53 protein-coding genes (2 of these 53 cut by a window edge) are annotated in these 56,962 nt (G+C 63.0%); 27 read left to right on the forward strand and 26 right to left on the reverse strand.

What is annotated here, in order from left to right; translation table 11 throughout:
• Both ATN00_RS19565 and ATN00_RS19570 read right to left on the reverse strand, forming a co-directional pair.
• A protein-coding gene (locus ATN00_RS19565) for a polysaccharide biosynthesis/export family protein (RefSeq protein ID WP_082635267.1) crosses the window boundary here: on the reverse strand, nt 1-1,046 show its 5' portion. 160 nt of this gene lie to the left of the window's left edge; 1,046 of the gene's 1,206 nt are visible here — the first part of the coding sequence; it begins with the start codon at nt 1,044-1,046; the stop codon falls past the left edge of the window.
• Nucleotides 1,047-1,561: 515 nt separating this feature from the next.
• Entirely contained in the window at nt 1,562-2,650 is a 1,089-nt protein-coding gene (locus tag ATN00_RS19570) for an IS5 family transposase (RefSeq protein WP_062068020.1), read from the reverse strand.
• 79 nt (nt 2,651-2,729) lie between these two features.
• Here ATN00_RS19570 and ATN00_RS23495 point away from each other — a divergent pair, with 79 nt between their 5' ends.
• Nucleotides 2,730-3,134: an ABC transporter permease gene (locus tag ATN00_RS23495; RefSeq protein ID WP_156415318.1), complete on the forward strand. Its 405-nt coding sequence runs from the start codon at nt 2,730-2,732 to the stop codon at nt 3,132-3,134.
• 57 nt (nt 3,135-3,191) lie between these two features.
• Nucleotides 3,192-4,241, forward strand: a complete 1,050-nt coding sequence (locus ATN00_RS23500; protein WP_231746485.1) for an ABC transporter permease — start codon at nt 3,192-3,194, stop codon at nt 4,239-4,241.
• Between the two features lie 41 nt (nt 4,242-4,282).
• Here ATN00_RS23500 and ATN00_RS19580 read toward each other — a convergent pair whose 3' ends face one another.
• Nucleotides 4,283-5,089, reverse strand: a complete 807-nt coding sequence (locus ATN00_RS19580; protein ID WP_062068022.1) for a phosphotransferase family protein — start codon at nt 5,087-5,089, stop codon at nt 4,283-4,285.
• 146 nt (nt 5,090-5,235) lie between these two features.
• Between ATN00_RS19580 and ATN00_RS19585 the strand changes: the two genes are divergently transcribed.
• Complete coding sequence (locus ATN00_RS19585) at nt 5,236-6,051, forward strand: class I mannose-6-phosphate isomerase (RefSeq protein WP_156415320.1); 816 nt, start codon at nt 5,236-5,238, stop codon at nt 6,049-6,051.
• A gap of 17 nt (nt 6,052-6,068) precedes the next feature.
• Here the strand turns inward: ATN00_RS19585 and ATN00_RS19590 are convergent, their stop codons facing one another.
• The 9 genes from ATN00_RS19590 to thiS form a co-directional block, all read right to left on the reverse strand.
• Nucleotides 6,069-7,175 carry a mannose-1-phosphate guanylyltransferase/mannose-6-phosphate isomerase gene (locus tag ATN00_RS19590; RefSeq protein WP_062068026.1) on the reverse strand — a complete coding sequence of 369 codons (1,107 nt, stop codon included), beginning with the start codon at nt 7,173-7,175 and terminating at the stop codon, nt 6,069-6,071.
• Between the two features lie 12 nt (nt 7,176-7,187).
• A complete protein-coding gene (locus ATN00_RS19595) occupies nt 7,188-8,462 on the reverse strand; it encodes a capsule biosynthesis protein (protein ID WP_062068028.1) in 1,275 nt (424 codons plus the stop codon).
• Entirely contained in the window at nt 8,446-10,092 is a 1,647-nt protein-coding gene (locus ATN00_RS19600; protein WP_062068029.1) for a capsular polysaccharide export protein, LipB/KpsS family, read from the reverse strand. The genes ATN00_RS19595 and ATN00_RS19600 overlap by 17 nt, the downstream gene beginning before the upstream one ends.
• 97 nt (nt 10,093-10,189) lie before the next feature.
• Nucleotides 10,190-11,485, reverse strand: a complete 1,296-nt coding sequence (locus tag ATN00_RS19605; protein WP_062068031.1) for a glycosyltransferase family 4 protein — start codon at nt 11,483-11,485, stop codon at nt 10,190-10,192.
• A gap of 54 nt (nt 11,486-11,539) precedes the next feature.
• Nucleotides 11,540-11,980: an HIT family protein gene (locus ATN00_RS19610; protein WP_062068032.1), complete on the reverse strand. Its 441-nt coding sequence runs from the start codon at nt 11,978-11,980 to the stop codon at nt 11,540-11,542.
• Nucleotides 11,981-11,991: 11 nt separating this feature from the next.
• Nucleotides 11,992-12,642, reverse strand: coding sequence for a CoA transferase subunit B (locus ATN00_RS19615; protein WP_062069031.1), 651 nt, complete (start codon nt 12,640-12,642; stop codon nt 11,992-11,994).
• Entirely contained in the window at nt 12,642-13,352 is a 711-nt protein-coding gene (locus tag ATN00_RS19620) for a CoA transferase subunit A (protein WP_062068033.1), read from the reverse strand. The genes ATN00_RS19615 and ATN00_RS19620 overlap by 1 nt, the downstream gene beginning before the upstream one ends.
• 79 nt (nt 13,353-13,431) lie before the next feature.
• The gene (locus ATN00_RS19625) at nt 13,432-14,529 is read right to left on the reverse strand and encodes an IS630 family transposase (RefSeq protein WP_062068034.1); all 1,098 of its coding nucleotides are present in this window, start codon (nt 14,527-14,529) and stop codon (nt 13,432-13,434) included.
• Between the two features lie 226 nt (nt 14,530-14,755).
• Entirely contained in the window at nt 14,756-15,757 is a 1,002-nt protein-coding gene (gene thiS / locus ATN00_RS19630; RefSeq protein WP_082635269.1) for a sulfur carrier protein ThiS, read from the reverse strand.
• A 152-nt stretch (nt 15,758-15,909) separates the two neighbouring features.
• Between thiS and aroQ the strand changes: the two genes are divergently transcribed.
• From aroQ to ATN00_RS19680, 10 genes are all read left to right on the forward strand, one after another.
• Nucleotides 15,910-16,350 (forward strand): type II 3-dehydroquinate dehydratase, encoded by a 441-nt coding sequence (aroQ, locus tag ATN00_RS19635; RefSeq protein ID WP_062068035.1) that lies wholly within the window; start codon nt 15,910-15,912, stop codon nt 16,348-16,350.
• 72 nt (nt 16,351-16,422) lie between these two features.
• The gene (accB, locus tag ATN00_RS19640) at nt 16,423-16,902 is read left to right on the forward strand and encodes an acetyl-CoA carboxylase biotin carboxyl carrier protein (RefSeq protein ID WP_062068036.1); all 480 of its coding nucleotides are present in this window, start codon (nt 16,423-16,425) and stop codon (nt 16,900-16,902) included.
• 14 nt (nt 16,903-16,916) lie between these two features.
• On the forward strand, nt 16,917-18,269 hold the full coding sequence (accC, locus tag ATN00_RS19645) for an acetyl-CoA carboxylase biotin carboxylase subunit (RefSeq protein ID WP_062068038.1): 1,353 nt from the start codon (nt 16,917-16,919) through the stop codon (nt 18,267-18,269).
• The gene (gene arsC / locus ATN00_RS19650; RefSeq protein WP_062068040.1) at nt 18,266-18,610 is read left to right on the forward strand and encodes an arsenate reductase (glutaredoxin); all 345 of its coding nucleotides are present in this window, start codon (nt 18,266-18,268) and stop codon (nt 18,608-18,610) included. The genes accC and arsC overlap by 4 nt, the downstream gene beginning before the upstream one ends.
• A gap of 149 nt (nt 18,611-18,759) precedes the next feature.
• Complete coding sequence (locus ATN00_RS19655; RefSeq protein WP_062068041.1) at nt 18,760-19,959, forward strand: aminotransferase; 1,200 nt, start codon at nt 18,760-18,762, stop codon at nt 19,957-19,959.
• Nucleotides 19,960-20,093: 134 nt separating this feature from the next.
• Nucleotides 20,094-21,548 (forward strand): DNA recombination protein RmuC, encoded by a 1,455-nt coding sequence (locus tag ATN00_RS19660; RefSeq protein ID WP_062068042.1) that lies wholly within the window; start codon nt 20,094-20,096, stop codon nt 21,546-21,548.
• Nucleotides 21,549-22,171: 623 nt separating this feature from the next.
• Nucleotides 22,172-22,801 carry a nicotinate-nucleotide adenylyltransferase gene (locus ATN00_RS19665; RefSeq protein WP_062069035.1) on the forward strand — a complete coding sequence of 210 codons (630 nt, stop codon included), beginning with the start codon at nt 22,172-22,174 and terminating at the stop codon, nt 22,799-22,801.
• A 12-nt stretch (nt 22,802-22,813) separates the two neighbouring features.
• A complete protein-coding gene (gene rsfS, locus ATN00_RS19670) occupies nt 22,814-23,203 on the forward strand; it encodes a ribosome silencing factor (protein WP_062068044.1) in 390 nt (129 codons plus the stop codon).
• A 38-nt stretch (nt 23,204-23,241) separates the two neighbouring features.
• Nucleotides 23,242-23,664: a 23S rRNA (pseudouridine(1915)-N(3))-methyltransferase RlmH gene (locus ATN00_RS19675; protein WP_062068046.1), complete on the forward strand. Its 423-nt coding sequence runs from the start codon at nt 23,242-23,244 to the stop codon at nt 23,662-23,664.
• A gap of 84 nt (nt 23,665-23,748) precedes the next feature.
• The gene (locus ATN00_RS19680; protein WP_062068048.1) at nt 23,749-24,969 is read left to right on the forward strand and encodes a murein hydrolase activator EnvC family protein; all 1,221 of its coding nucleotides are present in this window, start codon (nt 23,749-23,751) and stop codon (nt 24,967-24,969) included.
• 19 nt (nt 24,970-24,988) lie between these two features.
• Here the strand turns inward: ATN00_RS19680 and ATN00_RS19685 are convergent, their stop codons facing one another.
• Nucleotides 24,989-26,032, reverse strand: coding sequence for a S66 peptidase family protein (locus tag ATN00_RS19685; RefSeq protein ID WP_062068050.1), 1,044 nt, complete (start codon nt 26,030-26,032; stop codon nt 24,989-24,991).
• The gene (locus tag ATN00_RS19690) at nt 26,032-26,475 is read right to left on the reverse strand and encodes a cupin domain-containing protein (RefSeq protein ID WP_062068052.1); all 444 of its coding nucleotides are present in this window, start codon (nt 26,473-26,475) and stop codon (nt 26,032-26,034) included. Before ATN00_RS19690 ends, ATN00_RS19685 begins: the two co-directional genes overlap by 1 nt.
• Before the next feature lie 53 nt (nt 26,476-26,528).
• On the opposite strand from ATN00_RS19690, the gene dapE reads away from it, so the two are divergent.
• On the forward strand, nt 26,529-27,671 hold the full coding sequence (gene dapE, locus ATN00_RS19695; protein WP_062068054.1) for a succinyl-diaminopimelate desuccinylase: 1,143 nt from the start codon (nt 26,529-26,531) through the stop codon (nt 27,669-27,671).
• Nucleotides 27,672-27,681: 10 nt separating this feature from the next.
• Here dapE and ATN00_RS19700 read toward each other — a convergent pair whose 3' ends face one another.
• The 4 genes from ATN00_RS19700 to ATN00_RS19715 all read right to left on the reverse strand — a co-directional run bounded on the left by ATN00_RS19700 (nt 27,682) and on the right by ATN00_RS19715 (nt 31,932).
• Nucleotides 27,682-29,361 (reverse strand): putative bifunctional diguanylate cyclase/phosphodiesterase, encoded by a 1,680-nt coding sequence (locus ATN00_RS19700; protein WP_062068056.1) that lies wholly within the window; start codon nt 29,359-29,361, stop codon nt 27,682-27,684.
• A gap of 97 nt (nt 29,362-29,458) precedes the next feature.
• The gene (locus ATN00_RS19705) at nt 29,459-29,992 is read right to left on the reverse strand and encodes a Smr/MutS family protein (protein WP_062068058.1); all 534 of its coding nucleotides are present in this window, start codon (nt 29,990-29,992) and stop codon (nt 29,459-29,461) included.
• Nucleotides 29,993-30,001: 9 nt separating this feature from the next.
• Nucleotides 30,002-31,279, reverse strand: a complete 1,278-nt coding sequence (gene mltA / locus ATN00_RS19710) for a murein transglycosylase A (protein WP_062068060.1) — start codon at nt 31,277-31,279, stop codon at nt 30,002-30,004.
• Nucleotides 31,276-31,932: a Tim44/TimA family putative adaptor protein gene (locus ATN00_RS19715; protein ID WP_062068062.1), complete on the reverse strand. Its 657-nt coding sequence runs from the start codon at nt 31,930-31,932 to the stop codon at nt 31,276-31,278. Before ATN00_RS19715 ends, mltA begins: the two co-directional genes overlap by 4 nt.
• A 196-nt stretch (nt 31,933-32,128) precedes the next feature.
• Between ATN00_RS19715 and secB the strand changes: the two genes are divergently transcribed.
• The 4 genes from secB to ATN00_RS19735 all read left to right on the forward strand — a co-directional run bounded on the left by secB (nt 32,129) and on the right by ATN00_RS19735 (nt 36,151).
• The gene (secB, locus tag ATN00_RS19720) at nt 32,129-32,629 is read left to right on the forward strand and encodes a protein-export chaperone SecB (protein WP_062069037.1); all 501 of its coding nucleotides are present in this window, start codon (nt 32,129-32,131) and stop codon (nt 32,627-32,629) included.
• Nucleotides 32,630-32,701: 72 nt separating this feature from the next.
• Nucleotides 32,702-34,288, forward strand: a complete 1,587-nt coding sequence (gene murJ, locus ATN00_RS19725) for a murein biosynthesis integral membrane protein MurJ (RefSeq protein ID WP_062068066.1) — start codon at nt 32,702-32,704, stop codon at nt 34,286-34,288.
• Nucleotides 34,289-34,295: 7 nt separating this feature from the next.
• On the forward strand, nt 34,296-35,300 hold the full coding sequence (gene trpS / locus ATN00_RS19730) for a tryptophan--tRNA ligase (RefSeq protein ID WP_062068068.1): 1,005 nt from the start codon (nt 34,296-34,298) through the stop codon (nt 35,298-35,300).
• A 200-nt stretch (nt 35,301-35,500) separates the two neighbouring features.
• On the forward strand, nt 35,501-36,151 hold the full coding sequence (locus tag ATN00_RS19735) for a DUF4136 domain-containing protein (protein WP_062068074.1): 651 nt from the start codon (nt 35,501-35,503) through the stop codon (nt 36,149-36,151).
• A gap of 89 nt (nt 36,152-36,240) precedes the next feature.
• On the opposite strand, the gene ATN00_RS19740 is transcribed toward ATN00_RS19735, so the two are convergent.
• From ATN00_RS19740 to ATN00_RS19755, 4 genes are read right to left on the reverse strand one after another with little or no spacing between them, the layout of a single operon-like run.
• Nucleotides 36,241-37,755 carry a Ppx/GppA family phosphatase gene (locus ATN00_RS19740; RefSeq protein ID WP_062068076.1) on the reverse strand — a complete coding sequence of 505 codons (1,515 nt, stop codon included), beginning with the start codon at nt 37,753-37,755 and terminating at the stop codon, nt 36,241-36,243.
• A gap of 5 nt (nt 37,756-37,760) precedes the next feature.
• Nucleotides 37,761-39,902 carry an RNA degradosome polyphosphate kinase gene (locus ATN00_RS19745; RefSeq protein WP_062068078.1) on the reverse strand — a complete coding sequence of 714 codons (2,142 nt, stop codon included), beginning with the start codon at nt 39,900-39,902 and terminating at the stop codon, nt 37,761-37,763.
• 17 nt (nt 39,903-39,919) lie between these two features.
• Entirely contained in the window at nt 39,920-40,546 is a 627-nt protein-coding gene (locus tag ATN00_RS19750; protein WP_062068080.1) for a P-loop NTPase family protein, read from the reverse strand.
• The gene (locus ATN00_RS19755) at nt 40,543-41,826 is read right to left on the reverse strand and encodes a hypothetical protein (RefSeq protein WP_062069039.1); all 1,284 of its coding nucleotides are present in this window, start codon (nt 41,824-41,826) and stop codon (nt 40,543-40,545) included. Before ATN00_RS19755 ends, ATN00_RS19750 begins: the two co-directional genes overlap by 4 nt.
• Nucleotides 41,827-41,916: 90 nt before the next feature.
• On the opposite strand from ATN00_RS19755, the gene purM reads away from it, so the two are divergent.
• From purM to nadB, 4 genes are all read left to right on the forward strand, one after another.
• The gene (gene purM / locus ATN00_RS19760) at nt 41,917-43,011 is read left to right on the forward strand and encodes a phosphoribosylformylglycinamidine cyclo-ligase (RefSeq protein ID WP_062068082.1); all 1,095 of its coding nucleotides are present in this window, start codon (nt 41,917-41,919) and stop codon (nt 43,009-43,011) included.
• Nucleotides 43,012-43,093: 82 nt separating this feature from the next.
• Entirely contained in the window at nt 43,094-44,047 is a 954-nt protein-coding gene (gene purN, locus ATN00_RS19765) for a phosphoribosylglycinamide formyltransferase (protein WP_062068083.1), read from the forward strand.
• A gap of 42 nt (nt 44,048-44,089) precedes the next feature.
• Nucleotides 44,090-45,019 carry an ABC transporter ATP-binding protein gene (locus ATN00_RS19770; RefSeq protein ID WP_062068085.1) on the forward strand — a complete coding sequence of 310 codons (930 nt, stop codon included), beginning with the start codon at nt 44,090-44,092 and terminating at the stop codon, nt 45,017-45,019.
• Nucleotides 45,020-45,127: 108 nt separating this feature from the next.
• Nucleotides 45,128-46,732: an L-aspartate oxidase gene (gene nadB, locus ATN00_RS19775; protein WP_062068087.1), complete on the forward strand. Its 1,605-nt coding sequence runs from the start codon at nt 45,128-45,130 to the stop codon at nt 46,730-46,732.
• A gap of 52 nt (nt 46,733-46,784) precedes the next feature.
• Here nadB and ATN00_RS19780 read toward each other — a convergent pair whose 3' ends face one another.
• Nucleotides 46,785-47,621 carry an alpha/beta fold hydrolase gene (locus ATN00_RS19780; RefSeq protein ID WP_062068089.1) on the reverse strand — a complete coding sequence of 279 codons (837 nt, stop codon included), beginning with the start codon at nt 47,619-47,621 and terminating at the stop codon, nt 46,785-46,787.
• Nucleotides 47,622-47,790: 169 nt separating this feature from the next.
• Between ATN00_RS19780 and ATN00_RS19785 the strand changes: the two genes are divergently transcribed.
• Nucleotides 47,791-48,939 carry a serine hydrolase gene (locus ATN00_RS19785; RefSeq protein ID WP_062068091.1) on the forward strand — a complete coding sequence of 383 codons (1,149 nt, stop codon included), beginning with the start codon at nt 47,791-47,793 and terminating at the stop codon, nt 48,937-48,939.
• Nucleotides 48,940-48,981: 42 nt separating this feature from the next.
• Here ATN00_RS19785 and ATN00_RS19790 read toward each other — a convergent pair whose 3' ends face one another.
• Nucleotides 48,982-49,812 (reverse strand): transporter, encoded by an 831-nt coding sequence (locus ATN00_RS19790; protein WP_062068093.1) that lies wholly within the window; start codon nt 49,810-49,812, stop codon nt 48,982-48,984.
• Between the two features lie 117 nt (nt 49,813-49,929).
• On the opposite strand from ATN00_RS19790, the gene polA reads away from it, so the two are divergent.
• Nucleotides 49,930-52,716 (forward strand): DNA polymerase I, encoded by a 2,787-nt coding sequence (gene polA / locus ATN00_RS19795; protein WP_062068095.1) that lies wholly within the window; start codon nt 49,930-49,932, stop codon nt 52,714-52,716.
• 75 nt (nt 52,717-52,791) lie between these two features.
• Here the strand turns inward: polA and ATN00_RS19800 are convergent, their stop codons facing one another.
• The gene (locus ATN00_RS19800; RefSeq protein WP_062068097.1) at nt 52,792-53,076 is read right to left on the reverse strand and encodes a TFIIB-type zinc ribbon-containing protein; all 285 of its coding nucleotides are present in this window, start codon (nt 53,074-53,076) and stop codon (nt 52,792-52,794) included.
• Between the two features lie 4 nt (nt 53,077-53,080).
• The gene (locus ATN00_RS19805) at nt 53,081-53,773 is read right to left on the reverse strand and encodes a Bax inhibitor-1/YccA family protein (protein ID WP_062068099.1); all 693 of its coding nucleotides are present in this window, start codon (nt 53,771-53,773) and stop codon (nt 53,081-53,083) included.
• A gap of 467 nt (nt 53,774-54,240) precedes the next feature.
• Between ATN00_RS19805 and cysS the strand changes: the two genes are divergently transcribed.
• The 3 genes from cysS to ATN00_RS19820 all read left to right on the forward strand — a co-directional run.
• Nucleotides 54,241-55,755, forward strand: a complete 1,515-nt coding sequence (gene cysS, locus ATN00_RS19810; protein WP_062068101.1) for a cysteine--tRNA ligase — start codon at nt 54,241-54,243, stop codon at nt 55,753-55,755.
• Nucleotides 55,756-55,966: 211 nt separating this feature from the next.
• Nucleotides 55,967-56,245, forward strand: coding sequence for a Rap1a/Tai family immunity protein (locus tag ATN00_RS19815; RefSeq protein WP_082635345.1), 279 nt, complete (start codon nt 55,967-55,969; stop codon nt 56,243-56,245).
• Nucleotides 56,246-56,369: 124 nt separating this feature from the next.
• Nucleotides 56,370-56,962, forward strand: partial view of a class II 3-deoxy-7-phosphoheptulonate synthase gene (locus ATN00_RS19820; protein WP_062068105.1) — the beginning only. Its footprint extends 778 nt past the window's final position; 593 of the gene's 1,371 nt are visible here — the first part of the coding sequence; its start codon is at nt 56,370-56,372; its stop codon lies beyond the right edge, outside the window.

Below are 56,962 nucleotides of genomic sequence, written 5' to 3' on the forward strand. Positions count from 1 at the left end.
TTGATACGATAGATAATCGGTATTTTGCCATTTGGAGACGTCTTCACCGAATTGCGGGTAGTCGGCTCAAGAGCGTTGGGCTCTTCCAGTCTAAATATAAAAACGCCCTTTACATCTGCCCGCGTGTCCTGCAACCCAGATATCCGACCCAGTGCCTGAGCTAGCGTGAGGCCCGTTCCTTCGAACGGAACCTCATCGTTCTTGCCAATCGCTCCTAATGCGGTGAAGCTAAACGGCTGAAACAGAACGGTCATAATGTCATCAGGCTGCAGACGCACATTCTGCGATGGATCACGGATCACGGATTCAAGTGGCAAGGACACCACCTTTATACCGCGGGTGATTTGAATCGTCATTTTGCCCACAGGTTGTTTGACGCCGCCCGCTGAAGCTAGGATGTCGAGTACACGCTCGCCACGCGCCGTCAGCGGCACTCGAGCGCTGCCTGCCACATCTCCGACAACTGTCACGTTGGCCGCAGCATTGCGAACCAGGCGAACTACCGCCTGAGGCTGGTGCGCTTTGCCCATAAGACGAGAACTGATTTCCCGTGCGATCGCTTGCGGCGCTCGGCCGGCTGCCCGGACCTGACCCACGAATGGAACCGTGATCTGCCCATCGCTGTCGACCATCTGCTCAGGCAACGAGGTCGCCCGACCGCCTGCTCCTAACTTGGTATCGCCGCTCGTCCCAAATAATACGGCGGGCGGGGCTTCCCATATAGCGACATCAAGCACATCGCCATTTCCGACAATGGCTCCGACAGGTGTTCCTTCGCCCAGTTCTTCCGAGAAAAGATGCTGACGATCAATCGTCAGCATCTGGCGCGTCACCGCGTCCGTGACGTCAACAACCTTGATTTCCGCGCCCCCTACTTCTCGTCCAGCTTCGGCTCGCGCTATGCCCCGGCCCGAAGGGCCAGTGGCGGGCATGATCGCACACGCCTGCAGCACAAGGGTGGAACTGATCAATCCCATGATTTTGACTGAAGCGGCGTTTTTTTTCATGTCAGGTGGGCCAATATTGTGAAGTTGAGCAACGGTCATCTCAGATCGACAGCGGCTCTATGTCCCACCCTTAAGCGTGGATCAAGGACCGGACAACATAATTCCATCATAACAAACCGCTGCCCAGTAATGCTCGGGAGATCGCCCGCCTGCCCCTGTCCAGGCTTCGTCACCGGCCAGAACGAAAGATCCGGCAAGTCACCGCTTGCAAAGGGAGAACCGTCCATAGAGGTAGTAGGTCGCCTCGGACATGCCCATTTTCCGGCACATTTGGAAACCGGCGTGCCGGCCTCCGCACGGCGCATCGCAAATGCGATCAGCTCGCCCGTTAACTTCGACTTCTTGATGCAAAATCTCCGTAGGCATTCTGTGAAGGCCGCGGATCAGGCGGCTTCGCGTTGATCTTCGGCGGCGCGCCAATTGGATACATCGAAGAACCGACGGATTTCGGCATGATGGCATTGCGAGCGGGCGGTGGCGCGCGGAATGGACTTCTTCGCCCCTGATTTGCTGATTTCGGTTTGATTGTCCCGGCTTTTGCGTCGGTTTTGGTGTCATTCGGGCGCAGTCCCCCCCTCGAGCCAGGCAAGCCGCTGGAAGTTGTAGGCCAAGTTGGCCAAGCCGATCTTGATGCGGGCACGGGCAATGCCGATGGTGCACACGATCAAGCCCATGCGATGCTTCTGCCCGGCAAAGACGTGCTCGACCGCTGAACGAATGGCGGATCGCTTTGCATTGGCGCGGGCGGTACGCTCGGGCATGGCGCGGCGGTTGGGCTTGCGCTGGTGGATGTTGCTTTTGAACATGCCCCTGGCGAGGAAGGCCTCGTTCTTTTTCGATCGGTAGGCGGTATCCGCCCAGACGCCTGCCCCCGTGTTGTCCCGGCTGCCGAGTTCCGGCAATCGCGCACCGTCATGGGCATTGGCGGCGCTGGCATCCCAGGTGCGGATCAGCCCATGCGCCCGGTCGATACCGATGTGGTTCTTGTAGCCGAACATCGGGATGGCGAGGTCCACCGGCTTGAACGCCTTGGGATCGGCGCCTTCCTTCACCTTGGCCTTGGTGTATTTCACGCTCCAGCAGGCATCGCGATCCTTCTGGCGGAGTTTGGCCGACCTTGCCTTCCAGCTCTCGGGGATCCGGCCATCCTTGATCGCGGCCTTCTTCTCCTCGCTATTCCGCTGCTTCGGCGCCGGCACGACGGTGGCGTCGATGATCTGCCCACCCATGGCGAGATAGCCCCGGTCGGTAAGCGCGGCATCGAAGCGGGCGAAGAGCTTGTCGATCGTCTCGGCCTGAACGAGCTTCTCGCGGAACAACCACACCGTGGTAGCATCGGGCACCGTGCCATCGAGGCCCAGTCCCAGGAAGCGCTGGAACGACAGGCGATCCTTGATCTGGAACTCGGTGGCCTCGTCTGACAGGGAATAGAGCGCCTGCAGCACCAAAATCTTGAACATGAGCACCGGGTCAAATGGCGGGCGGCCGCCCTTGACGCGAACACTGCGCCGGAGCGCCGCCACCAGCGGGCCCCGGAAAACCTCAAAGTCGACGACACCGGCCAAGCGCTCAAGTGGATCGCCTGCCGCGCTCAGCGCCTCGTACCGGTCCGAAAGATCAAAGAAACCAGGCTGTCCCGCCATCGCCGCCTCCGCTCTCACGCAAAGGCAGTGAATCATCCTACGCCCCTATCCGCCACTAGTTTCTCGAACCGTCCAGCTGATGACCAAGCCCGTACCGCCGGGACTGGGTGGCACTTTCTTTGAACAATGGATGGTCCAACGCCGTGTCATCGGCGCACTTCTGATGCGGGAAATGCTGACTCGTTACGGGCGGCGCAACATCGGCTTCCTATGGCTCTTCGTCGAACCGATGATGGTCACGCTGACCGTCGCGGCGGTCTGGACGGCGCGGGGCTTTCACCAGATTTCGGATATCCCGATCGTCTCCTTCGTGATTACGGGCTATTCGGGCATTCAGCTGTGGCGTAATATGTCGCGGCGGTGCATCAACGCCATTGAGCCCAATCAGTCGCTACTTCGACATCGCCCCGTGAAGATGCTCGATATCTATCTAGCGCGCATGCTGCTTGAAGTGGCGGGTACCACCACATCCTTCGCGCTGTAATGCGTGGTCTTTCTGCTTTTCTAGAACCAGATCTCGCCACCGGAAAACATATTGCAGGTGGTGTTCGCCTGGCTCCTGCTTGCTTGGTTCTCCATGGGCATGTCCATCACCCACGGCGCGTTGTCTGAACTGACCCCGCTGGCGAACAAATTCTGGCCATCCATGATCTATATTCTCTATCCCTTGTCCGGCGCAATGTTTCTGGTAGACACGTTGCCGCACGGGATGCGGCAGGTCGTCCTCTATATCCCCATCGTCCATGCCAATGAAATGTTGCGAGACGGCTTTTTCGGATCGCACTTTCACGCACCCCGTCGCAAAAGTAAAAACTTGGCCGTTTCCCTTCTTCGTCCGGGAGACGATATCTATTTCTCTCTGCCGAATGATTTCGACATTCTGACCGTCCCGGGCATCGTCAGCCATCAGGAGGATTTCTTCGCCCAGCAGTCGCCGATGACGGTTTATCTCAACATGCGCTATCATCTGGTCCTGCATCTGACGTTTGACCATCTGAAGCTCGACAAGAACGGCATCAACCGAATGATGCGCTCCTATTTCAACCGGTTCGACGACGCCTATCACTATGAATCGGCTGAGGCGCTCATCATGGGGATGGAAGATATTCTTGCCGGAGAACCGTTCTGGGAAGATAATCTCGACCTTGCCGGGCGGCGCGCCGAACTGGCGGCCTTGACCGTCAATGAGAAGCTGTTCACGGCGCTGGCCTTTTCCCGTGAGGAAACGGCGTCCCATTCCCCCAAGCGCCACAAAGGCCGCTTGCACGCTCTGCTGCGTAAGCTCACCCTGAACGGTCATCTGTTGCCGGACCGATATTTCTACAGAAAGCCCGTTCTTTTCCCGCTCGACGTGCGCGCGCATCCGAAGGACAGTTTCCGCCGCCGCTCGACGATCACCTTCGATCAGAGTTCACAGACCGGATATATCTGCCGGATCGACCGGGACCGCTATTTTTCCAATCGCAAGCGCTTCGACGCGGTGATGAAGCGGTTGATGGAAAATTACGAGGATTTCCAAGCGGCCTATCGGGAGAATCGTAAGAAGCTGACAACCAAGGAGGCTTGGCGGGATCGGTTCACCCGACCCTGAGCCCCCCTATCCTCGCCGTTTCAGGCAAGGGAGACGCATATTCAGCGCAGCAGGCCCGCTTTGCCTGCCGCGTCCTTCATGTAATGCTCGAAAGCCCGCTGCCGGATCGGCTTGCGCGATCGTAGCCAAGCCAGGGCAACCAGGGGCCGCCACGCATCGAGCCGTTCCCGATCCATACCGCTTGCCCGCAAATAGCTTGCCCGCCAGCGTCGTGCGGCCCAATCGCGGGACAGAACTGTCAATGGGTCTTCCGGCCCATCACCGAAACGCATCAGCATTTCCGTTCGCACGGCATCGGCCGCCGGATCGCCCAGTGCTGCTTTGGACCAATCGATCACTTTCAGATCATCGCCGTCGACCATGACATTTTCGATATGAAAATCGCCGTGCAGCAACTGGCCTCCCTCCGGCATATCTTCCAACCGTTCAAGCGCGGCGACCTTGAGAGCACTGCCCCCCGGCCCGTAGATAATGTCCGTCCGCAACACATCCTTCAAATATCGCAGCCCGGACGTAGCCGGTGTTTCATGCATCCGAGCCTGCAATCGAGCCATGGAGTCCATGATTCTGCCAGAAAGCCATGGCCGCTTCCGCATGGCTGCCAGCAAAGTGCGCCCTTTCACGCACGGATAAACCAGCCCCCGCGCATCTTCCATCGTCACCGCGCGCAATGACGCAACCGCCGGCATGCCCAGTTCCACCGCCCGCCGGGATGCCCAGGCTTCACGTTCGATCATCTCGCCCGACACCGCCGGACGAAACAGCTTCACGACTTCGCGCTCGTCTATGGCGTAGACGCTCGAACTCGCGCCCCGCGTAACAAAGTGCAGTGAAATACCCTCTCCCATGAACGGAACTCCGATATCGGCGGTCCTGCCTTAGACCAAGGCCGCCTTATCCGCCAGGCATCCCATTGCGCGCGACGGCCTTATCACTTAACCGCTTGCTCATCCTTGCGCGCTATATCAACGCCATCATGCACCCGGCAGAATTGATGCATCAGCTTCTCCCTCATCCGATCGCCAAGCCATGGGGCAAGGACAGTCTGCCAGACTGGCTGGGATATCCGCGGGGCAAGCGGATCGGAGAGGTGATTTTCGACAGCGGTCACGCGGAACGGCAAGCACTGCTGGTGAAATATATCCTGACCAGCGAACGCCTGTCGATTCAGGTCCATCCCGACGATGCAACCGCGCAGCGCGACGGCCATGTCCATGGCAAGGACGAAGCCTGGTATATCCTCGACTGCAAGCCCGGCGCCATGATCGGCCTGGGCTTTCGCGATGCCGTGACACAGGATGATGTCCGTGCCGCTATAGCCGATGAAACACTGGAAGAACTGATTGCCTGGCGTCCTGTTTCGCCAGGCGAATTCTACATGGTCCCCGCTGGCACCGTCCACGCCATTGGCGCCGATATCGTGCTGGTCGAGATTCAGCGCAACGCCGACATCACCTACCGCCTCTATGATTATGGCCGTGACCGGCCGCTCCATATCGAACAGGCGCTCGCCTGCGCCCGGCTGGAACGCTACGACCTGCCTGTCCCGCATATCGCGGCCGGTGAAAAGCGGGAACTGCTGGCAGCAGATCGGAACCCCTTCGGGCTTCACCATATCGCCTTCCAGGCGGGCGACCATATCGGGCTGAATAGCTCGGGCCCCGCCTGGTTCGTGCCGCTTGAAGGCACGGGCCGCGATCAGTCAGGCTCGCAATGGAGACAGGGGCAGTGCTGGATACTCGAAGGAGGCGATGAATTGCATGCCCAGAGCACAGGGAACGCCCTGATCGCCGTTCCAAGTCTTCGTTGAACGGCACAGCCTTTTTTTCAGTTCCCGTCCGTCCGCTTGAGCATCGCTTCGGCCAGAGCGCGAATATCGGCGGAGCGGTCGCGCGGCATGACCAGCACGCCTTTCGCCGTCGACACGATCACGCAATCGCGCATCCCCATTGTGCCTACCGGCGGACCGCCATCAACGATGACCAGATTGCCACGACCGTCCATGTCGATCGCCACGCCTTCGCAAATGCTGTCTTGCCCGTTGCGGTCCTTGAGCATCCAGAGCGCTTCCCAGGAGCCGACATCGGACCATCCCATATCGACCGGCACGACCACGGCGGTGTCTGTCTTTTCCATGATCGCATAATCGATGGAGATGCTGGGACATGCGCCAAAGGCCACGGCATCGGGACGAATATAATCGCCATCGTCCCGCGCGGCCCGCATCGCCGACCGGCAGGCATCGGCCACTTTCGGGGCCAGCCGTTCCAGTTCTCCCACATAAGCGCGGGCGGAAAACAGGAAAATGCCGCCATTCCAGCAATGCCGTCCCGTCTCAATCAGGGCACGCGCCGTTTCCAGCGGCGGCTTTTCGACAAAGGCCGCGACCCGATGCACGCCCGGCACATCCGCCAGCGCGTCGCCCACCTCGATATAGCCATAACCCGTTTCCGCGTGAGTCGGACGAATGCCGAATGTCACCAGCCGCCCGGCACGCGCCGCCGGACACGCAGCTGCTATGGCGCCGTGAAAGCTCTCTATATCGGCGATCGCATGATCGGACGGCATGATCAGCATCAACGCCTCGCCATCCCGTTCGGCCAGCCAATAGGCAGCCAGCGCGATCGCGCCTGCCGTGTTGCGTCCTTCCGGTTCAAGAAAGATCGCCGCCGGTTCGCTTCCGGCCTCCCGGATCTGCTGCGCCACCAGCGCCACATGACGCTCGCCCGATACCACCAACGGCGACGCGAACCCGGCACGACCAGTCGTGCGGGCGACGGTTTCCTGCATCATCGTGCTGGTGCCGAGCAGCGTCAGGAACTGCTTGGGCGTTTCCGGCCGGGACAAAGGCCACAGGCGCGTCCCCGCCCCTCCCGACAGGATGACGGGATAGATGGGGGCTTGCGCGCCCTTCGCTGCGTCGCTCTCGCTCATCGATCTTTCGCTTCAGACACCGCCGCCGATGCGGCGCTCTTGCACATGAGGCAGATAAACCAGAGGGGATATGGCAGCCTGCTGATCCCCCACAAGCCGATCGACCGCATTGTCGACAAGCATCCGCAATCCTTCGTCGCTGAGCAGGCCGCCACGAATGAGGCAACGGTCGATCAACACGCGGCGAAAAGCGGAATAAAGCGCCATATCCGGTGCCTGTGGCCGCCGCCAGAACTCGTCGAGCGTACCTTCATGCACGATGCCAGGCACCTTGTAGACGGCATGACCCAGCACCACCACGGGCTTGCCCGTGTTCAGCGCCAGCGTGCCGACCGTACTGTTGACGGTCACAACGCCCAGAGACCGCTGAACGACCTTGGCGATGTCCCAATCGGCCAGATAGATCACGCGGTCGGCCACGCCATATTGCTTCGCCAGCTTGCGGGTCAGCCTTTCCCAACCGACAAGGCCCGGGTCCAACGGGTGCCGCTTGACCACCAGCGCCACATCTTCCGGCGCATAGCGGGCAAAGCTCTTGAGCACGAAGCGCAGTGCGGCGCGCATGTCGCCAAAAGGTGAATGGATGCGGATCTGATAGTCGGAATTGAGCTGAAGCGGCAGCGTGAAGTAGGAACGGCCGCGCAATTCCTCCCACTTGTCGGCCGCCTTGCGTCGATCCGTCTGCCGCCATAGCAACTTGTTGAACCAGCCCACCGATTCCAACGCGAAGCTGTGCGGCCGGTGTGTGCGGTAGAAAGGAAAGAAGGGACGCATCAATGCGCCCGACAGCCCATTACGCATCGTATGCTGCGCGCGGCGCCGAAAGGTGGAGGGAATGGGGTTGCCCCGCCCACCTTCAGGAGGAAGATCCCGCGCCCGGTCCCGATACCATTGCGGATCGAGCGGTAGGGTGGAATTGCCGTTCACCCCGTCCTTCTGAAGCGTGAGAAAGTCGGGCCGGATATAGCCTTCCTCCACCACATGCACCCTTATGCCGCGCAGCCGGGCCATCTTGTGCGCGGAGGCGTGATAGGGCCGACAATCGCCAAAGAGGATCAGGTCGGTAACGCCATGATTGATCACGAAATCATCGAAGAAGAGCGGCCAAGCGCGAAACGTTCCGCGATAATCGGTCGCCCCCGGCCCCGGCCAGTCGATCTTGTCCCCGCCATTGATGTTGATGCGTAGCGCCTCATGCCCTCGTTCACACAATGCATCGGCCAGCATGGAAAAATAGGGGCCGTGGGGGCCCTGAAGGAACAGAAAGGTCTTAAGCTGGGCGGCCATGAAGAAACTCTGCGGATAAAGTCATCAGTCTACGTAGCTTCCCCTGCAACACCCGCAGCCTGATGAGCCAGCTCACAGACGGCGTCGACCCGTCCGCCAGCCGGTTCACCATGATTTCGGGACCGCAAGGCAACCGTGTTACCGGATCAACATAACGTGGATAGAGAATGAGAGCGCCCGCGACAAGCTGATCTATGCCGAGCCGACGTCCACGCCGTCCATTTGGCGCGGCCAGATCGCGCGTCAGCCCCCATCCGGCGTAAAAGGGCATGCCGTGCACAGTCACGGGCCTGCCCCGCATCAACGCTTCAAAGCCCGTCAGGGACGACAGCACATGCACCTCGTCAACAGATTGGACCAATTGCAGGAGCGGCGAGCCGCTGTCGATGCTGTCAGCATGTTCCAATGCCGTGGCGTCGCTCAGATGTCCGGCCCTGTGTCCGGCCTGGACATCGGGATGCGGACGATAGACGATCCATGCATCCGGCTCCGCCTGGCGGACACGTTTCAGGAAATCGAGATTGCCCGCGACGCCCGCTCCGCCCAGATGCACCGACAGATCGTCATCCACTTGCCCTACGGCAAGGACCGTCCTCTTCCCCTTGGGCAGGGCTACATTCCGCCCTTCATCTGCCCCATATTTTGTGATCCCCGCAGCACAAATCCGCGTCCGAAGTCGCTCTGCCCGCGCCACCAGCTCCTCGGGGAAATCATGGGTCGCGAGGATCGTTTCCAGATCGCTGCCGACATGGGCATCATAATAAATGCCCGTTTGATCCACCACGACCGAGCCGGGGGGATGCAGGGCCGCGCCAAGGCCGCGCGAACGGAGAAATCCATCCTCGATCCGGATCAGCGACGTGCCCTGCTCGGCTGCCGCATCGCCCGTTGAAGCGGGCACGCGAGAGGGCCAGACGGCCAACGCCCCTTTTTCCCCACGCGCGCGCCGCAGCCCCTCTTCCGCCGTCAGGAAAGGGGGAGATTGCAAACCGTCCCACAGGAAAACGCGCATGACATCGCGCTTCCACCATGCCATGCCGCTTGCGGCGCAAATGCGTCTGTTGGCACGGAGAATTTCCCGCCATTCGGCCAGTTGCCGCACGACCTGCTCCACATCCGCCTCTTCGCCCGTGAAGCAATTGCGATAGCTCGCCGCCGATATCCGATCGCGCGCAGCCAGTTTCAGGTGCTGCCGGTCAATGGGCCGGGCATCGGCATCAAATACCGGCACGCCCAGCAGACCCGCCACAATGGCAATATCATCCTCTGCATGGGCGTGGACAGCTTCGGCCTGCTCAACCAGTACCCAAGGGTCGCACGGCGTCGGCAGCTTGCAGGCGTAGGAAGCCAGTTCCGCCGGTGGCGCGCCTCCTATGACCGCGAGTTGCCCGGTGTCCAGTCCATCCAGCCATTCGGGCGGGATCGGGACACCCGCCTGCGCGACCAGCTTCACGCCCTCAACCGCATGCCCCCAAAAGTCGCCGCCCACTCGCGAGGCTGCGATGCTGTCGAGCACAGCGTCGGAAACAGCTTTGCCCGATCTGCCCACAGGCAAAGGCGCGCTGACCGCCGCCGTGGCAGGCGCAGTGGACGGGAAAGGCGGAGATCGCAGGAAAGACGGCACTGTCACAGCATTCCCCGGTTATTCACCTGTCCTTTGAATGACATTGCCGATTTTTTGCCGAACGCCGGTCTGTTGACATCCTTGGACGTGTGGACCGTCAAGGTCAAGAAACCGACACCGTCACATCTTCCAGAATATTTTCCACTATGTCGAAATAATCACGCCATGTCGGCGGGGACCAAGCCGCGATCCTATCCATTTGCGCGGCCCGCTCGGGCGATCCTTCCACACTATAGGCCCGGATGACCCGTATCCAGCCCATGCCATCCAGTGGATCGAGATAGTCGGGCGCATCTCCGCCGACTTCCCGATGCGCGACGATATCGCTGCAAACGACCGGCACGCCTGCCGCCAAGGCTTCCACTACAGGCATGCCGAATCCCTCGACAAAGGACGGCATCAACATGGCCCGCGCGTTCCGGGTCAGCGCCTGCATCTCGCTGTCCGAAACCTGTCCGGCTTCGATGACATGGCCACGCAGGATTTCACCACGTTCCAGCATGTCGACGACATTTTCATTTTCCCAGCCGCGCCGCCCCACCAACACCAGCATGGGCGCGGCATCGCCCATCTGTTCCACCAGCCTGCGCCAGATGTTCAGCAGAAGCAGATGATTCTTCCGCGGCTCGATGGTTGAAATATAGATGAAATAAGGACGATCGGGCACCTTATGACGGGTGGCGTCGGCCGGTTCCGCCGGGTCGGCTCCAAAATGAGCAACACGGATCACACGATTGCGCGGCCCCTCCGCCAGATGAGGCGCGAGCGCATCGATGGTGGCCTGGCTATTGCCTATGATGCCGCTCGCGAAGGAATCGATAGTGCGAAGGCGCCGGCGATGCTCCTCCGCGCCCTGTGGCCGGGCAAATTCGGGATGGCTCAGTGGAATGACATCATGCACCAGGGTCACGAATTTCGCACCCTCCGCGCGCAGGATGGCGTCCACCTGCCCATGATCGTCGAGATGATGCGGCGAGACCTGAAGATAGACGCGCGGCCCGGTCGCACGCGGCACCGGACGGGGACGCAGCGCAATGAGTTGCCGGACGATGGCCGCGCGCCCCTCCTTCTGATCCATGGCGCGCGCATTGCGCCAGCGTGCGGCGGTAAAGGTCAGAAACTGGCGTACCGCTCCGCCATTCAACCGCCCATAATAGCCGCCTGCCGGATGCACCGCCGCAAAGGCCAGCCGATCCGGCATCCGCTCCAGCAATTCGCGCGCATAGACATATTCCACGCGATCGATGCCCGTGGGCGTCGGGTGGAAACAGCGCGACAAAAGGCGGGAGATGTCGAGAATGATTTCCGCTTCGCCCCGCTGCCCGTCTATGCGCTGACCGGCAGGCTTGCTACGCAGGGCGACACGCGCGCCCGGGGCAATGAAGGGCTTGAGCGCCATTTCAGCGATATTCCTCTGCCATGCGCGGGACAGCGCCGATCCTCCGATTGCATATCAAAACCGGGCGCGAATCTCTTCGGCCAGGGTCTGCAATTCGGCGGGATCGGCGAAATTGCCCTGTGCATGCGCGCTGAAACCCATCGGCCCGCCTTCCCAGCGCGGCACGATATGCACATGCATATGAAACACGGTCTGCCCAGCTGGCGCGCCATTGAATTGCGCGACGTGGATGCCGTCCGGGTTTAGCGCTTCCCGGATCGCGCTTGCGACCTTCCTGGTCGTTGCCATGACCTGACAGAGCGCTTCGTCCTCCATTTCAAGAAGGTTGCGCGCCCTGGACCATTTGGAAATGACCAGCGAATGCCCCCTGGATTGAGGCTGGATGTCGAGGAAGGCGAGCGTATGTGCATCCTCGTAGAGCCGGGTCGACGGCAGCTTGCCCTGAAGGATCAGGGAAAAGGGGTTTCCTTCATCATAGACGCCGTCGAGGCTCATTGCGCGGTCCTTCAGCTCAGATAATGAGCGGAAGTTTTAGCGGCGACTTCTTCCGCCGTCACGCCCGGCGCAAGTTCGACGAGCTTGAACGGGCTGTCATGGTCCGGCCGCTGAAACACGCACAGGTCGGTGACGATCATGTCCACCACATTCTTGCCGGTGAGCGGCAGGGTGCAGGCCGGAATGAACTTGGGACTACCGTCCTTGGACGTATGTTCCATGACGACGATGATCTTCTTGACGCCTGCGACAAGATCCATCGCGCCGCCCATGCCCTTGATCATCTTGCCGGGGATCATCCAGTTGGCGATGTCGCCATTTTCCGCCACTTCCATCGCACCCAGGACGGTCAGGTCGATATGTCCGCCCCGGATCATGGCGAAGCTGTCGGCGCTGGAGAAATAGGCGCTGTTAGGCAGTTCGCTGATCGTCTGCTTGCCTGCGTTGATGAGGTCGGCGTCTTCATCCCCCTCGAACGGGAAAGGTCCGATGCCCAGCAGGCCATTTTCGGACTGGAGCGTCACTTCCACGCCCGCCGGAATATGGTTCGCCACCAATGTCGGGATGCCGATGCCAAGGTTCACATAGAAACCGTCCTTGAGTTCCCTGGCCGCGCGGGCCGCCATTTCATCGCGGGTCCAGCCTTTGGTTTCCTCAGCCATCATGCGGTCTCCCTCTGGCGAACGGTGCGAAATTCGATTTTCTTGTCATAGGGCGCGCCGACGATCATGCGCTTCACATAGATGCCGGGCAGATGAATGCAATCGGGGTCAAGGCTGCCCACCGGCACCACTTCCTCGACCTCCGCGATGCAGATCCTGGCGGCGGTGGCCATCGGCTGGTTGAAGTTGCGCGCGGTCTTGCGGAAGATCAGGTTGCCGCTTTCATCGGCCTTCCACCCCTTGATGACGGCGACGTCGGCAAAGATGCCGCGTTCGAGGATATAATCCTGTCCGTCGAAATTCTTGACTTCCTTACCCTCGGCCACGGCCGTGCCGACCCCGGTCTTGGTGTAGAAGCCGGGAATGCCCGCTCCGCCCGCGCGGCAGCGTTCGGCCAGCGTACCCTGCGGGCAGAATTCAACTTCCAGTTCGCCCGCCAGATATTGCCGCTCGAACTCCTTGTTCTCGCCGACATAGGAGGAGATCATCTTCTTCACCTGCCGCGTCCGCAGCAGCTTGCCCAGTCCCTCGCCGTCGATGCCGGCATTGTTGGAGGCAATGGTCAGATCCTTGACCCCGCTGTCCCGAATCGCGTCGATCAGCCGTTCTGGAATACCGCAAAGGCCAAATCCGCCCGCGCACAGATGCATCCCGTCGAAAAGAAGGCCCTCCAACGCTGATACAGCATCAGGGTAGAGCTTGTTCACCATCGCACGTCCTCTTCTGTTCAAGGCTCACGCCATAGGGACAGGAAGGGATTCGGTCAATTTGCTGCAATCGCGAGAGACGCTAGTCACGTGAATCCGAAGTTCGGTGCATTGTTTTCTGACAGAAGCGTTTGACGGAGGCGAGGATTTCGTCGGCTGATTTGACCCATTGGTAGGGCCTTGGGTTTTCGTTGTGAGCCGCAATGAAGGCGGCGATATCGGCCTCAAGCTCTGCGGTGGATCGATGCACGCCGCGTTGCAGTTGCTTGCGCGTCAGTTCCGCAAACCAGCGTTCGACCTGATTGATCCAGGACGCCGATGTCGGTGTGAAGTGGACATGCCAATGCGGCCGGCGCGCCAGCCAGGCCTTGATCTTCGGCGTTTTGTGGGTGGCATAGTTGTCCATCACGAGATGCACGTCGGGACCCTTGGGCATCGCGGCGTCGATCCGCTTGAGGAAGTCGAGGAACTCGCTTGCCCGATGGCGTTTGTAGCACTTGCCGATCACCGCTCCTGTGGCGATATCGAGCGCCGCGAACAGTGAAGTCGTGCCATTGCGGACATAGGTATGGGTGCGCCGTTCGGGCACGCCCGGCGCCATGGGCACGACCGGTTGCTCGCGATCCAGCGCCTGGATCTGGCTCTTTTCGTCCACGCACAGCACGACCGCCCGGTTCGGCGGCGACATGTAAAGGCCGACAATGTCCTGAACCTTGTCGACGAACAGCGGATCGGTTGACAGCTTGAACGTCTCCGACCGGTGCGGTTGCAGGCCAAACGCGCCCCAGATCCGACGGATGGTGGTGTGCGACAGTCCGCTCTCGGCCGCCATGGAGCGGATCGACCAATGCGTGGCGTCCTTCGGGGTGGTGTTCAGCGTGCGCTCGATCACTTGAGCCACTTGGGCGTCAGATACTGTTCGTGGCCGACCCGCGCGATATTCGTCGCTCAGCCCTTCAATGCCATCCTGCGCGAACCGCCGCCGCCATTTGCCAACCGTATGCTCATGCACACCAAGGCGTTCGGCGACTTCCTTGCTCTGCAATCCCTCCGCACAGAGCAAAACCATCCGGCACCGATCCGACAGCGAACGCGGCGCCTTGTGCCGCCGAACCTGAGCTTCGAGAAAGGTCCGTTCCTCCCCGCTCAGGACAACCAAATCCGCCTGTCTGCCCGCCATCGCGCCCATCCTTGCCCGTCCGGCAAAGACATATACAATGATGCCTACTTCAGTTCCAGATGACTAGGACGGATCGACATTCAGGGGATGGTGGAGCGAGCCGAAGGCCAGCGAAGCTATAATGGTGAATATCCATGACCCGGCGCGCAACGACCTACATGGTCGTGAGCACCGGATGCATAGAAAGACGCCGCGTGCGGCCCTCCTGAACTGATGTCGATCCGTCCTAGATCAGACCGGCCAGCGGGCTGGACGGATCGGCATAAAGGCGTTTGCCCATGCGCCCCGCGCGATAGGCCATGCGGCCCGCTTCCACGCCCGCCTTCATCGCGGCGGCCATCAATATCGGGTCCTTCGCCTCAGCGATAGCGGTGTTCATGAGCACGCCGGTGCACCCCAGTTCCATCGCCTCGGCGGCCTCGGACGCTGTGCCCACGCCCGCATCCACCAAAACCGGCAGCGCCGTGCCTTCGACGATCAGGCGAATGGTGACGCGATTCTGGATGCCAAGACCCGAACCGATCGGCGCGCCCAGCGGCATGATCGCCACAGCGCCCGCATCCTCCAGCCGCCTGGCCGCGATCGGATCGTCGACGCAGTAGACCATCGGCTTGAAGCCTTCCTTGGCGAGGATTTCGGTGGCTCGCAACGTCTCCACCATATCCGGGTAAAGCGTCCGCGCCTCGCCCAGCACCTCCAGCTTGACGAGATCCCATCCGCCCGCCTCGCGCGCCAGCCGCAGGGTGCGGATCGCTTCCTCGCCTGTATAGCAGCCCGCCGTGTTGGGCAGGTAAGTAATCTTCCTGGGGTCGATATAGTCGGTCAGCATCGGCGCCTTGGGATCGGACACGTTCACGCGCCGCACGGCCACGGTGACAATCTCCGCCCCCGAAGCCTCGACCGCCGCCGCGTTCTGCTCGAAATCCTTATATTTGCCGGTGCCGACGATCAGCCGCGAGCGAAAGCTCTTGCCCGCGACGCTCCAGCGATCCTCATCAATCGCGCTCACGTCGCCGCCGCCCACGAAATGCACGATCTCCAGCTCATCGCCATCCTCGACCAGCACCTGCCCCAGCGTGGAGCGGGGCACGACCTCCAGGTTGCGCTCCACCGCCACCTTTTCCGGCACGAAACCCAGCTCGCTCGCCAGTTCGGCCAGCGTCAGCCCGTCCCGCACGCGCCGGTGCTCGCCATTGATGTGGATGGAGATGGTGCCGTCGATGCTCACTTTTCGAAACTCCTGCCGCCGTCCACATCCCGTCTCGACTTGAGCGGACGCAAACGGCTATGAAGGCCCGCCAAAGGCCCGCGCCGTGGGGCGCATATAGGGACAGGGGCGTCGCCCCCGCAACAGGCTTGAAACGAGAATGGGGGACGGCCATGACCGAAACACGCAAGATTTTCGTGCTGAACGGCCCGAACCTCAACATGCTGGGGACGCGGGAGCCGGAGATTTACGGCTTTGACACGCTGGACGACATTGCCGAACGCATGGAGGACGCCGCCAGCCGCGCTCATGTGGAGATCGATTTCCGTCAATCCAACCATGAAGGCCATCTGGTTGACTGGTTGCAGGAAGCGCATGGCGAAGGCGCGCACGCCGTCATCCTCAATCCCGGTGGCCTTACCCACACGTCCATCGCCCTGCATGACGCGATCAAGGGCATCACCGTGCCGGTGATCGAGGTGCACCTCTCCAATCCCCATGCGCGCGAGCCTTTCCGGCATAAAAGCTATGTCGGCATGGCAGCCAAGGGAACCATCGCGGGCTTTGGCGCGATGTCCTACATGCTCGCGCTGGAAGCCGCACTGGAGCTTTGAACATTGCGCTGCGGCGCAAATGGTCATAGGCGCGGGCATCACAGAATAAATTTCACCGTCCAGGGACATGAGATGAACGACAAGCAGGAAAAGGGCGCAATGCAGGTGGACGTGCAACTGGTGCGGGATCTGGCTGCGTTGCTCGATGACACCAACCTGACGGAAATCGAGGTGGAGGACGGCGATCGCAAGATCCGCGTCGCGCGCAAGGCAGGCGCTGTAGCCCCGGCCTATGTCGCGGCGCCCGCGCCCGTCGCCACTCCGGCCGCTGCCGCCCCGGCGGTTGCTGCCGCTCCGGCCGAAGCCGCGCTGCCTTCAGGCACGACCGTGCGTTCGCCCATCGTCGGCACTGCCTATCTCGCGGCCGAGCCGGGCGCACCTGCCTATGCCGCCATTGGATCGACCGTAAAGCAGGGCGATACCGTCCTCATCGTCGAAGCGATGAAGGTCATGAACGCGATTCCCGCCCCGACATCGGGCAAGGTCAAGGCCGTTCTGGTCGATAACGGCCAGCCGGTCGAATATGACCAGCCGCTGATCGTCATTGAATAAGGCCGCCGCACGCCATGGCCATTGAAAAGCTGTTGATCGCCAACCGGGGCGAAATCGCGCTGCGTATCCATCGCGCCTGTCATGAAATGGGAATCAAGACGGTGGCGGTTCATTCCACCGCCGACGCCGACGCCATGCATGTGCGCCTGGCCGACGAAGCCATCTGCATCGGCCCCCCTGCCGCGAAAGACAGCTATCTGAACATCGCCGCTATCATTTCGGCGGCGGAGATTTCAGGCGCCGACGCAATCCATCCCGGCTATGGCTTCCTGTCGGAAAATGCCCAGTTCGCGGAGATTGTGGAAACCCACGGCATCGCCTTTGTCGGCCCCAAGCCCGAACATATCCGCATCATGGGCGACAAGGTGGAGGCGAAAAAGACGGCGGGCGCGCTGGGCCTGCCGCTCGTTCCCGGCTCCGACGGCGCGCTTTCCGACGTCGAGGAAGCCAAGGAGGTCGCCGCGAAGATCGGCTATCCCGTCCTTATCAAGGCGGCATCGGGCGGCGGCGGGCGCGGCATGAAGGTCGTGCCGTCCGAAGACCAACTCGAAACGCTGATGAAACAGGCCGGCAGCGAAGCCAAGGCCGCCTTCGGCGACGACACCGTCTATATGGAAAAATATCTGGGCAACCCCCGGCATATCGAGTTCCAGATATTCGGCGACGGCAATGGCAATGCCATCCATCTGGGCGAGCGCGACTGCTCGCTCCAGCGCCGCCACCAGAAGGTGCTGGAGGAAGCCCCCTCCCCCGTCCTCTCCACCGCCGAGCGCGACCGCATGGGCGAAGTCGTCCGCAAGGCGATGGCCGACATGGGCTATCGCGGCGCGGGAACGATCGAGTTTCTGTGGGAAGACGGCGAATTCTACTTCATCGAGATGAATACCCGCCTGCAGGTGGAGCATCCCGTGACGGAGATGATCACCGGCGTCGATCTCGTCCGCGAACAAATCCGCGTTGCGGAAGGCAAGCCGCTCTCCGTCGCGCAGGAGGACATCGAATTCCACGGCCATGCCATCGAATGCCGCATCAACGCGGAAGACCCCCGCACCTTCGCGCCTTCGCCGGGCACCGTCACCAGCTATCATGTGCCGGGCGGCATGCATGTCCGCGTCGATAGCGGCCTTTATCAGGGCTATAAGGTGCCGCCTTATTATGACAGCATGATCGGCAAGCTGATCGTCTATGGCCGCACGCGGGAGGGCTGCATCATGCGCCTCAAGCGCGCGCTGGAAGAATATGTGATCGAAGGGATGAAGACCACCATCCCGCTGCATCAGGCGCTGCTGCGCGATCCCGATTTCCTGAACGGCGACTATACGATCAAGTGGCTGGAGGATTGGCTGGCGCGGGAAGACGCGGCATGAAGGCCACCATCTGGCACAATCCCCGCTGCTCCAAATCGCGGCAGGCTCTGGCGATCCTGGAGGCGAAGTCCGGCTTGGAGATCGAGGTCGTCGAATACCTCAAGGCGCCCCCGACCCGTTCGGAAATCGAAGCGGTGCTGAAAAAAGCAGGCATTGCGCCTTCTCAAGCCATTCGCAAGGGCGAAGCCGTGGCGCAGGAAATCGGCCTCGATACGAACGACAACATGGCTGTGCTGGACGCCATGGCCGCTTACCCGATCCTGATCGAACGCCCCATCATCATCACCGAAAAAGGCGTCGTCATCGCCCGTCCGCCGGAAAAAGCGCACGACATTCTCTGAATAGCGCGCTTGGACTGTGACGGGGCAGCCTGGTGCGTGCAACCCCGTCATGCCAGTAAATGTGTTGGCGCAGTTGGATGTCGGACCAGCCTCGGAAAGTTTAACCGCCTTCACTTGACCCGGCTTGGCAAAGCCCGGCATGAAACCGCATGACTGATCCTGCCGCCGCGCTCGGCCATCCCCTGTTCCGGGATATGCCGACCACCATTTTTGAGAAGATGTCGATCCGTGCCCGCGAAACCGGCGCGATCAATCTGGGTCAGGGCTTTCCCGACGGGCCGGGGCCGCATGAGGTGCTGGAAGCGGCCGCCCACGCGCTGCTCAATCGCTCCAACCAATATCCGCCCATGATGGGCCTTCCCGAACTGCGCGCAGCCATCGCGGCGCATTATGGCGTGCATCAGGGGCTGGATCTGCGCCCGGAAGAGGTGATCGTCACCTCCGGCGCCACGGAAGCGCTGGCGGCCAGCTTGATGGCGCTGGTGACGCCGGGCGACGAAGTGCTGGTGCTAGCGCCGCTATACGATTCCTACGTCCCCCTGATTGAGCGAGCGGGGGGCGTGGCGAAGGTCATCACGCTCACCCCGCCGGAATGGCGCATCACACAGGAGGCGCTCGCGGCTGCGGCGAGCGATCGCACGCGCCTCATCCTGCTCAACAACCCAACCAACCCCACCGCCGTGGTGATGCGCGAGGCGGAACTGGCGCTGCTGGCGCGCTTCTGCGTGGAGCGCGACCTGATCGCAATCTGCGACGAGGTGTGGGAGCATGTGATCTTCGACGGCGCCAGATACCAGTCGCTGATGGCGTTTCCGGGGATGCGGGAGCGCACGGTCAAGATCGGATCGGCGGGCAAGATCTTCTCGCTCACCGGCTGGAAAGTGGGCTGGATGTGCGCCGCGCCCGCATTGGCGGCCCTGCTGGCCCGGGCGCATCAGTTCCTCACCTTCACCACCGCGCCCAATCTGCAATGGGCGGTGGCCGAAGGGCTGGGCAAGCCCGCGCAATGGTTCGCGCAGATGCGGGACGATTATCAGGCATCACGCGACCGGCTGGCCGAAGGGCTGGAGGCGGCGGGCTATGCCGTGCAACCGAGCGCGGCGACATGGTTCCTGTCCATCGACCTGCCTGCTTCAGGCATCGCCATGGACGATGTGACCTTCTGCGAGCGGATCATCGATGAGGCAGGCGTCGCGGCTATCCCAGTTTCCGCCTTCTTTCCCGACGGCGCGGTGACGAGCCTGGTACGACTGTGCTTTTCCAAGGCCGACGGCGTGATCGACGCGGCGGTGGACCGGCTGGCGCGCTTTCGTCAAAGCCTGCTTGCGGAGAGCGGGACGGCCCGCTAAGTTCCCCTTTCGTTCCCAGCTTCATGCGGTTCCAGCCGAACCGAATAACGCCGGGCAGCCCTTTGTTTTCCGTGATTTCCGAATCGGCAGATAATGCCATCGGCCGCGAAATCACTCTGGCGAAAGCGTGATCCATGGACAGCATGCCAATTCTGATTACCGTCATTGCATTGCTCGCAGGACTGGGTGTCGGCTGGCTGTTGCGCGGCAAGGCGGCTGCGGGGTTGGGCGCGGAGCGGACGGACCTCGCGGCGAAGCTGGAGGTGGCGAGCGAGCAGCGCAACCGGGCTATTGCCGAACTGGCCGCGATGCAGGAACGGGTGGCGGCTGCCGAACGGCTCGACGCAGAGCGGGTGGCGCAGGCGGCGGCTCTGGAACAGCGGCTGGATGCGACGCGCGAAGCGCGGGAGGCAGCGGCGCGGGAACTGGCGGCGCTGCAATCCGACGCGCATGCGCGGGCAGAGGCGTTCGAAGCGCAGATCGCGGCGCTCAAAGAGGCCAAGGAACAGCTTTCCGCGCAATTCAGCGAAATTGGCGGCAAGCTGCTGCATCAGGCGCAAAGCCAGTTCCTCGAACGCGCCGACCAGCGGCTGACCCAGGCGCATGAAAAGAGCGAGGCGCAATTGAAGACCCTGCTCTCGCCGGTCGAAACAACCCTCAAACGCTATGAGGAAGGGCTGGCGCGGGTCGAAAAGGAGCGCGTGGGTAGCTATGCCGAACTGCGCGAGGCCGTGCAACAGGTGCAACTTGGACAGGGGCAGGTGCGCGAAGAAACGGCCAAGCTCGTGAATGCCTTGCGCGCTGCGCCCAAGACGCGGGGTCGCTGGGGCGAGCAGCAGTTCAAGAACCTGATCGAAACGGCGGGCCTTTCCCCCTTCGTCGACTTTCGCGAGGAAGTGTCGGTCACGGTCGAGGAAGGGCGGCTGCGGCCCGATTTCATCATCCGCCTCCCCGGTGACCAGCAGCTTGTCGTGGACGTGAAATGTTCGCTGGAAGCCTATCTCAACGCAGTGGAGCAGGTCGATCCGGCGGCGCGCGAGCGCTATATGACCGACCATGCGCGCGCGGTGCGGACTCATGCCGACGCGCTGGGGCGCAAGGCCTATTGGGAGCAGTTCGACAAGGCGCCCGACTTCGTCATCATGTATGTGCCGGGCGACAATTTCGTCACCGCCGCGCTGGAGGCGGACATGGACCTGTGGGAGCGCGCCGCCAAGAACCGAGTCATCATCTGCGGCCCCGCGACCTTCCTGCCGCTGGCTCGCACGCTGGCTGGCCATTGGCGACAGGCGCGGATGCAGGACCAGGCGCGGCAGGTCGGTCAACTCGGCAAGGAACTTTACGAGCGGCTGGCGGTGGCGGCGACGCACCTCAAGCGGCTCGGTTCTGGCCTCAACGGCGCCGTCTCCAACTATAATAGCTTCATCGGCAGTTTCGAGAGCCGCGTCCTTTCCACCGGCCGGAAGTTCCGCGACCTCGACATCGAAACTGGGGGCAAGGAGATAGAGGCGATGGAACCGCTCGACGTGACAGCGCGCGATTCACAGGCCGAAGAAAGTATTCGAATGTTTCCGTCAAAAAACCCTTAAATGCACATAAAAATATAGAATGGCTTTAAATAAAACCAGGGTGGCCTGAGCAAATCCACCCCTACACCCGCAAGATAAATTACACCTAAAAGTCTAAATTAAGCAGCCCGTACTAAAGACAAGCATGCTCGTTCATAACCGAATCTTGCTTCTTCAAAACTATCATAGGATTCAACTGAAATCTCGAGAAAAACTCTCGATTTATCCAGAAGACACCAATGCCATTTTTTATCAGCATTTAAATGAAAAACGGTTGGGAACTTCAGCATGACGGGTCTCCCTAAATGAGATAACCGTTCCGTTGTGCCGTTCATAGTAAATGCCTCTTGTGTGGTTTGAAATGTTCTGACTGTTGGAACTATTGTTCTTCAACAGCCGCCTGCGCTTCAGGGACCAAAAATTTGGCAAATCGTGACAGCTTTGACGGGCCAACTCTAAATTAAATGCTTCATCCGCTCATACATGCCCCCTTTCAGCTCACCATCGACTTGCAGGCTAGGAATTATATTCAGCGATTCGCATCACCATTGCAAGCCGGTTGTTCATTGTCTGTTCCAACCCTGAAAATTCGAGCCTAATGCACCTCATTGCCCCCGCGCCCCGCAACTGGCATGGCGCTGAGCATGGCACGCATCGGCCTTCTTGGCGGCTCCTTCAATCCGGCGCATGGGGGGCACCGCGCCATATCCCTGTTCGCGGCGCAGGCGCTGGGGCTGGATGAAATATGGTGGCTGGTGTCGCCAGGCAATCCGCTGAAACCGCGAGCGGGGATGGCGCCCCTGCCCGCCCGCCTCGCGCGGGCGCGAGCGATGGCGCGGCGGGCGCCGATTCGGGCCACCGCGGTCGAGCGCGAACTTCATACCCGCTATACCGTCGATACGCTGCGCGCGATCCGGCAGCGTTATCCGCGCCATCGCTTCATCTGGCTGATGGGCGGGGACAATCTGGCGCAGTTCGCCCAATGGAAGGACTGGCGCGGCATTGCGCGGCAAATGCCCATTGCCGTGATCGCGCGTCCGGGCTATGATGAAGCCGCTTATGGCTCTAAGGCCATGGCTTGGCTGCGGCGTTTCGTCCGGCCCGTGCGCCAGAGTGCAGACTGGACGGATTGGAGACCGCCGGCGCTTGTGCTGTTGCGCTTTCGCCCTGATCCAAGATCGGCGACCCTGCTTAGGCAGGCGGACCCTCTCTGGCATCGCGAATATGAACACACGCGTGTGCGCGACCCGCTCACGCGCCGGATGATTGTCTGAAAAGGAGCTTGTTTGTCCAGACCCCAGCCCGCCAACGACACGGTGCATGATGCCGATAGCGTTGCCGCCCTGCACGACCTTGTCCTCAAGTCGCTTGACGACGACCAGGCGCAGGAAACCATCTCCATCCCTCTTCAGGGCAAGAGCAGCATTGCCGACCATATGGTGATCGCGAGCGGGCGTTCGTCCCGTCAGGTCGCGTCGATGGCGCAGAAGCTCGCCGAGCGGATCAAGCAGGCCACGGGCCGCTCCGCGCGGATCGAGGGGCTGCCGGTCGCCGACTGGGTGCTGATCGACGCGGGCGACGTGATCGTCCACCTGTTCCGGCCGGAAGTACGCAGCTTCTACAATCTGGAACGGATGTGGGGCTTCGTCGACGCGCCGACCGCCGGGACGGCGTAAGGTTCGACAAGCGCGGCGCGAGCGTTTAGGGAGCGGCCATGCTGCTCCACATCATCGCGCGCGGAAAGATCGGGCGCTCGGCCGAAGGGGAACTGGTCGAGCGCTATATGAAACGGCTGACCATGCCGCATAAAATCACCGAAATGCCTGATCGGGGCGGCAAGCTGCCCTCCGCCCCGCCCGGCGCCGTCACGGTGATGCTGGACGAAAAGGGCAGGCAGCTTTCCTCCATGGATTTTGCGAGGCGCATCGAGGGATGGCGCGACGCGGGGACGCGGGAGTGCCGCTTCCTGATCGGCGCGGCTGACGGCTTCGACGATGCGGAGCGGGCGGGCGCCGACCTGCTGATCGCCTTTGGCGCGATGACATGGCCGCACATGATGGCGCGGGCGATGCTGGCCGAACAGCTCTGGCGGGCGTGCAGCATATTGGCGGGCCACCCCTATCATCGCGAGGGATGAGCGCGTGCGGCTCGACAGCGGGCAGGCTTTCCGCCTAACCTTGGCGTCATGACGGGCGGGGGCTCAACCAGATATGCAAAATGGATGGCCGCGGCGGCGCTGATGAGCGGCGCGGCGTTGGCGGCCACGCGCCTGCCGGCGGCGGACGACGGCGCGATCATCCTCCCCGGCACGGCCGGCACGACGCTGGAGCAGGAACAGGCCGCGCTCAAGGCGGCGCGGCGGCAGTCGGACGAGGCCCGCAGCCGCTCGCAGCGGATGGAACAACAAGCGACCATGGCCCGCGACGAGGCGGACCAGGCCCGTCGCCGCGCCGCCGCCATGGCCGCGCGGATACAGGAATCGGAGGCGGATATTCAGGCGGCGCAGGCGCGCATCGCCATCATCGCCCGGCTGCAACGAGCGCAGGCGGCACGGCTGGCGGTGCGGCAGGAGCCGGTGGTGAAATTGACCGCCGCCCTCCAGATGATAGCCCGGCGGCCGCTGGCGCTGACGCTGGTGCAGCCCGGATCGATCACTGACGCGGTCCATATGCGCGCTGTGCTGGACAATGTGCTGCCCGCGATCCGCGAACGAACGGCGGGGCTGCGCGCCGAACTGGACCGCAGCCGGGCGCTGCGTGCAACGGCGCAGCAGGCGGCGGACGCGCTGGCGCGGGGCCGGACGGAACTGAAACAGCGTCAGGCGACGCTGGAACAGCTGGAGGCGCAGAAAAGGCTGGCGGCGCGGGATTATCGTTCCAACGCCGGGCTGGAAAGCGAACGGGCGCTAGCGCTGGGCGAAAGGGCGCGCGACATTGTCGACCTGATGGACAAGCTGGAGGAAGCGGGCGACCTGCGCGATCGGCTGGCACGGCTGTCAGGGCCAATTATGCGCCCTGCCCGCCCCGATCAGACGCAGGCTCCAGCGCCACAGCAAGCCAGGGCGAATAGCAGCCCACCCCCTTACCGCCTCCCCGTGATCGGCCAGCTCGTGACCGGCATGGGTGAAGTCAGCGACAGCGGCGTCCGCTCGCGTGGCCTCACCATCGCCGCGCAGCCCGGGGCGCAGGCCGTGGCGCCCACGGCGGGTCGCGTCGCCTTTGCCGGGCCATATCGCGGCTATGGCCAGATCCTCATCATCGACCATGGGCAGGGATGGACCACGCTGATCACCGGCCTGCACCGCGTGACGGCCCCGGTGGGCGAAGCCGTGCGGCAGGGCGATCCGGTGGGTGTGGCGGGCGCAGGACGACCCATGATCACGATCGAACTGCGCCGCAACGGCCGACCGGTGGACATCGTGCCGCTGGCGGGATTGGGTTAGGCGCGCAGGACCGACCGGCTCAGGCCACGGCTGGTTCCAGCAGGCGGATGCTGCCCAAATTCGCGTCGATTTCCGCGCGCACGCCGACCGGCAGGCTGAACTGGCTGGCGACATGGCCGAATTGCGCGCCTTGAAAGGCAGGAATATCCAACGGCTCAAAATGCTGCTGCAACACTTCCGACAGGGTAAAGCCGCCATAGGAGGGGCCATCGGCGGCGCAGCCGGTGCACTGGCCGAAAACCACGCCCGCCAGCTTCCCCAGCACCCCGCCCAGCGCCAATTGGGTGAGCATCCGGTCGATGCGATAGGGCGCTTCGTTGGTGTCTTCGAGGAAAAGGATCGCACCGGTGAAATCGGGCAGCCAGGGCGTTCCCATCAGCGCCGCCAGCACGGTGAGGTTGCCACCCAGTAACCGCCCGCTGGCCTTGCCGGAGCGGAAGGTCCGGATGCGGCCGATGCGCTGGACCAGGCGATCCTCCCTGCCCACCGGATTGACCAGCGTGGGCGTCGCGCCATCAAAGGCGATGGCGCGGAAGGCGTCCCAGGAAAAGGCCGGCCAGCTGGCCGAGGCATTGGGGCCGTGGATGGTGGTAAAGCCAGCCCGCGCGGCGAAGGCGAGATGCAGCGCCGTGATGTCGCTGAACCCGATCAGCAGCTTGGGATGGGCGCGGATCATGCTGAAATCGAGGAAGGGCAGGATGCGCGCGCAGCCCCAGCCGCCGCGCACGGCGAAGATGGCGCGCACTTCCGGATCGGCATAGAATGCGTTCACATCCGCGGCCCGGTCCGCATCCCTGCCCGCCAGATAGCCATGGCGTTCGGCCAGATGGGGCGCAGCTTTGGGCTTGAGGCCCATGGCGGTGATCGCTTCCTTGACCAGGTCGAGATCGAAGGCGTCGTCGGTAAAGCCCGCCGGTTCGATCAGCCCCACCGTATCGCCGGGGCGCAGGCGCGGCGGTTTCACAAGGGATGCCGCAGGGGCATGGGAAGCGGCCGGCGCCCTGGCCGCGATGAGCGCGCCGCCCATGGCGGCCATCAAAGCGCGGCGGTCAAAAGCGATCATCAATAGCGGCTTCCGTCCTTGTGGTGATAGCAGCCTGCCGACCAATGCAGGTCGATGTCGGGATAGTGGGCGTCGCCTAGGGGAACGCGGCCAAAAGCCAGAAATTCACAGTCCGCCTCGCTCTCGTTCAGCAGCTGATGCCCATTGGGCTCGCCCTTGGGAAAGGCCGCCATGTCGCCAGCCCGCATCAGCGTCCGGCAACCTTCCTCCATCAACACCGCCTGTCCTGCCAGCATCACGATAAATTCATCCTCATCTTCATGCCAGTGTCGGTGGGAAGAAGCTGCCCCCGGCTTCAGTGTCACATGACTGACGCCAAAATCGGCGAGGCCCAGAGCAGGCCCCAAGCGGCGGACCCATCGGCCGCGGACCGCCGCTGCATGAGGCGCAGGGTAGCCCGTCGCATTGGTCTGCGCGATAGCAGTGAGATTGAACCGGGGCATGGCCTGTCCTCCTCTTGCTGGTCAAGCGGCAAGGCTTTCGCTAACGCAGCGGCATGAGCATGACCAGCACCAATGCCGACGCGGTGGCCTTGACCGAGCGTCTGATCGCCTGCCAATCCGTAACCCCCGCGACCGGCGATGTGTTCGCGGCACTGGAAGAGATGCTGCGGCCGCTGGGGTTCACCATCGACCGCTTCACCGTGGGCGAAGCGCCCGACGGACCGGTCGAAAACCTGCTGGCATGGCGGACCACCGGGCCGGGACCGCACTTCGCCTTTGCCGGCCATCTGGACGTGGTGCCGCCGGGCCCTGGCTGGACCAGCGACCCCTTCACGCCGCAGGTGCGGGGCGAGTTGCTCTATGGACGGGGCGCGGTGGACATGAAGGGCGCGATCGCGGCCTTCGTCGCGGCGCTGCACGGCCTGCCCGACGATCTGCCCGGTACGATCAGCCTCATCATCACGGGGGATGAGGAAGGCCCGGCGGTTTACGGCACGCTGGCGCTGATGGAGCGGATGGCCGCGCGGGAATTGCGGCCTGACATGTGCCTCGTGGGCGAGCCGACCTCCACCGCCCGGCTGGGCGACGTAGTGAAGATCGGGCGGCGCGGATCGGTCAATATGTGGATTCGCGTGGCGGGCACGCAGGGGCATGTCGCCTATCCCCATCTCGCCGACAATCCGATCCCGAAGCTGGTCCGCATCCTGTCCGCCATAGAGGCGGAGGTGCTGGACGAAGGGACCGACTGGTTCCAGCCCAGCAATATCGAGATCACCGATCTGGAAGTCGGCAATGCCGCGCATAATGTGATCCCCGGCGCGGCAACAGCTCGCATCTCCATCCGCTTCAACGACCGGCACAGCGGCGCGTCCCTGATCGATCGGATCAGGACACTCGCCGCGGCCGATGGCGGCACGGTGGAAGCGAAGATCAGCGGCGAGCCCTTCCTGACGCAGCCGGGGGCATTGTCGGAGCTGGTGACGGATGCCATCCGCGAAGTGACCGGGCTGGATGCGGAGCTTTCGACGACCGGGGGCACCTCCGATGCGCGCTTTCTTTCGCGTCTGTGCCCGGTGGTGGAATTCGGCCTCAATAACGCCACGATGCACAAGCTGGACGAGGCCGTCAGCGTGACGGATCTTCAGGATCTCGCGACCATCTATGGATTGATCGTCCGCCGGGCGCTGGCGGGGTAACGGAGCGCAGTCAACCTATGTCGCGCTGGTCCAGCGAAGGCTGCGGCGCGTAACGGCCGATATAGGCCAGCTCCCGCATTGGCGGGTCGAAATGATAGCCCTGGAACAGAGTGCAGCCGATAACGCGCAGCATGTCCATCTGCGCCTGATTTTCGACCCCCTCGACCACCACTTCAAGGCCAAGTCCCTGGAGCAGACCGACAATGGCGGTGCATATCGTCCGCGCCTCCGCCGATATGGCGATGTCGCGCACCAGGCTGCGGTCGATCTTGATCCGGTCTACCGGCAAGTCCTTGAGCCGCGACAGGTTGGAATAGCCGGTGCCGAAACCGTCGATCGCCACGCGCACGCCCTCGCGGCGCAGCGCGCCTAGCTGGTCGAGCAGGCGCGCTTCCATATCCATCGCCAACGATTCACTGATCTCCAGTTCCAGCATGACGGGCGGCGTGGCATGTGTCGCCATGGCATGCCGCAGGCGCAGGAAGAAATCGGCCTGCTCCAGTTCGCGGCTGGAGATGTTGATCGCGATGCGGTGCGCGATGCCCGCCCGCGCCCAGCGCGCTGCGGTTTCGCAGACCCGGTCCATCACCCAGTCGCCCAGCGCGACGATAACCCCGCTTTCCTCCGCGATCGGCACAAATAGTCCGGGCATGACGAGATCGCGCTCGGGATGGGCCCAGCGGACCAGTGCCTCGGCCGCGACCGCCCGGCCGCTCAGGCTTTCGATCTGCGGCTGAAATTCCAGCAGGAACTCCTCCCGCTCCAACGCGCGGAGCAGGTCGCGCTCCAGTTCGGCCCGGTCCGCCGCCTTCAGCGCCAGTTCGGCGGTGAACATCTCGGTCCGCCCGCGCCCTTCATCCTTTGCATGATACATGGCGATGTCGGCCGCGCGCAGCAGGCCCGGCAGGGTATCGGCATGATCGGGGCAGCAGGCGATGCCGATGGAAGCGCCCAGATCGACATGCTGGCTGCCAAGGTCGAACCGCTCGCCCAGCGCGAACTGAACCGAGCGCGCGACCTTGGCCGCCGCGTCGCGGCCGGGGAGGCTGGGGAAGAACAGGGTGAATTCATCGCCCGCCAGACGACCGATCACCGCATCGCCGACGCCCGCGCCGACCTGCGCCATCACCACTTCGCGCAGCCGCCCCGCGACGCGCGCCAGCAACTGGTCGCCCGCGGCATGGCCCAGCGTGTCATTCACATTCTTGAAGCCATCGAGATCAATGAAGAACAGCGCGGCGGTGCCCGCGTCCCGCCGCTCGATCAGCAGGCGCTCCACCTGCCGGCAAAAGCTGGTGCGATTGGCAAGGCCCGTCACCTGATCGAACAGCGCCAGCGCCTGCACATGGTCGAGATTGGTGCGGACCTGGCTGAACAGACTTTCCATCGCCACCGAAAGGTCGGGCAGTTCCTTGGTCGCTTCAGGCGGCACGGGCGATTGCAGATCGCCATGCGCGGCGGCGAGCAAGCGGTCGGTCGCGCGGTCGAGCGCGGCGGCTATGGTCGCGACGGTGCGACGCGCTGAAGCCCAGCTCAACGTGCCGCACAATATGGCGATGATGAGCGAACGACCGATGTCGGCGATCTGCCGATCCTGCCCCGGTCCCAGCAGCAACGAAAGAATGAAAACCACCGCGCCCGCGGCACAAGCAAAGGCGGTGGCGCGACTCGTCATTGTAACGCCCTGCATATGCCTCCTTATCTTGCTGTGCCGGAATGACCGGATGGATCATCAGGATATGAAGGACAGTGGTTAAGAAATGGTCTGCGCCAACGCAGAAAAAGCGTTATCGCGACCGACGCAGGATCACATAAAGCGCACCATCGCCGCCATGGCGCGGATGGGCGGCGCGGACGCTGGCAATGCGGTCGGCATAGCTGCCGGTTTCAAGCCAATGGCCAATCTCCCCCCGGATCGCGCCGCGCCGCGAGTGGCTGTCAAAAGCCGCGCTTTTCGGTGGTTTTCCCGTAATGACAAGCAAGATTCGCGCCCCCTGCGCCAGCCCCAGCGCGATCGCCTGGCCCAGCCGGACATGGGCCGAAGACAGCGTATGGCCATGCAGGTCGATGGTCATGTCAGGGACCAGATTGCCGCCGCGGATTCGGCGTTCCCAGCCTGAATCCAGAATGGCTGCGGGGGAGCGTGCCGGTGGCGCGACGAATGGACGCGCTGACGATGGCGTTAACCTTTTTGGCTCGACCGGCTTTATCGGAACAACCGCTGGCGCCGGCATTCGGGCAGCCGCGCGGATTGGCTTTACCGAGCGGGTCAACGCCGCCCAGAGCGCCTGCTCTTCAGGAGAAAGCGAACGCCGCGGCATGGTGGGAAATCATCGACCACTCAGCCGGGCATAGGAACCGATCGGCAACAGGACCAGCGCGCTGCCCCGCGCCGACATGCCGCCCGCAACGCTGCGCGCCTTCGCGCCCGCGCCCCAGAAGCTGTCGAATCGGTTCGCGCCCTTGATCGCGCCGCCCGTGTCCTGCGCGATCCAGATGCCATTGGGTTCCGCCCGGTCGAGCGAAAGCAGCACCGGCGCGCCCAGCGGCACATATTTGGGATCGGCCGCCACGGTCGCTTCGGGCGTCACCGCAACGCCCAGTGCGCCGACCGGCCCAGCACCGGTGAGTTCGCGGAAGAAAACAAAGCTCTTATTCTCATCCATGATCGCCGCGCCTTCGGCCGGATGCGCGCGTAGATATTGCATGATGTCCTGCATGGAACCGGCCTGGATCAGGCCACGATCCTTCATCAGCTTGCCGATGCCGGTATAATCGCGCCCGTTCTGCCCGTCATAGCCGATCCGCATGACCCCGCCATCGGGCAACAGCAAACGTCCGCTGCCCTGTACCTGGAGGAAGAAGAATTCGACCGGATCGGCCGCCCAGGCCAGTTCCAGCCCGCGCCCGGACAGCGATCCATCCACAATCTGCGAGCGTTCGTCATAGGGGATGAACTTCGTGCCGCTGACCTTGCCGCGAATGGACTTGCCCTTGAGGCTTTCGCTGAACTGGCCGAGATCGACGTCGATCAGATCATTGGGGCGGCGGTAGATTGGCACCTGATAACCCGGCTGACGCGTGCGCGATCCCGATATTTCCGGTTCATAATAGCCGGTGACGAAGGCTGTGCCCTCCCCTACCTGCACCGCTTCGAAATAGCGGGAGAAGAATTCCGAGGCGCTCGCTTCGGGCCAGCTCGATGCGGCGGCGCAGGCATTGTTCCAGTCCGATCCGCGGGTCAGGCCGCTCTGATCCGTGCGGCGCATCAACGTCGGGCAGGACAGGCGGAATGCCTGAAGGGCCGCGCGGGAGCGTTCGCCCGAGGGAATGAGGCTTGCGATGTCCGGACCACGCGTCACGCCGGCCGCGGCGGCGGTGCCCTGCTGATCGACGGGTTGCACCGGCGGCGGCGTGGCCGGCAGCGTCGGACGCGGCGTCGAGGGCACGGGTTTGGTCGCCGTTTCACCAGCGGAAGATGGCGGCCCGCTCTCCGGCGCCGGACGGCTCGGCGATGGCCCACCGGCGGAAGGCGGGATCAGGCCGCCCGCGCACGCAGACAGCATCAGCGCTGCGGTCAGCACCCCCCCCGACTGGCGCAGGCTCATGCTGCCTCGTCGGTTTCGCTGAGCTTCCAGTTGGGGTCCGCGCTACGGATATCGCGGGTGAAGGTCCAGATGTCATTGGTGCCGACCGCGTCGGTCAGCGACCCGGCGACGACATTGCCGTCCTTGTCACGGGTGACGGCGGCGATATCCGCCTCGAAACGCAGGGCCACTTCGGCGATGCCACCCTGGATCGAGGCTTCGACGATCTGCGCCTTTTCGATACGGACGAGACGGTTATCGAGAACATGCCCGTCCGCCTCGCGCGCGGTGATTGCTTCCTGGAAGGAAGCGAACACGTCGCTGTCGCACAACCATGCCAATTCATCCCGGTCGCCGCGCCAAAAGGCTTCGAGCACCATCTTATACGCGCTCTTCGCACCGTCCACGAACTGCGGAACGTCGAAATTGCGGTCGGCGGAAATCAGGGCGCGCACGCCATTTTCCGCTCCCGGTGCGAGCAAGCCGTCGGACAGGCGCACCGAATCGCCGCCCATGTCCGGCACGGGCCGGGGTTGCAGGACCGTCACCTTGGCGCGCTCTTCCGCCGGGCGCAGGGCAGGCTCCTGCTCATGCCCCGTGCGCTTTCCCAGCACGGAATAAAGCCGCAACGCCAGAAAACCGGCGATCAGGGCGAGGATGACGATTACATACACGGGGGCAAATACCCTTTTTGGCAATAATGGTTCCTGCCTACATAGGCATGTTTCGCTTCAACTTCAAATGCCGGGGACGCTCGCATCGGCCAAGCGCCGCCATTGCCCTGCCCCGCGGCCCCTGCTAAGCGCGCGGGTCAATCATTCAAATGGGGCGCGCAGCGCGTCCGGCATTCATCATCAGCGGGGACAGGACATGGCCGAAGACGCCGACATCATCGACAACAACCAGCCCAACGGCGCGGACAACGGGCCGCAGATCGCGCTCATCAGCCAATATGCCAAGGATCTGTCTTTCGAAAATCCGAACGCGCCCGCCGTCTATCAATGGCCCGACCAGCCCCAGATCGACGTGCAGTTCAACATCGGCGCCGACAAGGTGGGCGATGAGGTGGTCGAAGTGTCGCTGAAGATCGAAGTGAAGGCCGTCGCGCCGCAGGGCACCGCCTTCGCCGTCGAACTGCTCTATGCCGGGCTGTTCGGGATGCGGAACGTGCCGGAGGATCAGGCCCAGCCTTTCCTGCTGGCCGAAGCGCCGCGTCTGCTCTTCCCCTTCGCGCGCCGGGTGCTGGCCGACGCGATCCGCGACGGCGGCTTCCCGCCGCTGCTGCTCGATCCCATCGATTTCGGTGGGCTTTACCTGCAACAGGCGCAGGCCATGGCGCAGACCGCCGGCGAGCCGGCGGGCCACGCCTGAGCGGCGCGGCCTTGATCTTCCTCCCCGCTCGCCCGACACCAACGCGGAACGAGCGGGGATCAGGGTAAAGCCATGGGCCTTTTAAGAGCCACCTCCACCATCGGCGGACTGACGCTGGTGAGCCGCGTGCTGGGCATGGTGCGCGACATGCTGGTGGCGCGTTTCCTGGGCGCGGGGCTGGCGTCCGACGCCTTCCTGATCGCATGGCGGCTGCCCAATCTTTTTCGCGCGCTCTTTGCGGAAGGGGCTTTTTCCGCCGTCTTCGTGCCGATGTTCAACCGGACCATGGCGGAACATGACCGCGACGATCCGGGCAGCGGCAAGGCGGCGGCGGTCGCCTTTGCCGGGCAGGTGCTGTCCGTGCTGTTCCCGGTGCTGCTTGTCTTCACCGTCCTGATGATGGTGCTGGCCGGGCCGGTCGTCTGGGCGATGACGGGCGGCTTCCCCGATGGCGGGCCGGAAAAGTTCCAGCTGGCCGTGCGGTTGACGCAGATCACCTTTCCCTATCTGGCGCTCATCAGCATCGTGTCGCTGCTGGGCGGAATCCTCAATTCACTCGACCGTTTCTGGGTGAACGCAGCGGCGCCGGTGTTGCTGAATATCTGCATGATCGTCGCGATCCTGTTCTTCCACGGCGACACCGCCGTCGAGACGGCCTATACCCAGGCCATCGCCGTCACTGTATCAGGCGTGATGCAGTTGGCGTGGCTGATGATTTCCTGCCGGCAAGCGGGCGTCGTGCTGAAACTGGGCCTGCCGCGCCTGTCGCCGCAGGTGAGGCGGCTGCTGGCGCTGATCGGTCCCGCCGCGCTGGGTGCGGGGGCGGTGCAGTTCAACCTGCTCATTTCCACCAGCCTCGCCGCGCGCTTCCTGCCGCAAGGTGCGGTCAGCTATCTTTATTATGCGGACCGGCTCAATCAGTTGCCACTGGGGCTGATCGGCATTGGCGTGGGGACTGCGATCCTCCCGGCGCTCTCTCGTCAGATCGGGTCGGGCAATGAAGATGCGGCCAGCCATACCCAGAACCGGGCGATGGAACTGTCGCTGTTCCTCGCTCTGCCCGCCGCCGTCGCGCTCTGCATATCGGCGACGCCGCTGATCCGGGGGCTGCTCCAGCATGGGGCCTTCACCCCTGCCGACACCATCGGCGCGGCGGGAGCATTGGCGGCGTTTGCCGTGGGCGTCCCGGCCTATGTCCTCATCAAGGTGCTGACGCCCGGCTTCTATGCGCGGCAGGATACGAAGACGCCGGTGCGCGTCGCGGTCTTTTCCATGCTGTTCAACCTCGTCGGCAATCTGACGCTGATCTGGCCCTTTGGCCATGTGGGCGTGGCGATCTCCACCGCGATTGCGGCCTGGGTCAATGTCATCGCGCTCTATTGGCTGCTGCACCGGCGCGACCAGTTGCGGATGGACGCGCGCTTTCGGGCGAAGGCCGTGCGGATCATCGCGGCGAGCACGCTGATGGGCGTGGCGCTATGGTTCATGAACCCGCTTTTCGACCCCTATATGGCGAAGGGCCTGATGGAGCGCATCGTCGCGCTTGGCCTGTTGTGCGGCATCGGCGGTCTGGTCTATGGGGCGGCGTCCCTGATCTTCAGGGCCTACACCCTATCCGAACTGCGCGCGGCCCTGCGCCGTCCGCCCAAAGCGAGCTAAAAATATCATGCGCGTCCTTTCCGGCATCCAGCCCACCGGCAATCTGCACCTTGGCAACTACCTCGGCGCGATCCGCAACTGGGTGCGGATGCAGGATGAGATGGACAGCGAAAGCCAGTGCTTCTTCTTCCTCGCCGACATGCATTCGATCACCATCCATGAAGGCCGCGAGCAGCGCATCCGCAATGTCCGCGACATGGCCGCCGCGCTGGTGGCGGCGGGGATCGACCCGGATCGCTCGGTCCTCTTCAATCAGGCGCGGGTGCCCGCCCATGCGGAGCTGTGCTGGTTGCTCAATGGCACCGCCCGCATCGGCTGGCTCAATCGCATGACCCAGTTCAAGGACAAGGCAGGCAAGGACCGCGAGGGCGCTTCGGTCGGCCTGTTCGTCTATCCGGTGCTGCAGGCCGCCGACATCCTCGTCTACAACGCGACCCATGTGCCGGTGGGTGAGGACCAGAAGCAGCATCTGGAACTGTCGCGCGACATCGCGGCCAAGTTCAACACCGATTTCGGCGTAGAGCTGTTCACCCTGCCCGATCCGATCATTCCCCGGGAATCGGCGCGCATCATGTCCCTGCGCGATGGCACGGCGAAGATGTCCAAATCCGATCCCAGCGACATGAGCCGCATCAACCTGACCGATGACGACGACGCCATCATGCAAAAGGTGAAGAAGGCCAAGACCGACCCCGAACCGTTGCCGGAAACGGCGGAGGGACTGGCTGGGCGGCCGGAGGCGAACAATCTGGTCGGCATCTACGCGACGCTTTCGAACCGGACGGCGGATTCGGTATGCGCGGAATTCGCGGGCAAGGGATTCGGCGCGTTCAAGCCAGCGCTGGGCGAATTGCTGGTCGAAACGCTGCGCCCGATTCGGGAACGCTTCCTGGAGTTGCGGACCGACGATGCGGCGCTGGACGCCATCCTTGAAAAAGGAGCGGCCAGGGCTTCGGCGGCGGCGGAACCGACGCTGCGCGCGGCATATGACGCCATGGGATTGATGCGGTAAAGATCTGGCGGGCGACATCACGCTGCCATTTCGCAAGCCATGACGGAACAAAGCCGCCGGCGGCGTCTTGGCAATGACAGAGCATGGTTTTGCGCCCGTTCGCCCCGCTCGCGCGTTCAAACGATGTTCAGTTGCGTTTTGCTATGGCAGGGCGCAAGACTATTGGCAGGCCATGACGGCCTGATACAGGACGCAGGAAAATGATCCGTTTCAAGAAGATCGGCATGATTGCGGCGCCAGCGCTGGCGCTTGTGGCGCTTTCGGGTTGCGCTACATCGTTCAAGGCGGATGTCGCCCGTTTTCAGCAGCTCCCCGCCCCCGCCGGGCAAAGCTTCACCATCGTCGCCGACGATCCCCGCCTCGCGGGCGGACTGGAATTTGGCCATTATGCCGATCTGGTCGGCCAGCGCCTCAGCCAGACCGGCTATGTGCAGGCCAGCGATCCGGCGCGCGCGGACCTGATCGTCCGGGTCGCCTATGATGTCGATAATGGCCGTGAGCGGGTGCGTTCGACCGGCTTTGCGCCCGATCCCTTCTATGGCGGATGGGGCTGGCGCGGGCGCTGGACACGGCCATGGGGCTATGGCTTCTACGATCCCTGGCTGTTCGGCCCCGGCGGCGGCGGCTATAGCGACGTGACGAGCTATACCGTCTATACCAGCGATCTCATCATGAAGATCGACCGCGCGGCCGATAATCGCCGCCTGTTCGAAGGGAAGGCCAGCGCGCAGTCACTCTCGAACAAACTCACCTATCTGGTGCCCAACCTGATCGACGCGATGTTCACCGGCTTCCCCGGCCAGAGCGGCGAGAATGTGAAGATCACCCTGCCGCCCGAAAAGAAGGGCTGAAGGCAGTCATATAAGGGCGGCTCCCAGCCAAGGCCCGTTTGGCCCGGCGATCGCTTGATCGCCGGGTTTTCTTTTGGCCCCATCCTCTTTCAGGGCGTCAGGCGATGCCGCATGCCCATCGCCTGCGCGAGCTGGCGAAGCCGCTTTTCGACCGCCTCGCCTAGCAGGTCCCGATCCTCGTCGCGCAGCATCAGCTCCAGCACGTCGCCCTCCCGATCCAGTCGGGACGCAGCCAAAGGCCCTTCCATGCCGCCCGACAGCCGCTGTCCCAGACGGATTGCAAGGCCCCACAGCGTGGCGCGTTTGAGCATATCGGGCGAAGCCAGGCGATCCAGTCCGCCCGGAGCCTGAGCCCCCCCGCCGAAATTGCTGTAAAGCGCCTGCGCCAGCATGGCCCGTTCGGGCGCGGTGATGCCCACCCAATTGCTGTGCATGGCGATTTCCACGCCCCGTTCCGCCCGGAAATCCGGATTGGCTCGCCAGCCGACATCGGCCAGCAGGCAAGCGGCGCGGCGAATCCGGCGCGCGGCGGCATCATCGTCACGGAATAGCGGCGCGATCCAGCGTTCGATCATGTCGCCATGACCGCGAAAGCGCGCCTGCGCCTCCCCTTCCGCTTCCGCCGCGACCAGCAGCGGATCATGCGCGCGCAACTGGGCGGGCAGATCCTCGAACAGCAATCCTTCACGCAGGCCATAGGCCGATACGACCAGCCTGCCCGCTTTCAACTGGCGCACGACGACCGACAGCAACGCCGTCGCATTCGGCAGGGTCGGCACGCGCGATCCGGTGATCGCCGGAATGTCCTTCAGCCGCGACTTGCCGACATGGGATACGATGCGGGTCAGCTGCTCGGCCCGTTCCGCCGGCATTTCATATTGATGGACCACCGGCAAAGGGAATTGCGTCGTCTGCATGTCGAACCGCGCCAGGGCGCGCCATGATCCTCCCACCATGTAAAAGGGCAGGCCCGGCTCGCGTCGCCAGCCCGCCTTGTCCAGCATCTTCGCCAGCAGCCGCTCCAACACCTTTGGCCCTTTGGCGCGAATCTGCGGCAGGCGCAGCACGCCCAGCGGCAGCGACACGGTCTGATGCACCGCCCCGTCACGCACCCGCGCCAGTTCCAGGCTGCCGCCGCCCAGATCGCCGACAATGCCGTCCGCGTCAGGAATGCCCGACAGCACGCCATGGGCCGCGCCGATCGCTTCCTGCGCGCCGGACAGCAATTCCACGTCCAGGCCCAGCGCCTGCGTGCGGGCGATGAACTCCGGGCCGTTGGTCGCATCGCGCACCGCCGCCGTCGCCACGCAGCGAATATCGGCCACCCGCATTTCACGGCACAGATGGGCAAAGCGGGCCACCGCCCGCAGCCCACGTTCCATGGCTTCCGATTCGATCCGCCCGGTCTTGCCCAGTGACGCGCCCAGCCCCGCCATCACCTTTTCGTTGAACAGGGTGAAGGGGATACGGCGCGGCCCGTCATAGACGACCAGACGCACGCTGTTGGACCCAATATCGATGATGGCCGTCCGCGCGGTGGCGGCCTGGGGAGAGGTCGCCATGGTCTGGGCAACCTCCCTCACGCGGCTCAGCATGGAATTCATGCGCGTCAGCCCGCCCGCGCGCGCAGGCGCAGCGTCGGTACTGCTCCGCTATCCAGCGACGCGCCGCGTCCGGACAGCGATGGATTGGTCATGAAATAGCGGTGCAGGTTGAACGGGCGGTCGCCCGGTTCGACCCGCTGATAATGGCCGTCGCTCGCCAATTCCCAGCTTTGTTCCGTGTCGATCAGATTGGCGACCATCACCTGGTCGAGTATCTGGTCATGCACGGTCGGATTCTCGATCGGTGCAAGGAACTCCACGCGCCGGTCGAAATTGCGCGGCATCCAGTCCGCCGAGCTGATGAACAGCTTCGCGCCATTATTGGGCAGCGCCTTGCCGTTGCCGAACACCGTGATGCGGCTATGCTCCAGAAAGCGGCCCACCACCGACTTGACGCGGATATTCTCCGACATGCCCGGAACGCCGGGACGTAGGCAGCATATGCCCCGCACGATCAGGTCGATCTCGACTCCCGCATTGCTGGCGGCGTAGAGTTTTTCGATGATCGCCGGGTCGACCAGCGAGTTCATCTTGGCCCAGATCGTGCCGGGCCGCCCGGCGCGCACATGGCCGATTTCCGCCTCGATCAGCTCGCACAGGCGATTGCGAAGGTCGCGCGGCGACATGACCAGCTTTTCCAGCGCCTGCGGCTCCACATAGCCGGTAATGTAGTTGAACAGCGCGGCGGCGTCGCGCCCATAGGCCGGATCGGCGGTGAAAAAGCTCAAATCCGTGTAGATGCGCGCCGTCACGGGATGATAATTGCCTGTGCCGAAATGGCAGTAGGTGCGGAACTGCTCGCCCTCGCGCCGAACCACCATCGACACCTTGGCATGGGTCTTCCAGTCGATGAAGCCATAGACCACCTGCACGCCCGCGCGTTCCAGCGCGTCGGCCCACATCAGGTTCTGCTCCTCGTCGAAACGCGCTTTCAGCTCGACCACCGCCGTCACCGACTTGCCCGCCTCCGCCGCATCGATCAGCGCGCGGATGATCGCGGACTGCTTGCCCGCACGATAAAGCGTCTGCTTGATCGCCACGACATCGGGGTCGGAGGCCGCTTGTTTCAGGAACGAAACGACCACATCGAACGCTTCATAGGGGTGATGGACCAGAATATCCTTCGCCCGAATCGCCGCAAAGCAATCCCCGCCATATTCTCTGATTCGCTCTGGGAATCGCGGCGCATAAGGCTCGAACTTCAGGTCCGGCCGATCCTCATCCACAATGTTCGACAGGTCGCCGATCCCGACGAACCCCTCAACCTCAGCGACGATCGCCTCATGCCCCTGGAGCATGTCCTGCAACATCTCTTCCACGGGTTCGGGGATGCGCTCCTCGATCTCCATGCGGATCACGCGGCCCCGACGGCGGCGCTTGATGGCGCTGCGGAAATAGCGGACCAGATCCTCCGCCTCTTCCTCGATCTCGATGTCGCTATCGCGGATGATGCGAAACACGCCGCTGTTGCGGACACGGTATCCGGGGAAGAGGTCTGCCGAAAAGCGACGGATCACCGCTTCGAGCGCCATGAAGCGCGCCGACTCTCCCGGCATGCGAACGAAGCGGGCGAGCGAGGAAGGGATCATCACCAGTTCGCGGATCGGCTGCTTATCCGACAGGCGTTCCAGATCGAACACGATCGACAGCCCCTGATTGGGAATGAAGGGAAAGGGATGCGCCGGGTCCAGCGCCTGCGGCGTCAGGATCGGGAAGATCTGCGTCAGGAAATGCTCGCGCAGCCATGCCTGCGCCCGCGGGTCGATCTCGCTGGAGGGGCCGATCACTTCTATCCCGACCTGGGCCAGCTCCCCATGCAGCGCGCCCCACACTTTCTGCTGCGCCGCCATCAGCCGCACCGTTTCATCGGTAATCGCCGCCAGTTGCTGCGCCGGGGTCAGCCCGTCGGCGGAACGCATGTCCACATCCTGCAACTGCTGACCCTTCAGCCCCGCGACCCGCACGCTGAAAAACTCATCCAGATTCGCACCCGAAATCGACAGAAAACGCAGCCGCTCCAGCAGGGGATGCGCCCGGTTCATCGCTTCTTCCAGCACCCGCTGATTAAAGCCCAGCCAGCTCAGCTCCCGGTTGAAATAGCGTTCGCCCGGCACTGTCAGGCTGGCGGAGGGATCAGCTTCGGCCACAAATGTCTCGCATGGGATCAGTGGGAAGGGTCGGATGGAAGTATAGGCAGAAAACCGGCTCCTTGCAGAGCCTCTTTCGCCATTGCGACGGAAATCTTACGCCCGGATGACAATGACGCCTCGTTCAACAGCCGCGTCACCCCCGCAATTCCCGCATAGCTGCGCTCCACCCTCCGCAGCAGCCAGTCGGGCAGATCTGCGGCATAGCTGGCCCCCACCGTCGCCAGCCCACGTTCGATCAAGGCGCGTGCCAGCGCTTCATCCGGCTCCGCGATGGCGACATGCGGTGCGGCGGCAAGACGGGACCGCAGGTCCGGCAGCGCCACCGTCCATTGCGCGGGGGATGCCTGACCGATCATCAGCAAGGGCCGTCGCTGCGTTTGCGCCTCGTTCCATGCGTGGAACAGCTTATGCTCGTCCTGTCCCTGCGCGTCGTCGATCAACGTACCGCCGCTCATGCGGGCGAACTGCTGCCCGAGTATCGAGCGCCCTGACAAAGGCGGCCCGGTCAGCACGCTAACCGACAGGGGCCAGTCGCGCCAGCTTTCCAGGTGACGAACCGCAATGCGATTGGCGTCGCTGACCAGGAAATCCTCGCCCTTCCCCTGGCCCACCCAATCGAATGGCAGGCTGATCTGACTCATGGGGCGTTGGCGGTTCCGGCAGGCGTCGCTGCACGGCGGATACGGATCGTCGTGCCGGAAACCGCCGCCGTATAACCCCGCGCCTGCAGGGCCGCTCGCAATGCGTCAACGCCCCCCACGAAGTTCACCTGCATCACCGAAGTTCCGCCCAGCGCCAGGCTGCTGGTGGACGCGGACCGCACGCCGGCAATGGTACGCATCAACGATTCGCCCTGCGCCACCGATCCCACGTCGGGCGTGTCGAATTGCACCGCAAAGGTGGTCATGCCGCTCTCCACAGGGACATCCAGCGCCTCGATCGGCAAGTCCGCGGCATTTTCAATGGCCAGCGCTTCAGGATCGACCGGCTCCTCAATGATGAGCGAGGGGTCGGGCCGCAAGCGGCCGTCATTCAGCGCCGTGGTATAAAGCGCGTCGATCCGCCGCGCCGCTTCGTCCATCATCTTCGGGATCGCGCTGTCATTGGAGGCGCGCAAAGAGAAGCTGCCGATCAGGCTGTCATCCGGGCCATAGCGCGCGGTGAAGGTGCCCAGCACCGGTCCGCCCGGCCATTGCCGTTCCAGCCGCGCAATGGGGATCACCACATCCGCCGCGCCATATTGATCCAGCAGCACACGCCACCACAAGCGCCCGCGCCGCCCGATCTGCCCGGCGTTAAGCAGGATGGGGTCCGCCACCGATCCGGCGACGCGCACATAGTCGATGGCGCTTTCCCCCGTGCGGTAGCGCGCCCATGCTTCCTGCCAGGGGTTGATCCGCTCATAGGACACGGCCGATCCGCCGTCCCACAACACCGGAATCACCAACAGAGGCGGCGATCGCATCACATGGCCGCTGACCCCCAGCAATTGCCCGGTCCGCGCGCGGTCGAACAAAATGCCCAGAGTCGCGACATAGCGTGTCGGACCGATCTGCTCATATTCGATCTCGATACCGGAAATCATGCCTTCAAGCTGCGAATCGGGCAGCGCCGGCGCACCCGCACCTCCATGGGTGCGCGCCCAGAGCATCTTCCACGCTTGCCGCTCCGCCAGCCGCCAGCCCGCCTTGCGGGCGCTGTCGGCATCCTTGGCGACGACATCCACTTTGACGTCGCGCACTTCGAAATCGCCGCCGCTGGCAATGGGCGGGACGCCGCGTTCCCCCTCCATCTGCGCGAAAAGCACCGCTGCGGCGAGGCCGAGCGCGATGGCGACCACAATCTGGGTCGGGCGCGACAGGAGCGAAAGCAGACGCTGCGGCGATAACGTCAAACGACGAAGGGCAATGTTGAGGCTCACGCGCGCCCTTTTGGCGAGATTTGCCCGATATGCCAAGCGGCAACCCATTTCCCGTTCCGTTTTCCCGCGCTTTGTTCTAGTCGCGCGGATATGAGCGACAACGAATCCTATAGCTACGCCAAGGCTGGCGTCGACATTGCAGCTGGCAATGCGCTGGTCCGCGCCATCGCCCCGTTGGCCAAGTCCACCCGTCGGCCCGGCGCCAATGCGGAACTGGGCGGCTTCGGCGGCTTCTTCGACCTCAAAGCGGCAGGCTATGACGACCCCTTGCTGGTCGCGGCCAATGATGGCGTCGGCACCAAGCTGAAGCTCGCCATCGACTATGACCGCCATGACGGCGTCGGCATCGACCTGGTCGCCATGTGTGCCAACGACTTGATCGTACAGGGCGCGGAGCCGCTGTTCTTCCTGGATTACTATGCGACAGGCAAGCTGGAGAGCGGCATCGCCGAGCGCGTAATCGCGGGCATCGCGGAAGGCTGCCGCCAGGCAGGCTGCGCGCTGATCGGCGGAGAGACGGCGGAGATGCCAGGCATGTATGCCGATGGCGACTATGATCTCGCCGGATTCTGCGTCGGCGCGGTGGAACGCACCCAAGCGCTCACCGGCAACAAAGTGAAAGCTGGCGATGTGCTGCTGGGCCTCGCTTCGTCGGGCGTGCATTCGAACGGCTATTCGCTGGTCCGGCGCCTCGCCGCCGACAAGGGCTGGAAGCTGAACCGCCCTGCTCTGTTCGACAACGAGGTTCTGCTGATCGACGCGCTGATGGCGCCAACGCGCATCTATGTGAAGCCACTCCTGCCGCTGGTTCGCGAAGGCAGGATCAACGCCCTCGCCCACATCACCGGCGGCGGCCTGCTGGAGAACATCCCCCGCGTGCTGCCCATAGGCACACACGCAGTCGTCGATGCCGACGCGTGGGAACAACCGCGCCTGATGGCCTTCCTCCAGGCGCAGGGCCATATCGAGCCGGGCGAAATGGCGCGCACCTTCAACTGCGGCGTCGGCATGGTGCTGGCCGTGGATGAAGGCGAAGCCGCCGCCGTCATCGCCGCGCTGGAAGGCGCAGGCGAAACGGTCTTCCGCATCGGCGTGATCGAAGCGGGCGACAAGGGCTGCACGGTCAAGGGTTCGGTGGAAACATGGAGCGCCAAGGCCGATTGGAAAGCCACGCATCTAGGATAGCCCCCCGCTCGTGTCGAGCGAAGTCCAGACACGACAGCGCGAACGGTTCTCGACTTCGCCCGAACCGAACGGAGTTTGGTAGATGACCAAGGCAAAAGTCGCAGTCCTCATTTCCGGTCGCGGCTCCAATATGGCGGCGCTGCTTTATGCGGCGAAGAACCCGACATGCCCCTATGAGATCGCGCTGGTCGCCTCCAACAACCCGGACGCGCCCGGTCTGGCGCTGGCGGCGGCCGAAGGCGTTCCTACCTTCGCCCACAGCCACAAGGGGATGAAGCGCGCCGAGTTCGACAGCCTCATCGACCTTGAACTCCGCAAAGCCGGGGCCGAATATGTCGCACTGGCAGGCTATATGCGCCTGCTCTCACCCGAATTCGTGGCACGCTGGGAAGGCCGGATGCTGAACGTCCACCCCAGCCTGCTACCCAGATATAAAGGCCTCGACACGCACCAGCGCGCCATAGATGCTGGCGATAGCCACGGCGGCTGCTCAATCCATATCGTCACCGCCGATCTCGACGATGGCCCGGTGCTGGCCCAGATCGAAGTTGCGATCCTGTCCGGCGACACGGCGGACAGCCTCGCCGCCCGCACCCTCTTCGCCGAGCATCAGCTTTATCCTCATGTCCTCGCTGAATTCGTGACACGCGAACGCTCGCCCGACTGGCTGCTCGATCAGGTCCGCCAGCGCGCCCTCGCCCTGCCCCAATCGGACGAAGGGCTGTCGCATGGAATGTCCAGCTTCGGTATCGAGAAGGGCAAGAAATTCGCCTATTTCACGCAGGATCATCATGGCATCGGCATCATTGCACTCTTGGTCAAGACCAGTGCGCCGGAAGAACAGGCGATGCTGATCGACAGCGATCCCGACCTCTATTACCGCCCCGCCTATCTAGGGCCGGCGGGTTGGATCGGCATCCGCCTCGACCTTGGTCAGGTGGACTGGGATCTGGTGGAAGATCGTCTCCAGAGAAGCTGGCGCACCGTCGCGCCAAGGAAGCTCACCGCCTTGCTGGACGTCGCCGATCAGTTCTGAACCCCTTTGCGCCGGGCCGGTTGGTCCCCCATATGGAGCGCCATGACCGACATCTCTTCCCAGGCCGCCATCGAGATCACCAACCTCACCAAGGTCTATGCGGGCGGCAAGCGCGCGCTGGATGATATCTCCCTCACCATCCCGCGCGGGCAGATATATGGCTTGTTGGGGCCAAATGGCGCGGGCAAGTCGACCACGATCAACATCCTGGCGGGGCTCGTCAACAAGACCAGCGGAAGCGCAAGCATCTGGGGCTTCGACATCGACCAGAACCCCCGCAACGCCAAGAACAGCATCGGTATCGTGCCCCAGGAGATCGTCTTCGATCCCTTCTTCACGCCCTTTGAGACGCTGGAAAATCAGGCGGGCTATTATGGCGTGCCCAAGGACCGCCGCCGCTCGATGGAGCTGTTGCGCGCCGTTCGTCTGGACGACAAGGCGAACGCCTATGCCCGCACTTTGTCGGGCGGCATGAAACGTCGCCTACTGGTGGCGAAGGCCATGGTCCATTCCCCGCCCATCCTCGTGCTGGACGAACCCACAGCAGGCGTGGACGTGCAATTGCGCCAGCAGCTTTGGGCCTATGTGCGCGAACTCAACGCGCAAGGCGTGACCATCGTCCTTACCACGCACTATCTGGAAGAAGCCGAAGAACTATGCGACCGCATCGGCATCATCAACCATGGCCGCCTCATCACTGACAAGCCGACCCGCGAACTTATCGCCATGGCGCAGGAAAAAGTGGTGCAGGTGACGGTGGATCGCGACATCGCCATCGCGCCCGACGCGCCCTGTTTCGAGAAGGTCGAACTGTCGGGCGACCGCACCCTGACGATCACCTATATGAAAGATCGCGCCAATGCCGGACAGGTGCTTTCCGCCGTGCAGGCGAGCGGCCTTGCCATCGTGGATGTGGTAACGCGCGATCCCGATCTGGAGGATGTGTTCCTCAACCTGACGGCGGCAGCGTGACTATCTGAAACGCCCCTTCGTCCTGCGCTTGTCGAATGACTATACTTCCCTTCATAAGGCAGGACTTGAAACAATACCCGCCGAACGGCCAGAAAAGTCAGAGAGCAGATGCCCACAACCACCCATGACGTCGTCATTATAGGCTCCGGCGCTGCAGGGCTCACCGCCGCGATCAACCTAGCGCAGGACCGCAAGGTCGTGGTGTTGGCCAAGGGAGCTCTCGACGGCGGCTCCACCAACTGGGCGCAAGGCGGCATCGCGGCGGTGCTCGACGCAGGCGACAGTTTCGACGCGCATGTGGAAGACACGATGATAGCGGGCGCGGGTCTCAACAATCGCGAGACGGTCGAATTCGTCGTGTCCGAAGCGCCCGTCGCGATCGAGCGGCTCGCGAAGCTCGGCGTTCCCTTCAACGGCGGGGAGGAATTTGGTGAACGCTGGCACCTGACGCGAGAGGGCGGGCACAGTCACCGCCGCATCGTCCATGTCGACGACGCGACGGGACATGCCGTGCAGGTGGCGCTGCTCAAGGCTGCCCGCGCCAACCCGAACATCACCCTGATCGAGGATTTGATCGCCATCGACCTCATCACCTCTCGCCATGGCGAGAAATATTCGGGCGACGGCCATGTCTGGGGCGTTTACGCCCTCAACAAGAAAACCGGCCATGTCGACGCCCTGCTGGGAAAGGCGACCATCCTCGCTACCGGCGGCGCGGGCCGTACCTATCTGTTCTCCACCGCTCCACGCGGCGCGACAGGCGATGGCATCGCCATGGCTTGGCGCGCGGGCTGCCGTGTATCCAACATGGAGATGAATCAGTTTCATCCGACCTGCCTCTACAATCTGGAGGTCAAGAACTTCCTCATCACCGAAGCCGTGCGTGGCGAGGGCGGACATCTCAAGCTCCCGCCCGGCGTCCCCGGCGGCGGCGAGCGGTTTATGCCCCGCTTCGATCCGCGCGCCGAACTTGCGCCGCGCGATATCGTCGCCCGCGCCATCGACCATGAAATCAAGCGGCTCGGCCTCGACTATGTCCATCTCGACATCAGTCACAAGCCGCCGGAATTCGTGAAGCATCACTTCCCGACCATCCATGCGCGACTGCTGGACCTCGATATCGACATTACGAAGGAGCCGATCCCCGTCGTTCCGGCCCAGCATTATACCTGCGGCGGCGTCATCATAGATCTGGACGGTCGCACCGATCTGCCCGGTCTCTATGCCGCAGGCGAAGTCACCGAAAGCGGGCTGCATGGCGCCAATCGCCTTGCCTCGAACTCGCTGCTCGAATGTTTCGTTTTTGGCGAAGCGGCAGCGAAGCATATCCGCACTCATTGGGATGATTTTCCATCCCCGCCTTCCATCCGCCCATGGGACGAAAGCCGCGTCACCAATGGCGACGAGGAAGTCATCGTCCAGCACAACTGGAAGGAAATCCGCCGGTTCATGTGGGATTATGTCGGCATCGTCCGGACAACGAAACGGCTGGAACGCGCCCAGCACCGCGTCACCCTGCTCGCGCAGGAGGTGGACGAATATTATGGCAATTTTCGCGTGACGCCCGACCTCATCGAACTACGCAACCTGCTGGAAGTCGCGCGGCTCGTCGTCCGCTCCGCGCTGCATCGCAAGGAAAGCCGGGGTCTGCATTATACGCTCGATTATCCCGACATGCTGCCGCAGGCCGTCGATACCGTGCTGACGCCGTAAGAAAACCGGCGGCGATACTCACGCAGCTTCCCTGGCCTAGACCAAGCCCAGGTCAGCGCGTCAGAAAATTGCGAAGCGTGGTCTGAAAGCGTGCCGGCTGATCCGCCATCACCAAATGACCGCTCGGCCCGATCGGCACCAGCCGCGCATCCTTCTTAAGCGCATAAGCAGCGCGAAAGCGCGCACTGATTTCCCTGGCCTGCTCCCCGTCGCTACCCACGGCATAGACCACCTCCAGCGGTTTAGCCAAACGCGGCAATTGCGGACCAAGGTCGACATTGGCCAGATCGCGCAGCGCATTGGCGATGACATCCGGGTCGCTGCCCTTCGCACCGGGCGCCTGCGCCACGATCTGCGCCAGATAAGCCCGCCCAGCCTTGGTTCCCGTGAAATATTGTCCCAGTTGATCGGCAAGATAGCCCACGCCCCCGGCCGTCCCGCCGACCATCGCAGCCCCGGCGGGCAACATGTCGACCACCATGATCCGCCCGCTGATTCCCTTCAACCCCTGCATCATCGCCAGCGTGCCGCCCATGCTGTGCCCCACCACTGCAGGCCGGACCAGCCCACAGGTTCGCACATAACGCGCGATCTCGTCCGCCAGCGGCTGAAGCAGCGGCCCACTGGCGTTGGCATCCGCCGCCAGCCCGGCAAAGCCACGCACATGGATCAGATGCCAGCGAAAACCCGGCACCGCACTTACCAAGCCGTTCCAGATGTCCGGGCCGCTCGCCAGACCGGGTATCAACAGTACGTCGCGCCCGCTGCCGCGCACGGTGACGGCGATACGCCGCGACGCGAATGCGGCCGCCTTCGCCGGGCCACTCCATGCCGCCCATCCAGCCAGCAGCGCGCCGCTACCCAACAACCATGTTCGCCTGTCCATCATATGCCTTTTTCTATCGCGACGCCGACCTGAACCGCAACTGAGCGGCTGGATGAGACGGTTCCCATGTTCAGACTCCTTACATCGCGAATGTGGAATCATTCGTCGCATGAATCTTGCGGCCTATGGGAAAGAGAGTGCCTAAACGATGCTCTGGAGAGCGGGGACGTTCATGAATTCGAAGGATAAAGGGCCGGGTGGGCGGCCTGAAGGCGGTATCATTTCCGCGAAGCTGATTCTGTTAGTTGCGGCATTGTCTGCCTGTGTAAGCGCGCCACAGCCGCCCGCCGCGCAGGCCCGCGCCGCCAAGCCACGGCCCACCACGGCAACCTTTCCCATCAAACAGGTCGCCAATCCTCCGCGCCCTTATCAGGATGTCGATCAACGCGAAGCGCCTTCCCCCGCGCTCGTCAGCGTCATCCGCAATTTGGGGCAGAGCTTCAATGGCCATGTCGGCATCGCCGTCCGCCGCGTGGGGGCGGACTGGACCGTCGCCTTTAATGGTAATCAGCTCTTTCCACAGCAGAGCGTGTCGAAACTCTGGGTGTCAATGGCCTTTCTCGACGCGGTCGACCGGGGCAAGCTGCGTCTGTCCGACACCACCACGATCACGCGCAAGGACTTAACCCTTTTCCACCAGCCCAGCGCCGCCATGGTTGGCAACACCGGCTGGACGACCACTTACAGCAACCTCATGAACCGCGCGATGACGCAGAGTGACAATACCTGCAACGACGCGCTGCTGCGCGCGGTCGGTGGACCTGACGCAGTGCGCGGCTTCCTCGCCCGGCGGTTCATCAGCAATATTCGCTTCGGCCCGGGAGAGCGGCTGTTGCAATCGGCGACGGCAGGTCTCGACTGGCGGCAGGATTATTCGATCGGTCGTAATTTCTACGCCGCGCGCGCCAAGCTGCCCCCATCGGTCCGCAAGAAGGCGCTCGACAATTACCTAGCCAATCCACCGGATGGCGCGGCGCCTGCGTCCGTCGTGCAGGCACTGGCAAAGCTTAAACAAGGGGACATGCTGTCGCCCTCCTCCACCAGCGCGCTACTCTCCATCATGGGCGAGGCCAAGACAGGTCCGCAACGGATCAAGGGCGGTGTCCCGCCGGGCTGGCATTATCTGCACAAGACCGGGACGGGGCAGGATCTGGCGCCGCGTTCTACCGGCTACAACGATATCGGCATCATGACAGCGCCAGACGGCACCAGCTATGCCGTCGCCGTGATGATCGGCAGTACCACCGAGCCTATTCCCGTCCGCTGGCAGTTAATGCAGGCCGTGGCAAAAGCCGTCGCCGCCAATCACGAGAAGCGATGATGTCCGCCGAGCCCGCCCTTCGCACAGGTGGGTTCGGCCTTCTCAGAAGCGTCGCGATATACCAAGATAGACCTCACTATCGAGACTGTCGTGGTTCAGGCCGACATTGGTTCCGATATCGACCTGCATATTGCCTGACGGCTGCCACGCCAGCGACAGGCCCGACAATGCCTCCGTCGCATGACCAGTCGGATCATTGTCGCGCAGCATGGAAATCTCGAACATGGCCGACACCGTTTGGCTGAGATCGAAACCCACCCCCAGCACCCCGCCATAGGCCAGATGCCGCCCGTCCCGATCCTCATCGACCGCAGCGTCCATCTCGCCCATCGCTTCGAGCGACAGACCGCTTCCCAGATCGAAGGACAAAGGGAGCAACGCCCCCGCACCCCAATCGTCCGCGCCTATGGCCGATCCTCCGCTGGGCAACGTCACATAGGGCATGACCGCCGCCGAAAAACCCGAGCCATCCGGATTTCGCAGATTCTGCCGGATCGCCAGCGTCACGTCCCCGACGCCACTATCCTTGCTCACGACGCCCGTGATGCGATCCTTTTCCCGCACATGGCCAAAGGCTGTCCAGCCGATCTGCGCTTCAGTGCTGCCGGTCACGCCCACCCGCACCAGCACCTCGCCCAGCTCCACGCTGTCGGTCCGGGTCGCAGCATCCTTCTCCCGCGCCCAGTCGCCTAGTCCCAGTTCCAGTTGCACGCGGCCCGGATTCATGGTGCAGGCCGGCGTCCCGATGCCCGGCCGGTCGGCGCAGAAATCCCGTTGTTCCGCCGCCTGCGCCTGCGCCTGCGCGCCAATTCCTGCGGCAGCCACCACCAGCAAGGCCGCCAATCCAACGCACGATCCGCTGAAACCCTTCATGCATCCCCCTTTTTGTGAAAGGCGTATATGGAAACAAAAGGGAAATAAACGGCATGATGGCTGGTTCCCCGCCGTCCGGCACTGGAGAGCGAAGGCATAACCCGCTATCTCCGCTCCATGTCTCAGAATCATCTCTATCTGGTGGACGGCAGCGGCTATATCTTCCGCGCCTATCACCAGCTTCCGCCGCTCACCAACCAACATGGCCAGCCGGTGGGCGCGGTCTATGGCTATACGACGATGCTCTGGAAGCTGGCGACGGAGCTGGGCAATACGGACGGCCCCACGCATCTGGCCGTGGTGCTGGACAAGGGCAGCCACACTTTCCGCAACGACATGTATGACCAGTATAAGGCGAACCGCCCGCCTGCGCCGGAAGATCTGGTTCCCCAGTTCCCAATGATCCGCGATGCGACCCGCGCCTTCTCCCTCCCCTGCATCGAAGAAGCGGGTTTCGAAGCCGACGATATCATCGCAACATATACAAAGGCCGCCATCGCGCAGGGCTGGAAAGTCACCATCGTCAGTTCCGACAAGGATTTGATGCAGCTCATCCAGCCCGACGTCGACATGTATGACACCATGAAGAACGAAAGGCGCGGCGCGGACTATGTGATGGGCAAGTTCGGCGTCCAGCCCGAGCAGCTGGGCGATGTCCTTGCGCTGATGGGTGACAGCGTCGACAATGTTCCGGGCGTGCCGGGCATCGGTCCCAAGACGGCGGCGAAGCTCATCACCGAATATGGCTCACTTGAAGCCGCGCTCAAAGCCGCGCCGTCGATGAAAAAATCGAAGATGCAGGAAAACCTCATCGCCCATGCCGATATGGCGCGCCTATCGCGCAAGCTGGTGGCGCTGCACGACAGCATGGACCTGCCGGAACCGCTGGAGGATCTGACGCTCAAGGGTATCCCGCCTGAACCCTTGCAGGCATTCCTGTCCCACCACGGCTTCAAATCGCTGCTGGCCCGCCTTGGTGCGCCCGCTGCAGCGGTGGCGGTCGCGGCCACCTCTGCTGCCGTCAGCGAAAGCACGCCACCGCTCGCTCCTCAAGCGGAGGAAGAACCGCCCATTGACCGTAGCCTCTACGAAACCGTGGTGACGGAAGAAGCACTCGAACGCTGGATCGCTGAAGCCCATGCGGAAGGCGTTGTGGCGGTCGACACCGAAACCGACATGCTCGACTGCGTGTCCTGCGCTCTGGTGGGCGTGAGCCTCGCCATCGGCCCCAGCAAAGCCTGCTACATCCCGGTCGGCCACGGCGGGAAGGACATGTTCGCCGAACGTCCCGAACAGTTGCCGCTTGCCCTTGTCCTTGCCAAGATCAAGCCTCTGCTGGAGGACGATAGCGTCCTTAAGGTCGGCCAAAACCTCAAATATGACATCACCATCCTGCGCCGCCACGGCATTGAGATCGCGCCCTATGACGACACCATCGTCATGAGCTTTGACCTCGACGCAGGGCAGAGCCTCGCCGGGCATGGCATGGACGAGGCAGCCAAGACCCACCTCAACCACAGTTGCATCAGCTTCAAGGATGTGGCGGGAACGGGCAAGAAGCAGATCAGCTTCGCCGAAGTACCGCTCGACAGGGCAACCGAATATGCCGCCGAGGATGCCGACGTCACGCTGCGCCTGTGGAAACTGTTCAAGGCGCGCATCGCGAACGAAGGCGCGACCCGCATCTACGAACTGGTCGACCGCCCGCTCGTCCCGGTCATCGCGAAGATGGAGCATGAAGGGATCAAGGTGGACCGCGAGGCGCTGTCCCGCCTGTCCGCCGAGTTCACCGCTGGCATCGCGGCGCTGGAAACGGAAATCCACGCGCTCGCCGGCCAGCCCTTCGCCATCGGTTCGACGCAGCAGCTGGGCGCGATCCTGTTCGACAAGCTGGGCTATAAGGGTGGGCGCAAGGGCAAGTCCGGCGCCTATTCCACCGACGCCAACATTCTCGAACAATTGAAGGCCCAGGGCGCGGAGATCGCGGGCAAGGTGCTCGACTGGCGTCAGCTCTCCAAGCTAAAATCCACCTATACCGATGCGCTGCAAGCCCAGATCAACAAGGATTCAGCCCGCGTCCACACCAGCTATTCGCTCTCGGGCGCGCAGACGGGCCGTCTGTCGTCCACCGATCCGAACCTGCAAAATATCCCCATCCGCACCGAAGTCGGCCGCCAGATACGCCATGCCTTCGTCGCGGAACCGGGCAATGTCATCCTCGCGGCGGACTACAGCCAGATCGAACTGCGCCTCGCCGCGCACATGGCGGACGTGCCGGCGCTCAAGCAAGCCTTCGCAGATGGCGAGGACATCCACGCCGCCACGGCGGAACAGCTTTTTGGGGAGGTAAACCGCGACACCCGCGCCCGCGCCAAAACGATCAACTTCGCGATCCTGTATGGCATTTCCCGCTGGGGCCTGGCTGCACGGCTGGAGATCACGGCGGACGAGGCGCAGGACATGATCTCCCGCTATTATGAGCGCTTCCCCGGCATCAACATCTACATCAACGAGACGATAGAGAAGGCACGCGAGCGCGGCTACACCGAAACCCTCTTCGGCCGGAAGACATGGTTCCCCCGCATCCGGGCATCCATCCAGCATGAACGGCAGGGCGCGGAGCGGGCCGCAATCAACGCCCCGATCCAGGGCACCAGCGCCGACATCATCAAGCGCGCCATGGCCCGCATGGGCCCGGCGCTGGCCGCCGAGGGACTGGATCAGGTAAGGATGCTGCTACAGGTCCATGACGAACTGGTGTTTGAATTGCCGCAAAGCGATGTGGAGCGCGCCAGCCCCGTCATCCGCCGCGTCATGGAAGGCGCAGCCGAACCTCTGGTGAAGCTCTCCGTCCCGCTGGGCGTCGAAATCGGCCACGGCCCTAGCTGGGGCGCAGCGCACTAAGCGGCGGCCAGTCGTCGCTGGCATGGCGAAGCATGCCGCAAAAAGAAAAGGCCGGTCATCACGACCGGCCTTTCCTCAATCGAACAGCTCTTCCAGAAAGCTCTTCTTTCGCTTTTTCTGATAATATCGCCCATCGTCCCGATAGTCGCGGTCGGGCCGGTAGCTGGGCTGGCTCACCGCGGCGGCTGGCATGGCTTCCCGCGCCGACCGCTCGATTATCTTATCCAGTTCGCCCCGGTCCAGCCAAACGCCTCGGCATTGCGGACAATAGTCGACTTCCACCCCCTGCCGGTCCGTCATCGCCAATCCGACATGACAGACCGGGCAGAGCATGGCCGATACGGCCTGTGCGTCACGCATCCGCTTATTCCCGCTCGCCGGTCAGATTGAGCAGCATCTGGAACAGGTTGACGAAGTTCAGATAGAGCGACAGTGCGCCCATCACCTGCATCTTTTCCGCCATTTCATGACCGGCATAGGTGAAATATTCCGACTTGATGCGCTGTGTGTCCCAGGCGGTCAGGCCAGTGAAAATCACCACGCCCAGGATCGAAACCACCATCGCCATCGCCGAAGAACCGATGAACAGGTTGATGAGGCTGGCGACGATGATGCCGATCAGGCCCATGATGAGGAACGATCCCATTTTCGTGAGGTCACGCTGCGTCGTATAACCCCACAGCGCCATGGCGAGAAACATCACCGACGCGGAGAAAAAGGCCTGGGCGATGCTCCCGCCTGTAAAGATCAGGAAAATGCTGGCCAGCGATACGCCCATCACCGCCGAAAAGGCGTAGAAGGCCATGCGTGCGCCAGCAGTCGTCATTTTCTCGATGCGGAAGCTGAAAAAGAACACAAAGGCCAGCGGCGCGAAGATCGCCACCCATTTGAGCGGCGTACCAAAAATAGCGGCGGCCAATGCGGGTGTGTTGCCGACAAATGCAGCCACGAGGCCGGTGATAACCAGACCAATGCCCATGTTGCGAAAAACGCCCAGCATATGCGCGCGCAAGCCGGCATCGACCTGCACCGTCTGGCTGGCATCATAGCCCGGCATGCGAACGGGATTATTCACGGCGTTAAAACTCCATCCTTCCAAAACACACAGGATCGAGCGGCCCAGCGCGGTCTTCGGTGGAATGAAGGGGGCAACAATCCCCCGAACCTGCACCGAGCACACTCGATGCGGTCCGACATCACGGCTGGAATTGTCCAACCGCCAGAGGGGCCCGGCCCGCAACGGCAATATCGGAAGTCAAACGGCCCAGCGCAAGGGATCGGTGCATCAGCAATACTTTGTTACAATCGACAGTGCGGCCCCATGCGGTTCATTAAAAAAACTGGCCGTCATTTTCCTTCAGGCGAGGATGAAGAGGATGCAACATTGTGCCCACATTCTGCGCGACATTCAGGCGAAACGCGCCTGCGTATAAGACCCCCCGGAGCAATCTTCCGCCAACGGCCACCGCCGCCATCCCTTCTCCCCGTTGACGCCCGGCGCTTCTGGCCGCATGGCTCCTCGCCATGTCCGAAGACCAGCATATCGCCGCACCGCTGCGCCTGTTCAACAGCGTCACCCGTTCGACCGAGTCCTTCGCGCCGATCGAACAGGGCCATGTACGCGTCTATAGCTGTGGTCCGACCGTCTATAATTACGCCCATCTCGGCAATCTGCGCGCCTATGTTTTCACCGACACGCTGCGCCGCACTCTGTTATGGAAAGGGCTGGCCGTCACCCACATCATCAATATCACCGATGTCGGCCACCTCACCTCCGACGCCGACGCGGGCGACGACAAGATGGAGGCTGCCGCCCGTGCCCAGGCCAAGAGCATCTGGGACATAGCGGCGCACTATACAGACGCCTTCAAATCCAATGTTGCCGCGCTCAATATCATCGCGCCGAGCGAATGGACTGTCGCGACCGATTATGTCCCGCAGATGATCGCGTTCGCAGAAAAAATCGCGCCGCATCATTGCTACGAACTGGAAACCGGCCTTTATTTCGACAGCGGCACCGTGCCCGACTATGGCGCGCTGGCGGGCGGTCGCGATGACGCCGCTCATGCCCGCATCGATCCGGTCGCGGGCAAGCGCAACGCATCCGACTTCGCCATCTGGCGCAAGTCTCCGCCAGGCGAGCAGCGGCAGATGGAATGGGATTCCCCCTGGGGCAAGGGCGCACCCGGCTGGCACCTTGAATGTTCGGTGATGAGCCAGGCGCGGCTTGGCCACCCCTTCGACATCCATACCGGCGGCATCGACCATCGCGAAATCCACCATCCCAATGAAATCGCTCAGAACCAGGCGTTCCACGCAGCGTGCTGCGGCGAACCGGACGCGGCGACGGCGGGCTTCACGGGCGCGCGCTGGTGGATGCACAACAACTTTCTCGTCGACCGCCAAGGCAAGATGAGCAAGTCGAAGGGCGGCTTTACCACGCTCTTCTCCCTGATCGACGCCGGCATACACCCGCTCGCCTATCGCCTGCTCTGCCTCGGCGCGCATTACCGCAGCGAACTGGAGTTCAGCGCGGAAGGGGTGGGCGCAGCTCTCACGCGCTTGAAACGGCTCGTCATGGGCGTGGAGGCCCTGAAAGCCAGGGCCGAAGGCGTGACATGGCAATCGCCGCGCCTCGACTTCCTGCGCGCCAACCTTCACCCCAAGTTGGCGCCATTGCTCGAACAATTCGACGCCGCGATCAGCGACGACCTGATGACGCCACGCGCGCTCCCGCTGCTGGAGGAAGCCATTGCGCTCAAGAAAGTGCCCGTCGATGAAAAGCTCTGCCTGATCGCAGCCTTCGATTTCGCGCTCGGCCTCAATCTGCTCACGCTCAACCGCGCCGATCTACGCCTCCAGTCGAAGGACGCGCAAATCACGCCGGAGGAGATCGAAGCCGAACTCGATCGCCGCCAGAGCGCCCGCGCCAGCAAGGATTTCGCCCTCTCCGACGAAATTCGCGATGCGCTCGCCGCACGCGGGGTGGAGGTGATGGATGGTGATCCCCTGCGGTGGGATTGGCGCCTCTCTCTATAAACATTATTTATCAAATGTTTACTTGATTCGATATGCGACGAGCCGTTTCCGCCCACCGTCGATCCGACTGGACAGAAATGAGCAAAAGTATAACTTTCTCTGCATGTTCCAACAGTGGTTGACGATCATGGCCGCCTTGAGCGGTGCGGCGATAACGCCTGCCGTTGCCGCGCCCCAGTCTGCGGCCGAGGGTACGCCCACACAGGCGTTCATGTTCGAAACCGGCACGACCCTGCTCGCCAAATGCCGAAACAAGGCGCCGGAATATGCACTCGCCTGCACCGCCTATATCGTCGGGGCAGTGGACGGCATCAAGAAAGATGTGTTCCTGGGCCGCGCCCGCCCTAATTGCTGGCCCGCCCAAATGAAGGGGGAAGACGTGCGCCGCGTCGTCGTCGCCTATCTGGAACGCTATCCCGACCAGCGAAAAGCCCCTGCCTCCGTGCTCGTCAGCGTGGCGCTCAACGAACGCTATTCTTGCGATAAATGACGTCGATCAGCCTGATCGAAGCAATCCATTAGCGCTACTCCACCTAAAACCGCTATAAACTTGCCTTGATCGCTGCTTCATCGTAGGTGCGGCGCCTATTTTCATATGTTCAAGGAGACTCGTTGTGGCGGCGAAGTGGACGCCGGAAAGCTGGCGCAGCCAAGAGGGCATCCAGATGCCCGAATATCGGGACGCGGCGGCGCTGGCTGCTGTGGAGACCCAACTTGGCCAGTTTCCCCCGCTCGTCTTTGCCGGCGAAGCGCGCAGCCTGAAGGCGGAGCTTGCCAAGGTCACGACGGGCGAAGCGTTCCTGCTGCAGGGCGGCGACTGCGCGGAAAGCTTCGCGGAGTTCCATCCGGACAATATCCGCGACACCTTCCGCGTGCTGCTCCAGATGGCGGTGGTGCTGACCTTCGCGTCGAAATTGCCGATCGTGAAGGTCGGACGCATGGCGGGTCAGTTCGCCAAGCCGCGCTCGGCCGGGACGGAAACCATCGGCGGGGTCGAACTGCCCAGCTATCGCGGCGACAACGTCAACGATATCGCCTTCACGCCCGAAGCGCGCGAGCCAGATCCGCAGCGCATGGTCCGCGCCTATAACCAGTCGGCGGCAACACTCAACCTGCTGCGCGCCTTCTCAACCGGCGGTTATGCCAGCCTCGACCGTGTCCATGGCTGGATGCTGGATTTCATGGGCCGCAGCCCGCTCGCCGCGAA

It is taken from the genome of Sphingobium baderi (genome assembly GCF_001456115.1).
Taxonomy (GTDB): Bacteria; Pseudomonadota; Alphaproteobacteria; order Sphingomonadales; family Sphingomonadaceae; genus Sphingobium; species Sphingobium baderi_A.

What these genes read in the sequence shown, in the direction of transcription:
- secB (WP_062069037.1), top strand. Translation starts at nt 32,129, where the DNA reads ATGGCCGAAGACGCCGACATCATCGACAACAACCAGCCCAACGGCGCG.
- murJ (WP_062068066.1), top strand. Translation starts at nt 32,702, where the DNA reads ATGGGCCTTTTAAGAGCCACCTCCACCATCGGCGGACTGACGCTGGTG.
- trpS (WP_062068068.1), top strand. Translation starts at nt 34,296, where the DNA reads ATGCGCGTCCTTTCCGGCATCCAGCCCACCGGCAATCTGCACCTTGGC.
- ATN00_RS19740 (WP_062068076.1), bottom strand. Translation starts at nt 37,755, where the DNA reads ATGAATTCCATGCTGAGCCGCGTGAGGGAGGTTGCCCAGACCATGGCG.
- ATN00_RS19610 (WP_062068032.1), bottom strand. Translation starts at nt 11,980, where the DNA reads ATGAGCCTCGACGGCGTCTATGATGAAGGAAACCCCTTTTCCCTGATC.
- ATN00_RS19790 (WP_062068093.1), bottom strand. Translation starts at nt 49,812, where the DNA reads ATGAAGGGTTTCAGCGGATCGTGCGTTGGATTGGCGGCCTTGCTGGTG.
- ATN00_RS19660 (WP_062068042.1), top strand. Translation starts at nt 20,094, where the DNA reads ATGGACAGCATGCCAATTCTGATTACCGTCATTGCATTGCTCGCAGGA.
- nadB (WP_062068087.1), top strand. Translation starts at nt 45,128, where the DNA reads ATGCCCACAACCACCCATGACGTCGTCATTATAGGCTCCGGCGCTGCA.
- aroQ (WP_062068035.1), top strand. Translation starts at nt 15,910, where the DNA reads ATGACCGAAACACGCAAGATTTTCGTGCTGAACGGCCCGAACCTCAAC.
- ATN00_RS19805 (WP_062068099.1), bottom strand. Translation starts at nt 53,773, where the DNA reads ATGCCGGGCTATGATGCCAGCCAGACGGTGCAGGTCGATGCCGGCTTG.
- ATN00_RS23495 (WP_156415318.1), top strand. Translation starts at nt 2,730, where the DNA reads ATGACCAAGCCCGTACCGCCGGGACTGGGTGGCACTTTCTTTGAACAA.
- ATN00_RS19615 (WP_062069031.1), bottom strand. Translation starts at nt 12,642, where the DNA reads ATGGCTGAGGAAACCAAAGGCTGGACCCGCGATGAAATGGCGGCCCGC.
- ATN00_RS19620 (WP_062068033.1), bottom strand. Translation starts at nt 13,352, where the DNA reads ATGGTGAACAAGCTCTACCCTGATGCTGTATCAGCGTTGGAGGGCCTT.
- ATN00_RS19750 (WP_062068080.1), bottom strand. Translation starts at nt 40,546, where the DNA reads ATGAGTCAGATCAGCCTGCCATTCGATTGGGTGGGCCAGGGGAAGGGC.
- ATN00_RS19770 (WP_062068085.1), top strand. Translation starts at nt 44,090, where the DNA reads ATGACCGACATCTCTTCCCAGGCCGCCATCGAGATCACCAACCTCACC.
- ATN00_RS19665 (WP_062069035.1), top strand. Translation starts at nt 22,172, where the DNA reads ATGGCACGCATCGGCCTTCTTGGCGGCTCCTTCAATCCGGCGCATGGG.
- ATN00_RS19595 (WP_062068028.1), bottom strand. Translation starts at nt 8,462, where the DNA reads ATGGCCGCCCAGCTTAAGACCTTTCTGTTCCTTCAGGGCCCCCACGGC.
- ATN00_RS19780 (WP_062068089.1), bottom strand. Translation starts at nt 47,621, where the DNA reads ATGATGGACAGGCGAACATGGTTGTTGGGTAGCGGCGCGCTGCTGGCT.
- cysS (WP_062068101.1), top strand. Translation starts at nt 54,241, where the DNA reads ATGTCCGAAGACCAGCATATCGCCGCACCGCTGCGCCTGTTCAACAGC.
- ATN00_RS19570 (WP_062068020.1), bottom strand. Translation starts at nt 2,650, where the DNA reads ATGGCGGGACAGCCTGGTTTCTTTGATCTTTCGGACCGGTACGAGGCG.
- accC (WP_062068038.1), top strand. Translation starts at nt 16,917, where the DNA reads ATGGCCATTGAAAAGCTGTTGATCGCCAACCGGGGCGAAATCGCGCTG.
- accB (WP_062068036.1), top strand. Translation starts at nt 16,423, where the DNA reads ATGAACGACAAGCAGGAAAAGGGCGCAATGCAGGTGGACGTGCAACTG.
- ATN00_RS19705 (WP_062068058.1), bottom strand. Translation starts at nt 29,992, where the DNA reads ATGCCGCGGCGTTCGCTTTCTCCTGAAGAGCAGGCGCTCTGGGCGGCG.
- ATN00_RS19800 (WP_062068097.1), bottom strand. Translation starts at nt 53,076, where the DNA reads ATGCGTGACGCACAGGCCGTATCGGCCATGCTCTGCCCGGTCTGTCAT.
- polA (WP_062068095.1), top strand. Translation starts at nt 49,930, where the DNA reads ATGTCTCAGAATCATCTCTATCTGGTGGACGGCAGCGGCTATATCTTC.
- ATN00_RS19580 (WP_062068022.1), bottom strand. Translation starts at nt 5,089, where the DNA reads ATGGGAGAGGGTATTTCACTGCACTTTGTTACGCGGGGCGCGAGTTCG.
- ATN00_RS19585 (WP_156415320.1), top strand. Translation starts at nt 5,236, where the DNA reads ATGCATCAGCTTCTCCCTCATCCGATCGCCAAGCCATGGGGCAAGGAC.
- ATN00_RS19785 (WP_062068091.1), top strand. Translation starts at nt 47,791, where the DNA reads ATGAATTCGAAGGATAAAGGGCCGGGTGGGCGGCCTGAAGGCGGTATC.
- ATN00_RS19675 (WP_062068046.1), top strand. Translation starts at nt 23,242, where the DNA reads ATGCTGCTCCACATCATCGCGCGCGGAAAGATCGGGCGCTCGGCCGAA.
- ATN00_RS19605 (WP_062068031.1), bottom strand. Translation starts at nt 11,485, where the DNA reads ATGGCGCTCAAGCCCTTCATTGCCCCGGGCGCGCGTGTCGCCCTGCGT.
- ATN00_RS19690 (WP_062068052.1), bottom strand. Translation starts at nt 26,475, where the DNA reads ATGCCCCGGTTCAATCTCACTGCTATCGCGCAGACCAATGCGACGGGC.
- arsC (WP_062068040.1), top strand. Translation starts at nt 18,266, where the DNA reads ATGAAGGCCACCATCTGGCACAATCCCCGCTGCTCCAAATCGCGGCAG.
- ATN00_RS19815 (WP_082635345.1), top strand. Translation starts at nt 55,967, where the DNA reads ATGTTCGAAACCGGCACGACCCTGCTCGCCAAATGCCGAAACAAGGCG.
- ATN00_RS19680 (WP_062068048.1), top strand. Translation starts at nt 23,749, where the DNA reads ATGGCCGCGGCGGCGCTGATGAGCGGCGCGGCGTTGGCGGCCACGCGC.
- ATN00_RS19655 (WP_062068041.1), top strand. Translation starts at nt 18,760, where the DNA reads ATGACTGATCCTGCCGCCGCGCTCGGCCATCCCCTGTTCCGGGATATG.
- purN (WP_062068083.1), top strand. Translation starts at nt 43,094, where the DNA reads ATGACCAAGGCAAAAGTCGCAGTCCTCATTTCCGGTCGCGGCTCCAAT.
- dapE (WP_062068054.1), top strand. Translation starts at nt 26,529, where the DNA reads ATGAGCATGACCAGCACCAATGCCGACGCGGTGGCCTTGACCGAGCGT.
- ATN00_RS19685 (WP_062068050.1), bottom strand. Translation starts at nt 26,032, where the DNA reads ATGATCGCTTTTGACCGCCGCGCTTTGATGGCCGCCATGGGCGGCGCG.
- purM (WP_062068082.1), top strand. Translation starts at nt 41,917, where the DNA reads ATGAGCGACAACGAATCCTATAGCTACGCCAAGGCTGGCGTCGACATT.
- mltA (WP_062068060.1), bottom strand. Translation starts at nt 31,279, where the DNA reads ATGAGCCTGCGCCAGTCGGGGGGGGTGCTGACCGCAGCGCTGATGCTG.
- ATN00_RS19735 (WP_062068074.1), top strand. Translation starts at nt 35,501, where the DNA reads ATGATCCGTTTCAAGAAGATCGGCATGATTGCGGCGCCAGCGCTGGCG.
- ATN00_RS19625 (WP_062068034.1), bottom strand. Translation starts at nt 14,529, where the DNA reads ATGGCGGGCAGACAGGCGGATTTGGTTGTCCTGAGCGGGGAGGAACGG.
- ATN00_RS19700 (WP_062068056.1), bottom strand. Translation starts at nt 29,361, where the DNA reads ATGCAGGGCGTTACAATGACGAGTCGCGCCACCGCCTTTGCTTGTGCC.
- ATN00_RS19590 (WP_062068026.1), bottom strand. Translation starts at nt 7,175, where the DNA reads ATGAGCGAGAGCGACGCAGCGAAGGGCGCGCAAGCCCCCATCTATCCC.